The following is a 57,671-nucleotide window of genomic DNA, read 5'->3' on the forward strand; positions in this document are numbered from 1 at the left end:
CTACGTTCCAAAAGTTTAGGAAATAATGCTAAGTAGTTCTTCTTGACTATTTTATACCAAGCCTTCTCAGAATCGCAAACCATTTGACCGACAAGATTTAGACAAATCACTTCACTATCCGAAAAAGTTGGTTTAGGTCCCGAACGTTCAACTAACTGACCGACTTCTTTGTAAATTTCATCTATAATGAAAAAAGTAAGGGTCAGAAAATCTGATAAATTTAACTCTTTTATATTATCTTTGAATACTGAATCAATTGCGATTTGGTGCATAGGTTATCTCTTTTTATGGTTGCACCTTAGAGATAACCTTTTTTACTGAAAATTCCAAACTAGCACAATCGGTTAAGTCAATAATAGTGATTCAAGAGCAAATTTAAGTATATATTCCAAATAAATAGCATTACTTTGACGTAAGTATATTCGATAGCGTTGCAATCAGAGGAAAAATTTAATATGTTTTAAACTTTTATAAATCCATAAAAAAATTATTACCTTAGCAGAATGTAGTAAAAATCGCCTTCATGTCGGAAGTTGTAGAAAAAACAAAAGAAGAAATCTTAAAAGAAATAGCACGCTTAGAGGAGCAACTACACCAGTTAGAGTTGGCAATGCCTACTCCTGTTTTTTCTTTGCCTCAAAAAAAAGCAAAGCTAAACTATACGACTAATGATGGACTGAGTACGACTGAATTGATTTGCTTGCACGACCTCTCAGGGAAAATCATTAGGGTCAATGAGGAAGTCGAGGATATATTTGAAGTATATACTAAAGACGGGGCAACTCATAATATTAAGAATTTTCTTGCCCCAGAAGTAAGGCATCTTTTCCAAGAATATATCCAAAATGTGCTTATAGAACGGGCTACCGAAGGGAAATTGAAACTCATTGATAAGCAAGGGCGAGTTCGCCTTTTCAAATATCATGCTTTCTTAGAGGACAAAGACCAGCAAAACCCCTATATCCGTTGCCATGCTTGGGAGCTAATCTCTAAAGTAAATGCACAGTTCAGTGAAAGCAATGAGTTCTACAAAAGTTTGTATGAGCATAATATCTCTTCCATTTTTTTACTCAATCCTGATGGCATGGTATTAGATGCCAACGAAACCGCTCTACAACGCTTTGGCTTAAGCAAAGAAGATGTCATAGACACAGATTTTTATAACATACTCGCAGATACGGAGATAGATATTGAGATAGAAAAATTAGAAGATATTTTCCAAGAAGTCTGGTTTGGTCGCAATGTAAAAATGCAGGTCAACGGGAAAGACTTAAAAGGCAATGCTTTTACTTTGGAAATGACTTTTAAAAAAGGAAAATTTTACAAAAAAGATATTATCATTTGCTTTGGCGATGACATCACTAAGGAACAGGACAACGAGCAAGAGATTATAGCTAAGTTCAATGAGTTGCGTATCATCAAGGAAACTATGCGGTATATTTCTGGGCAGTATCGCATCAATGATGTGTTGATGATGACTTTGGAGAAGCTCTATGAGTTGGACTATATCAACTCTGCGGGTATTTACCAAATGGGACGCAATCACCTCCAAGCACGTCTAAGATTTCATCTAAACATAGAAGGAGCAATCTTGGAGCATTTATTGGAGATTAACGTAGAGGACTATCTCATACTTTTTTCAGAAAAACAATCGCTGGAGTTGTCGCCTTATACAGTTTGTCCAGAGCAGACGCAATCGCTGATTTTTATTCCTATTGCAGTAGAAAATCGGGTAAACTATGTTCTTTTGTTCAAATTAGCCGATAAGAACAAGGAAAGTACAAGCCTGCTACTCAACCTCTTAGGTATAGAACTGAGTAGTTACCTGACCCAGACCCAACTCAATAACAAGTTAGTACAAAGTGAAAATCGCTTTAGGGTGATTGCTGATAACTCGCCTTCCCTGCTCCGAATGACCGACATCAGAAATGAGTTTACTTTTTTTAGCCAGCCTTGGTTTACTTTTACAGGAAAGAGTAGCGAGCGACAGTTGAGAGAAAACTGGCTGGAGTTAGTACATGAGGAAGATATCGAGTCCTTGAAAAATCAACTTAAAGCTGATTTTGCCGCAAGAGAAAGTTTTGAGCTTAGCTATCGCTTGCGTAGGGCAGATGGTAGCTACCGTTGGATGCAAGAGAATGGTACGCCTTACTACGACCAAGAAGGAGAATTTAAGGGCTACGTTTGCTCCGCAGTGGATATTACCGAACGCAGGCAAAAGGAAAAAGAAAGAAGTCAAGAAGATGCAATTAGGTACTCCAAAGAAAGACTACAAAAAGGGCTGAGCCAAGCCAATATTTTCGCAATTTCTGTGGAAAAAGACGGTATCATTTCTTTCTGCAATGAGTTTTTCTTGAAAAAAACAGGCTGGAGCGAACAAGAAATTATAGGCAGGTATCTATTTGATATTTTTGAGCCAGACTTAGAAGAAAGCAGTACACAACTTTCGCAGGTAGATGGTTTCCTAAATACTTTTGAAGGGAAATTACAGACCGCAAAAGAGCATAGGCTTCAAATCCGCTTCAATACCATAGTGCTGAATGATAAAACAGGGAATATTGCCTCTGTAACCATTGTAGGGGAGGATATTTCCGAGAAAATCCGTTTCCAAGAGGCTCTCAAAGAAAGCAATATGCGCCTCCAAGACTTATTTGACAATGCCAATGACCTCATTCAAGTTACAGGAGCTAATGGCAAGATTTTATTCGCTAATAAGGCATGGAAACAAACTTTGGGCTATACAGATGAGGAATTGGAAAACCTAAAAATCATGGACATTCTCCATCCTGATTATGCCGTAGAAACCTATAAGACTTTTGGAAAGGTCAAGAAAACAGCACAAGTAACCAACGCACGTACAGCTTTGGTAGCAAAAAATGGGAAAAGAATAGATTTGGCAGGGAATTTTAGCTATGATGAAAAGGACAATGAGTTTAGAGCGTATCTATACGACATTACTGAAAAGGTACGCGCAGAAAAAGCCCAAAAACTGTATTATGACATTGCCACACTTACGCTCAATAGTACTAACTTAGAAAATCTTTATGAAGGCTTTTATAATACTTTGAAGCGTGTCATAGAGGTAGATAGTTTTTTGATTGCGCTCAAAGACAGATATGACGACCGCAAGATTTATTTTCCTTATTATGTCAATTCACAATTTGCTCCCAAAGAAGGCATACAAGGAGTAAACTTTGCCAAGTATGCAGTAGAAAAATTTGAAAGACCTATTTTTTTGTACGAAGAGGTAATCAAACAAATTATCTTAAAGAAAAAAATCATGCCTGATACAGTCATACCAAAAGTCTGGCTGGGCGTTCCGCTTAAATTGGGAGAAAAAATTATTGGTATGATAGTCTTGCAGTCTTTCAAAGATTACAAATTATACACTAAGAAAGATTTGGAGTTGCTTTCTTTTATCTCTGGACAGTTGGCTATAGCTATCAAACGCAGCCAGAACCAAGAAGAAATCAGTCATCAAGCCGCAAGGCTCAAAGCTGTATTTGACAGTGGGTCACACCTCATGTGGACGGTCAATCGCCAAATGATTATTACTCGCTTCAATCAAAAGGCTTCCTCTGCCAATAACATCTTGGGGAGAAATAGCATCGTCCCAGACGAACTAATAGGAGTCAATGACCAAAAAGACCAAACTACACAAGGGGAGTTCCTTTATTTTTGGCTGAACAAATACAGAAAAACTTTTGAAGGCAAACAACAACACTTTGAAAGCAAAATCATTGATGAAAAAGGCAATGAAATCTGGTATGAGATATTTCTCAATCCTGTAAAAATACCAGGTGTAGAGGTATTGGAAGAAATCTCGGGGGTAGCACACAATATCACCACGAAGAAAAAATACGAATTGGCTTTGGCAGAGGCAAAAGAAATAGCAGAAAAGTCATTAGAAGTAAAAAAACGCTTCCTCTCCAATATGAGCCACGAGATTCGTACTCCTATGAATGGTATTATTGGCATGATAGAACTGCTGGCAGACTCACACCTGGACGAGGAGCAGCAAAGTTGGATTTCGACCATGCGTAAGTCTTCTGAAACCTTGCTCAATATTTTGAATGATATTTTAGACTTATCTAAGATAGAAGCAGGAAAAATGGAACTCCGAAAAACGCCACTTTCTTTGCAAGCTATCATAGACAAGCTTTTTGCCCTCTTTGCCCAAAGAGCCTTGTCCAAAGATATTACTATGTCGTATCGCTTTGATAGCCAAGTGCCTATATTTGTTCATGCAGATGAAACTCGCTTGCTACAAATTCTTTCTAACTTAACTTCTAATGGCTTAAAGTTTACAGAACACGGCGAAATTAACCTTAGGTTTTCTCATGTATGGCAAAAGGAAAAATGGCACAAAATCAAGGTAGAAGTCCAAGACACAGGTATCGGGATTCCTGAAGAGAAACTCAACGTACTTTTCAAAGCCTTTAGCCAAGCTGACAATTCTTACACCAAATCTTATGGTGGTACAGGTTTAGGTTTAGTCATTTCACAAGAACTTTGTAAGCTAATGAACGGAGAAATTGGAGTATTCTCCGAAGTAGGCAAAGGCAGTACATTTTGGTTTACTTTTGAGGCAGAGGAATGTAAGGAGGAGGATGTACCCAAAGAGGAAATCATCATCAACAAGGAAGGAAGTGTCATTGAGAGAATCAATAGTTCTATCAAACTTTTGGTAGTAGATGACAATGCCGTAAACCTCAAAGTAGCCAAAAGTATCTTGCAAAAAGCAGGCTGTAAAGTAGAAACAGCCCAAAGTGGGCAATCTGCCATCAACTTAGTGCAGCAAAACAGCTATGACTTGATTTTTATGGATATACAAATGCCTGTGATGAATGGAGTAATGACTACGGAACGCATCAAAACCTTAGGACTTCCTTATGTACCGCCTATTATTGCAATGACTGCTTTTTCTATGCAAGAGGAAAGACAAAGTTTTTTAGAGGCGGGCATGGACGATTATGTTTCTAAACCCATTAAGGCTCAAATACTTATCAATAAGGTCAAAGAATGGATAGTAAAACTTGGACTACCATCTAAGATAGAGGAAACGCTTGTAGAGGAGAATACACCCAATATCAAAGAAAAGCAAGACAGCGAAAGCAAAGCCGAGCTATATACTCAAAAGCTCATTGTCAATAAAAGTGTAGCAGACCAACTCAAAAAGTATGGTGATGAGGAGATGGTAGCCGCTACTTATCAGGAATTTGAGGAAGAAACCACTCAAATTATTAATGGCTTGACAGAGGCGATTCAAATGCAAGATTTCAAAGAAGCTATGGGGTATGCCCATACTATCAAAGGAAGTGCAGGTACACTGGGCATAGAACGGCTCTCTATTCATGCCGCCAAAATGGAAAAAGAATTTAGAGAGAACATTCAAGAGAATGCTATTAAAGACTTGCAAATTACTATTGCTCTTTTCGAGGAGTTTAAAGATAATTATAAGCAGATATTAGGGTTAGACTAAACTACACAAAAAAAGTTTTTGAAAAAGTTTATACTAAATGCTTTTCTTTATTTTTATATCCAAATTTGTCTTTTGGCTATTAAGTAACCTACATACTAACCTTTTAAAATCAATGAATAAAAATCTAATTTTATACACTATTGCGGTTTCTCTATTTTTAGGTGTGATTTGGATAGTTATTCAACAAGGGCAGTTATTAGAGGTTGATAAAATAAGCCAAATAATTGAAAATAAAGACAGCATAGCTGACAGTAAGAGTAGCTTTAGTAATATATTTCATGATTTAAGCCAAAATTTTCATCACCCCCTTGCCTTACTTATCTTACAAATTATCTCTATTATTGTGGTTGCTCGCCTGTTTGCCATAGCGATTAGCAAAATCAAACAACCTACCGTCATAGGAGAAATCATAGCAGGTATTGTTTTAGGAAAATCTTTTTTAGGACTGTTCTTACCAGAAGTATCTAATTTCCTATTTCCTGCTCAGTCCCTACCAGCCTTGCAGTTTTTAAGCCAGATAGGTTTGATTCTCTTTATGTTTATTATAGGGATAGAGTTAGATGTCAATGTATTGCGTCAGAAAGTCCAAGAGGCAGTGGTGATTAGTCATGCAAGCATTGTGATTCCTTTTGCTTTGGGCGTCATCTTGTCTTATTTTATTTATAGCACCTACGCTCCTAATGATGTCAAGTTTATATCATTTAGTCTATTCATGGGTATTGCCATGAGTATTACTGCTTTTCCTGTGCTTGCGCGCATTATCCAAGAGCGTGGACTTACCAAATCCAAACTTGGAGCGATAGTGATTACCTGCGCTGCAGCTGATGACATCACTGCTTGGTGTCTTTTGGCAGTAGTAATTGCTATTGTAAAGGCTGGAACTATCTATACCGCCTTGCTTACTGTAGTCCTTTCAGTAGTGTATGTGGTGTTTATGCTTTATGTGGTAAGACCTCTACTACTCAACGTAAGTAGGGTATATGCCTCAAAAGAAGCTCTCAACAAAAATGTGGTTGCTTTTATCTTCATCGTTTTGTTAGCATCAGCTTATATCACAGAAATTATAGGTATTCACGCACTCTTTGGGGCTTTTTTAGCAGGAGCAGTTATCCCTAACGATATTCGCTTCAAGGAAATCTTAACAGAAAAAATAGAAGATGTGAGTTTAGTCCTGCTTCTCCCTTTATTTTTTGTTTTTACAGGTTTAAGAACAGAAATAGGATTATTAAAAGATGCTTCCTTATTGCTTACTTGTATAATTGTTATTATTACTGCCATAGTAGGCAAGTTAGCAGGTGCGGCGGTGATTGCTAAATTGGTGGGAATGTCGTGGAAAGATAGCTTAACAATAGGTATATTTATGAATACCAGAGGCTTAATGGAATTGGTCATTTTGAATATCGGCTATGACTTAGGCGTACTTAGTCCAGAGATTTTTTCTATGATGGTATTGATGGCGTTAGTAACGACTTTTATGACAGGGCCCTGTTTGAATTTACTAAACTATGTTGCAGATAAGTATAGCCATAAAACAAAAAGTAAAGAATTTAAAAATACTTTCCAAATTATTATCTCTTTCGGACCTCCACAGATGGGTAGTAAGTTATTAGAATTGGTTTCTCAGTTTACCTATAAAATCAGTAAGCAGGTCAATATCACTGCTTTGCACCTTACGCCAAGTACCCAACTGAGCCAAATAGATGCCCTGACTTTTGAAAGAGAGGCTTTTGAGCCTGTGAAAGAAACTGCTGAGCAGATGGGCTTGCACATAGAAACCAAGTACAAGGTAAGCGAAGACGTAGGGCGTGAGGTAGCTAACACGGCTAATAAAGGAGGCTACGATATGCTCATCGTGGGAAGTGCCAAATCCCTTTTTTCTAAAGACAAATTAGGTGGAACAGTTCGCAATATTCTCTATTATGCAGAGTGCCCTGTGGCAGTTTTTATTGAGAGGGGTTTTCAAACTGCCAATAAAATTGTACTTTTTTTAGATAATGAACATGATATTCCGCTTTTAAATTTGACTAAAAAATTCTTAGATAATGTTACTTTTTTGGTCAGAATAGTCTATCATGGAGATTTATACAAAGAAGTTGCTAAGTTTCTGACCGACCCAGAGATTCCTCCACAATCAGTATCTATCATTCACAAGGAGAATTTTCATGTTGGCGTATTTGAGGAAACAGACTTGGTGATTATGAGTTTGACCTATTGGCAACACATAGATGAGGAGGAGGTAAATTGGATAGAACAGATGTCTTCGGTGCTGATAGTCAAAGAATATCAAGTAAATTTGTAAGATTGTTTTCCTGCCATTTCCAAGAGAAAATGGTTAATTTTTTTGTTTGGTTCTCCTCGAGAAATAGTATTTTATGTTCTTGAAAGTCTGAATTTTGTGGATAGATTAAGACAAGGTTTTCGCAATCATACTTTTGCCCATACACATAAATTTGATACATGTCCTGCTCGTCTATGCCCATGTTCCTCTTTTTTTCATCAATAATCTTCCATTTAATATCTATGAGCATTACTACTTTTTCATTCTTGTCTTTAATAAGTATATCAGGCTGTAAACCAAACTGTTGAATGGGAAAAACAATCAAATACTTACTTTTTTCTTGGCTGATGACTTGGTAGTTTTCCTGGAAAATGACATTGATTTGTTGGCTGATATATCTCTCAAATACCTGTTGCATAGGAAAAAGTAGGGCAAGTCCAAAATAATCCCCTGCCCAATTTGTCCACGCACTTTCTTGTAAAAAAAGCTGAATCCAAAGGAAAATTTTTTCATAAGATTTTGAATGATAAGACCTTATGTCTTTCTCCATTGCGATTAAGTCGGCAAGTGGAGTCTTGGACAGACTGATTTGCTCAAAAGCTATCAGCAAATTGTTGATTGGGGGTTGGAGTGACGGTCGCCTGCTGAGTTGATGTAAGACTGTTTTAATCAGACGATTAGGAATAGTATCCGCCACAAATGCCTGAAATTGTGTATAAAACAAGTGTGGCTGAGTGAGTTTTTGCTTGATGTCTTGGCTGACAATGACCTTGCCGCTCAGGTAAGGCTGGGCTTCTTCTTTGAGTATATAGTCATGTTGCAAGCCTTGTTGTAATAGCTTTTCTACTTCTTTTAAAAACTGATGAATAAAAATTTCTAATAAAAATGATTGATTATCTATTTGTAAATGAGATTCTTGTAAAGTAATAAAGGGCAAATTAGGTAAAGTTTTTAACATATTAATCAGCATTTTTTTACTCTCCACACTGCTGGCATAGGGATAGATTTTAGGGAGAATCTCTATTTGCGTATCGTCTGCTAACTCGATAACTCCTACGAAGTTTTTTACTTTCATCAATTCCTTTCCTTGCTGATACTGGAGGCTAATTACCTGATTTACTTTTCTTTCTTGATATTCTAAGGCTAAAGTTTTGAGCAGATGAAAAGTCGATAAGGGTAAAAAAATTTCCTCAAAGCTATTTTCCTCAGTCGAGTTGTCATCTTGGGGATAGATAGTTCCATATTCGCAAATCGTATAGTGCATAAGTCATCATTTATAGCTTATTGGCGAGGAGTAAATAGGAATAGCCTTATATTTTCTTTGCTCAAACACAGCAAGCATTTCTCTTAATTTTTTCTTTTTCAATAACTTAATTACATCTTTATAAGCAAAATAAACCAACGGCTCGTCTATTCCTTTTTCGTTTTCTGAAAAGGGAAATATTATGGCGATTGATTTGCTCTCGTAGGTTTTTTGTTTACCCTCGGAGTCAAATGTGATTTCTTCTACTAAATGAAGTTTATATAACATTTGGATAGGTATGGTAGGGGGTTCCAAAATAGAATCTGAGCCTGATGATGCCGCATAGGGAAAAAAAAAGTTGTCTTCAAATTCAGCAATAGATAATTTTTTTGTTAAGGAATCATTATCAAAAATAGAGATTTGCTTTTTTTCCACTGCTTCTTTTAGAATCTCGACCAATTCATTTCCTTCTGAGTAAAATGCTTCATTCTGCTTATCTTTTAGGTTTATATCACTGATTATGCGTTTCTTAAAGCGTTTACTTGTCTTGTTGGTAAGTCGGGTAGTGGGCAAAGCAGGTTGTAAGTTACTGATAAAAAGTTTTTGCTTGATAGCTTCTGCATAAGGAAGCAAGAGGTTTGTGGCAGTAGGCATAAGTAGGTTTTTGATGCTTTCATACGGAAAACGAGCAATAAAATGACAACCACGAGCGTCCTCATAATATACGTCTAAATCAGTGATTTGATAAGCATTTTGTTTTTCTTTTTTTTCTAACGGGCGAACGAGCCACTGATAGCTAAATGATTCTTTTTCTATACTTCTTGCCAAGCGATTAGTTTTTAGTGAGATATTGATAGGCTGCCCATCAGTAGAAAAAGCGGTGATTTTGTCATCAAATGCAGAATTGAGTAAGGTTTTGGCTATGTGATAGGCTGAGCCGTCATCTATATCTAAGTGCAAGACTTCTCGCAGATGATTTTGCTGATACCAAAGTGCTGATTTACTATTTTTTAGTATTTTTTCTACATCTTTGACCTTGAAATTGGCGATAAAAATGCTATCTTCTTCCCTTGGTACATAAAGCGCAAGGTATTCTATCTGCTGTCCTTGCGATTCATAAACAGCAAATAAGGAAAGCTCATAGGCAAGCCACTGCTGAGTCGTTGTTTCCAATATTCCTGTATCATTTTCAAAGGTAATAAGTCCACCTTGGGGCAGAGGTCTGGTCATATTTCTCTTAAAACCTTGTTCATCAAGGATTTGTAAGGGTTGGTTTGCTTGTGGGAGCTGGTAGGGAAGGAGTTTTTTTGCTTTGACAGCCTTCAAAAGCAAGTCAGGGAGGGATTTGTTTTTTTCAAAATAAACAGGATTCTGCTTCTTACTTACCCAATGGATACGCCAAGCAGAGGGCTGAGCAAAGTTGATAGTACTCGCACATACTAAAACACACAAAAAGAAAGATTGGATAGGAATTATTGTTCGCATAAGTTACAGGGAATAGATACAATACAAAGTTATGAATAAATCAGGGAGTATTATGCAAAATTATTTGCTACTTTGCAAAGGTGATACTTTAATAGAAAATGGGTTCTGTTAGCCTTTTGACCCACAAAAACAAGAAGGGCAGATTTTATTTGATAAGACCATGATACTTTTTGAAAGATAATGAAAGCAATAGTTTTAGAAACTCCACAGCAGTTTAAAAAGATAGAGAAACCCTATCCTCACGCTCCTGCACCTCAGGAAGTTTTGTTAAAGGTCAGGCGATTGGGTATTTGTGGGACAGACCTCCATGCCTATCGAGGCAATCAACCTTTTTTTACCTATCCAAGAATCTTAGGGCATGAAATTGCGGCGGAAGTAGTAGCATTAGGCGAAGGAGTAAAGCACTTAGAAGTGGGGGACATATGTGCCGTGATGCCGTATAGGAATAAAGAAGAAGACCAAGCGGTGCGGCGTGGAAAAACCAATTGTGGCAGTACACTGAGCGTTTTAGGAGTGCATGAAGACGGGGCTATGCAAGAGTTTATCTTATATCCTGCCAGCCAAGTTTTCCCTGCCAATGAACTCTCCCTTGACCAAATAGCAATGATTGAGCCGTTGGCGATAGGTAGCCATGCCGTAGAAAGGGCTGATATCCAAGCTGATGATATAGTTTTGGTGGTAGGAGCGGGACCTATCGGCATAGGAACCGTGGCGATGGCATTGCTCAAAGCCGCTAAGGTGATGGTCTTGGACGTAAATGCAAATCGCCTGGCGTACATTGCCCATAAGTTTCCTTCGGTAGAGTGTGTCCAACTTAGTGATTCAGTGGAGGAATCGCTCAGAGATTTGCTTAGTGGCGAGCTACCTACAGTAGTTTTGGACGCAACGGGCAACAAAGAATCCATGCAAAAATGTTTTGAATATGTAGCGGCAGGTGGGACTATTGTCTATATTGGGCTTTTTATTGGAGAAATTACTTTTCAAGACCCTCTTTTTCATAGGAAAGAAATTACCTTAAAAGCATCAAGAAATGCACTTGCCAGTGATTTTACTAAATTGATTCGCTTGCTAAAGGCAGGATTGGTCGATATTGAGGGGTATATCACGCACCGATTAGCCTTTGATACGCTCCATGAAACATTTACCAAACTCTATCTACCAGAGGAAAACGTCATCAAGGCGGTAGTCGAGTTTGAGTGAAATATGCCACCGCTTACATAGTTTTATTCAGAAAGTGTCAGAGAATCGCGACTTTTGAGTAAAGAAAATTTCAACACCACTTTTGATTGAGTATAAATTGCTTTACTGACTATTAATAGAACACAGATAATACTGATTCTACTGGTAAGATTTTTAAGTAATTCAAATTCATCAGTGAAAATCTATTTAATCTGTAAAATCTCAGACAATAGTCAGACAATTTTGCTTACTTACTTATTATTAGGTTGTAACAGTTAAGAGGTCTTTCATAGGAGTCCGATTTGGAGAAATCGGACATATCTGACTCAGAGATTCATCTTGCTAACACAAACTGCCTAAACTCCTCTAATTCTTTGATTTCCTGCTCGACAAATCGTTGGAATAGTCGCTCACCTACTTGGCTCTGAAGAGCAGAAATCCCTACATCTATGAGGCGAAAGCCCTGCGGTGTAAGCAAGATATTGTCATAGGGCAAACCTACTATATCAGAGGGGCGGCGCAAATCTCTATGCACAAAGCCAGCCCGATGTAGTGCTTTTAGCTCATCTTCTAATACCTCAAGCCAAAGTTCCCGTTTTTCGTATTCATAAGCCCGCAAATCCATAGGGTATAGCCGCTCCATGACTAACATTTCTGCTTCTTCATTTAGCACATCTAAACGAATAAAACGCACCACCAAGCCGTTAATTTGGTTAGCAAACTTCATTTTCTCTGCCTCTGAGCCTATGTCTGACCTTGTATCTCCTGTAAAGATTTTCCCTACTTCGCTTTCTGTCAAGGCTATTACTGTATTATTTGTTCCAGAGGAAAGAGTATGTGGGTAGCGTTTTTTCATAAATTTTAACAATCTATTGATAGCAAAAAACCTGCAAGGTACTCTGAAAACCTTGCAGGTCTAATAAAGAAGCAAAACTTTATTTAATCACGTTGTAATCGCCTACGCTCAAATCTGCCTGACTGCCATGATATTTGGCGTGATTGCCAATCATGGAATTGGTAATGTTAGCATTGTCAATGTGTGCGCTTTCCTGAACTATGGAGTTGCTGATGACTGTATTTTTGATTTTGGTATTGGCACTGATGCTGACATGAGGTCCTACCACAGAGTTGTGAATCTCTACATTTTCCCCAATATACACAGGCTCAATCAGTACAGAATTGACCACTTTGGCAGAATCAGCTACTAATTTTTCTTTTCTATCTTTGAGGTATTCTAAGTAACGTTGGTTGGTGAAAACGGTAGAGTCTTTGTTCCCGCAGTCGAGCCATTCGGAAATCTGCTCAGGAACAAACTTTACTCCCTTGCGTTTCATATTTTCCAAAGCATTGGTGAGTTGGAACTCGCCCTTGTCTTTGATGTTGTTATCCAAGAGATATTGCATTTCATCTCTGAGAAACGCTCCGTCTTTTACGTAGTAAATCCCAATGATTGCTAAGTCAGATACAAATTCGGTAGGTTTTTCTACAAAATTGGTAATGTAGCCGTCTTTGTCGAACTCTACTACGCCAAAGGAAGAAGGGTTATCTACTTTTTGCACCCAAATAGTCCCGTCTTTGCTTTTGTCTAAGGTAAAATCTGCTTTGAAAAGCGTATCGGCAAAGGCAATGACCAACTCGCCCTCCAAAGAAGGTTTGGCACAGAGCAAGGCATGGGCAGTGCCAAGCGGCTTGTCTTGGTAATAGATTTTTCCTTTTGCTCCTAAACTTTCTGCAATTTGGATAAGTCTTTTTTCTACTTCTGCCCCAAAATCACCAATGATAAAAGCGATTTCTTCCACAGGCTCGTTGCATACTGCAACGATGTCTTCCATGAGGCGATGAACGATTGCTTTCCCTGCGATAGGCACTAAGGGCTTGGGGATTGTGAGGGTATGAGGTCGCATACGTGTTCCTCTACCCGCCATAGGTACGATAATTTTCATATTTGAAGTTTATAGTTTCTGATTTTTGGTTTACAGTTTTGTATATTTTAGGACTTCAGTTTTGCAGACATTACACACAAGGTTCAAAACACGTACAAAAATAATTATCAATGTTAAAACATTTAAAATCAACTTTTCACATGATAACACGTGAAAAGCAAAAATCCTGAAAATAAAAGGATTTTCTACAATCCATAGCTTTTGAACAATATTAAGGATTTATTTGAAATCTTGGTAAAACTATGCAAGAATTTTATAAAAACAAATCTCAATTCCATTCTAAGCTGAGAGCATTGGCATAAGCCAAGCCCTTGTTTACATAAAGAGGGTCGTGGGTTTGGGGAAACCAAAAGGAAGGGTGAGGCTTGCCTGTGTTGTGGATATGGAAGGCGTTTTTAAAATCTCTTTTCTCAAGATATTTGCCATAGTTGATTTTGCACCAATGGATTCCATGCCGCAGGGAGTTTGCTCCTTTGAGTTCGTCAATACTGATTTTCAAAGAAATGCAGTTGTAGCCCATGATTTGCAAGGCACCCCAAGAGGTAGCTAAGAGTTTTAAAGTAGCTTCGTTGTAGGTCTGTAAGTCGGCTTTGGTAAGTCCAGAATAGCTGGCTAATTTTCCATTTTTTACCGCTTTTAGTTTTTCAAAAACATGAGGCTCGTAACGACTTGGAGGATTTTTCCTTGCCGAACATTCTAAAATGATAAGTGCCAAAAAATATTCAGAGGGCAGGTTTAGCTCTTGGCAAATCTGCTGTACCTGCGCCTCATAGTTTGCTTTTACTTTTTCTATCACTTCCCGATTAGCAGTTACTACACAAGAGCGACCGCCTATCCAAGCAAGCCATACCAAAGCGATAATGATGATGTATTTTCTAAAATCCAATATGATGCACTAATTTTATTTTTGAGTTGCATTTTATAAGTCATGCTAAAACGCTGTTGCATTGTGTTTTTACCTGCAACACAAAATTAGCATCACCTACTTTTGAACGTCTTTTAAAAACATATCTATTTTTTGCTTAATTTCTGTATCTATGGGCGAATTGGTCAGGTTTGCTTTGAACTTTTCCATTTTTTCTATTGCTTCTTTGGTCTTATTCAGGTTTACTAAACTCTGCCCCAAAAGTAAACAAGCATTGACATCTCTGGGATTGATAGCAATTAGTTTTTCAAACCTTTCTACAGCTTTATCGTACTGCCCTGACTGCATGGAAAGCAAGCCTAAGTTAAACAAAGCCAACTGATTATCAGGTTCTTTGTTCAGAACTTCACGAATTATTTGAATCCCTTGCATAGGGGTAGCCGTAATGGTGTAAGTAACGCCTAACTTTACTTTTACGTCTGAGTTGTCTGGCTCTTGGGCTAAGATTTTTTCGTAGTAATTGCGAGCCTTTTCTGCTGCTTGCTTAATTTTCTGCTCGCTCATCGCAAAGCTAAAAACTTCGTAGTAAGCATCGGCAGTAGCCAAAAAAGTACGCGTATTGGGAAATTGATTGGCTAAATTTTCTGCATAAAAAGCAAGACTATCCATCAGATTAGCAGGGCGATAAACGAGGCTAAGGCTATCGAAGTAAAGGCTTTTTTCCTGCTCTGTTTGTGCTTTGAAAAATTGCGGTCTTAGCCTGTCTAACAAGATACTCTGCTCCTGAGTAAGTTTATTGGAGTGCATTTCGCTTGTGGCATTTTGGGCAGTTTCTTCTTGGCTGTCTGTAGGTTTTTCGCTTTCGGTTTGTTCTACATTTTTATTTTTATTACTTACCACTGATTTGGGCAACATAAAAAGCCCTACAACAAGAAAAACCCCGATAGCAATAATGATATATTGAGATTTGAGCATGATTTTTATTTTTTCTGCAAAAGTAGAAAAATTTTACCAATTTTTAGTTAGGCAACTGCTTGATTCTTGTTTTAATCTCCTCGCACTTGGCGGTTGCTTCTCGGTAATATTTCAAGTTATTAGAGAGGTCAGAAATGAGTTGTTGAATCAAGTTAGCGAACTGATAGTTAAAAATCGGTTCTTTGTTGATAGCCCGAAACTCTATCATGTCGTAGTTTTGCACGATAAAAGGCTCTATATCTCGCCTCACTACTTCCAAAATTAAGTTTTCATTGATTCTAATTTGCTCGTATTGAAAGTCATAGAGAAAAATAAGACTGTTTTTTAATTTGATATTTTTAATCACGTTGATGTGTCCGCCTTGTTTGATAGATTCGTAGGTAGTTTTAGAAGGATAGAAAAAGATAACATTTTGAAAAGCTTGCTTTACTAAGCTGTCTATCATTTCCATTTGCTCGTAGTCATTGGTTTTGAGCAAACCTACCAGCATGACCATACTTTCAATTTTTAGGAGCGTAATGCTGTCGTTGCGTTGCAAGTTCTGAATGTCGTTGTCCAAGTCAGATTGCAAGCTTTGCATATACTCGTTGATGAGTTTTTTTTCTTTGTTGTCATCAGCCCAATTACTCAGGGCAAAACCCGCTGCTACCCCTATGAAAACTACTATTGTTTCTATGGCATAGACCAAAATATAAATTCTCCAACGCCGACTCATCTTAATCTTAGGTCGGGGAATCTGAATAGATTGCTTGAGAGAGCGTAAGCGACGAATGATTCTCATTATGAAAAGTAGTTTAACTTCTTGAGCTAATATCTAATCAAATTTCTTCTTTTATAAGATAATATTCTTGGGATAGCACAAGTAATATTTTTTCACCATTTTGGTCAAGGCTTTGATATTGGGCAAATCTGAGGCATGGGCAACATCTAATATTTGTCCATTTTTTTTCAAAATAAGTATTTTTTGCTCATCAGAAAAATAAGCGGAGTTAGTGATTACTCCATAAGATAGGAAGTAATCTATTTCATTTTCTTTCACTGCTCTATCCGATAACTTTAGCTGACTTTTTATCTGTTCGTAGGCTTGCTTTTTCAAGTCCAAAGGAATACGCTCGTTCTCTAATTTTACTCTGAACAATTTTCTATTAATGAGCATTTTACTGAGTTCTGAAAGTACCTTATCCTCATGTTCTGTCCATATCTTGATAGCTCCCCAAACGTCATAATCATCTAAGCGTACAAATGCTTTTAAAAAGGTTTTGTCATTTTTAAATAAAGATAAGTTCACCTCATTTTTTAAAAACAAAGAGAGGGCAGGCGAGGCAAATACCTCTGTGCCTATTTGGGCTAAAAAGCGCGCCCTGCGAATAGCTTGGGTAAGCATCTGCTCTGTACTAACAGTAGTTTTGTGCAAATATACCTGCCAATACATCAGGCGGCGTGTATTCAAAAAGTTTTCTATGCTGTAAATGCCTTTTTCCTCTACCACAATTTGGTCGTTCTTGATTTCCAACATTTTAATAATTCTATCTGCCCCTATCTTGCCTTCGGAAACCCCGGTAAAGAAGCTATCTCTTTGCAAGTAATCCATTCTATCCATGTCCAGTTGGCTAGCAACTAACTGATGAAAAAATTTTCTTTCGTATTGGTTATTGAATATGCGAATTGCTAAGTCCAATGCCCCCCCAAACTCTTGATTTAGAAATTCCATGATGAGTGCAGAAATCTCTTCGTGAGGCACATTGCTCAAAACTGTATTTTCCAAGGCATGAGAAAAAGGTCCATGCCCGATGTCATGCAACAAAATCGCTATCAGTGCGGCTTCGTATTCTGCTTCGGAGATTTCATGCGATTTAGAGCGAAGCGTATGAAGCGAAACAGACATCAAGTGCATCGCTCCAAGTGCATGATGAAAGCGAGTGTGGATAGCCCCCGGATAGACAAACTCTGTTAGCCCCAACTGCCTTATTCGTCTAAGCCTTTGGAAATAAGAATGATTGATAATATCAAAAATCAGTTCACTTTGGATAGTGATAAAGCCGTGTACGGGGTCGTTAATGATTTTTTTCTTATTGAGCATCAGAGCAAAGCATTGAACATTTTACTCTCAAATATGAGAAAATTTTAATCAACTATAGCTGCGCAATGTACTTTATTAGCGTATTTTCAGGACAATTTTTCCTGCATTTTGATTGGATTCCATATAGCGGTGTGCTTCTTGGACTTTTTCCCATTCAAAAATACTATCTATGATTGGTTTGAATTTCCCTGTGAGAAAATTGGCAGCAGCAAATTGCCAAAATTCTTGGGTTAGGCGTATTTGGTAATCTAAACTGCGAGAACGCAAGGTAGAACCTATGACCTGTAAGCGTTTCATCAGTATTTTAGCCAAATTCACCTGACTGACTTCTGAGCCGCCGAGCAGGGCTAATAAGACCAAGCGACCGTCCATACTTAAACTATTGATATTTTTTTGAAAATAAGATGCCGCTAAAAAATCTATGATAACGTTTACTCCTTGCCCGTGGGTGAGTTGAGCAATTTCCTGTTCAAAATCTTGATTTTTATAGTCTATGACGGCTTCTGCGCCTAACTCCAAACAAAGAGCATGTTTGGTAGTGGAAGCCGTTACGAATACCTCTGCCCCCATTTCCTTGGCAATTTGGATGGCGGCAGTGCCTACCCCGCTTGCTCCCGCATGAATCAAGAGAGTTTCTTGGGGCTGGAGTTTAGCTAACCAAATCAATGCCTGATAGGCTGTTAAAAAAACTTCGGGGATAGCGGCGGCTGTTTCAAAGGTCATATTTTCGGGGATTTCAATAGCCATGTCTTCGTGAATTTTGGCGTATTGGGCATATCCTCCACCGGGGACTAAGCCAAAAACTTTATCGCCTATTTTCCAACGACTTACTTCCACTCCTAAGGCGACTACCTCTCCTGAAATTTCTAAGCCTAAGACAGGACTTGCGCCTGTAGGAGGAGGATATTTTCCTTCCCTTTGCAAGAGGTCTGCACGATTCAAGGCAGTAGCATATACTTTTACTAAGACTTCATATTCTTGTAGTTGCGGAGTTTCCCAATTCCCTATTTTCAAGTTTTCTGCTGAACCAAATTTTTCTATTAAAACTGCTTTCATAAGATAAATAAAAAGAAGTTGATTATTACTCATCTTGGAAAGAGGAGGCACTGCTCGCTGGGGGAGGAGTACTTGTATTGCGTGAGTCAGTGCGAAAAGGCTGGGCAGGAAAGCCGTCCTTGTTAAATAGACTTACGTCAGGATTATCCGACCATGCGTAGCGGACATGAGCAGGATACTTGATGTTGTCATGGTAAACTATTACGGTGTTGTATCCTGTAATCTGTGCGTTCGCCCACTGGAACTTGCCAAACTCATCTGCAATAGCAAAACCTTCTAAGTACCCGTATTGATTTTTTGCTACTAAGCCATTCCCAGCCATTTTAAAAGTTAGTTTGAGTTTGTTCCCATCAACGGATACTGACTCCAACACGGGACCTGAATGGATGATGTTGCTGCGACCATAACACATTTTGAGGGCTTGGGCGGCTAACCTTCTGCCTACTTCATTTTTGCTTTTTGCCAAAGTATTATCCCCTTCACTCAAATCAATCATAACCGCCATTGCGGTATTTTTCGTTTTGCTCAAAGAGGCTTGCACCTCGCGCATCTCTGCCCAAGTACTTTCTGTGGGCTGTGGGTTCTTTTTGCCATGACGCTCCAATTGGGTGTAAAGGAAAGGAAGGTCATCAAGTATGCCTGCTTTCCTCCATTTCAATCTCCAATCTTGTACCAAAGACTGGAAAAGTTCTTGATAATTTCTTGCTTTGCCGATTCCTACATTGGCTTCGCCTTGCGACCAAATAATGCCTCGAATAGCAAATTTGTGTAGAGGAGCAATCATCGCATTGTAGAGCAAAGTAGGTTCGTTGCGCTCCCCGCGAAATACAGGGTAAGAAGGAATCTTTTTTGTATTGAGAAGTTGAAAGCCCACTTTAAATTTCCAATTCCCTGCTAATGAATATCTTATAGGGTCATCTTTGTCTGCACTTCTGATATAGACTTGGTCGGCTATTCCGCTAAATCCTCCTTCTCCTCCAAAGTGAATAGAGAAAACTACAATTTCATTTTCGCCGTCTTTTAGATACTCTTGGGGGATTTTATACAGCCGATTCGCCGTTTCGCTATAAGTTTGTCCTATTTTTTTTCCATTGATATAGGTGAAATCGTAATCATGGATAGGTCCTAAACTAAGCATTAAATCCTTCCCCTTGAAAAAGGGAGGGATAGTAAATTTCTTACGAAACCACACAGAACCACTGTAATCCGCCAATTCATGCCCTCTGGCAGACCAAACTCTTGGCTGGTACATCTCAGACCAATCTTTGGTATTCAAGTTGGGGGACTCCCAGCCTTCGCCTATTCCTTCTTTTAGCCCTTCGTCTAATACTTCTATGTATTCCAACCATTTTTTTTGATTCAACTCCTCAAATTCTTGTTTTTTTTCTGCCAAATAGTTGGGATTGTTTTGAATTACCTCTACTTTGTCTTTGAGGTCGGGAAAAGTTTTCAGTACATCAGCACTAAGCCAAGACTCGATGCGAGAACCATTAAAAGTAGCTTGTATCAAGCCAATAGGAACTTTAGTTTGATTAAAAATTTCTTTGGCAAAAAAATAACTAATAGCGGAAAAATGGGCAACAGTTTCTATATCGCAAGGCTGCCAGCTTGTTTCACTTTCAATATCTTCTAAGGGAAGGTGGCTATATTTCTTTTTTACTGAAAAGAGACGAATCAAGGGATACTCTGCCTTTAGCAATTCTTTGTAGCCATCTATTGTCCTATTCAGAGGGAAATCCATCGTATTTTGCCCACTACACAGCCAAATATCTCCATACATTACATTGCGAAAAGTAACCTTATTGTCCGCCGCAATTTCTAAGGTATAGGGACCGCTTGCTTGCATAGGTGGGAGTGTTACAAGCCAAGTACTATCTTCCAAAGCACGCGTACGATAGACCCTACCTGCAATCCTCACAGCAATTTTCTCTCCTTTGTTTGTTGCCCTCCCCCATATAACTACTTGTCTATCACGTTGTAAGACCATATTATCTCCAAAAATATGGGGCATAATGACATCAGCATAACTTGGACAAGCACCAATAATAAAAGAGGTAACAAAAAAGAAAGTCAATGTCTTAGAAAATATACTTAGTAAAATAGGTTTCATATTGCTATATGTACAGCGTTATAGATAAGATTTAAAATCCCTAAATTTAGTATTTTAGAATAGAATTGCAAAATATCTTACAAAAATACATGAAATACTATTTTAATTTGAAACATACCTCTTAAATTTGCGGTTTTTGCTTAAAAATCTCAATATTGACCATTCAATTATTAGATTCAATGAAAACGTATAGCCTCAAAATCAAAGAGATAACCCGAGAAACATCTGATACCATTACTATTCATTTTAAACAGCCCTTATTTTCTAAAATCAAATATAAATCTGGACAATTTCTGACTATCATCGTTCCCATAAACGGGAAGAATGAAAGACGAGCCTACTCGCTTAGTAGCGCACCCAATATAGACGAAAATCTTTCTATCACTATCAAAATGATAGAGAATGGCTTAGTTTCCAACTATGTAGATAAGCACTTCAAAGCAGGAGATAAAATGGAAGTGGTAGAGCCTATGGGACATTTCTGCTTAGAACCAGATAAAAACTTAGAACGCCACATTGTCCTATTTGCTGCGGGAAGTGGCATCACTCCGCTTATTTCTATGGCAAAGAGCGTTTTAGTATTCGAGCCTAAGAGTACTGTTTCTTTGATTTATGGAAATAGAAGTATGCAAAGTATTATCTTTAAGCAGACCATAGAGGAAATGCAGAAAAAATATGGCACAAGGTTCAATGTAGTTCATGTCCTTAGCCGAGCAGAGGAGGACTGGATAGGTTATAAGGGTAGGATAGATAAAACGCTTACTATCAATGTATTAAACTTACTTCCTAAGTTTGATAACGATAAAACAGAATACTTTTTGTGCGGTCCCGAGGGCATGATGACTGCCGTTACAGAAGCCCTTGTCTATCTACAAACACCTAAGGAGAAAATTCATCACGAAAGCTTTTTCAGTGCTTCTGTCAAAGAAGAAGCCAACAATGCTACCGATAATGTATCAAGAACAGTTACTATCATCTTGGACAATGAGGAATATCAAATTAGCGTAAAGCCTAATAAAACCATACTGGAAGCAGGATTAGATGCTGGCTTGGATATGCCCTACTCTTGCCAAAGCGGGCTTTGTACTGCTTGCAGGGGTAAGAAAAAATCTGGTGAAGTAAAAATGGACGAAGATGAAGGGCTTTCTGAAATGGAAATCAAAGAAGGCTATGTGCTTACATGCGTAGGGCATCCTATGAGCGAGGATGTAGTCATTGAGATTGGTTGATTAACAACAAGAAGCATCGTTTTTAGTAGAAAACTAACCGCTATGATTCAGAAGGATTGGATAAATTTTTTTAAATTGAATGATTTTTTCCACTAAAAATTAGTATATTGGTCTTATGAAGAACACCATAACAACTCATAGATGCTATTTGCAAAAAAATTCTATATATTCTTTGTCATTTTTTCTATAGTTCTAACAAGTTACTGCGCAGCACAAAATCTTGCTTTGATAGATAGCTTAGAAAAACAGCTAAATCTGCCTATTCATGATACTATCAAAGGGCAAGTATTAGTAAACTTGGCAAGGGAACTCTATGCTTTTGACCCTCCCCGAGCCACTCAGTATGCCAAGCAAGGAATAGAATGGAGCAGGAAAATCAAGTATGCCTGGGGCGAAGCGATGTCAATAAACTATTTAGGATTGATGGCTTATTTTAGAGGGGATAACGTAGAGGCGACTGACCTACACTTGTCTGCGTTAAAGATAGCAGAAAAAGAGCAACTCCAAGACGTAATCGGGTTCACTTTTATCCGCTTAGGTACAATCAATAAAGACGAAGGCAACTACGATAAAGCCAAAGAATATTATACCCAAGCCATTGCGCATCTAAGAGCCATAAATCATGCTCTTTACCTTAGCTATGCTCTTAACCAAATGGGCTTGTTTTTAAATATTCAAGGCAAGTACGAGGAAGCCCTTGCACATTTTCAAGAGGCTTTGGCTATCTCCAAAGGCATCAAAGATGAAAGGCATATTGCTGTTTGCCTATATTATATTGCTGAGGTATATCTAAAAAAAGGAGATGACGATACTGCACTATCCTATTACAAAGAGAGTTTCCAATTCAACAAGAAAATCAACAATCTTCTTTTGTATGCAAGCACGATGAATAACATAGCAAAAATTTATCTGAACAAGAACCAAATAGAAGAAGCGATTATTCATAGCAGAGTTGCCCTAAAAAAAGCCCAGCAGGTAAACCTAAAACATGAAATAGAAGGTGCTTATCATAACCTTTATCTTGCTTACCTAAAAAAAAACCTGACAGACAGCACTCTAAAATACCAAACTTTGTGGATTGCAGTAAAAGATAGCATATTTAACGAGCAGAAAAACAGACAAATTATTCAACTCCAAAACACCTACGCCCAAGAAAAGCAACGAATAGAGATAGAAAAACAAAAAGTAGAGTTAGCCACAAGAAATATTATTATTTATGCCTTGGGGAGCATTTTTATACTGCTTAGCCTCATGGCTTTTATTTTGTATAGAAATAATCTTATAAAACATCGCAACAATCTGAGACTACAAAAACAAAAAGAAGAAATCCTGCAACAAAAACGACATATTGAGGAACAGAACGCTAACTTACAGCTTTTAAATGAAGAAATTACCCAACAAAAAGAAGAAATCGAGTCCTTAAACAATCACTTAGAAGATTTAATCGAACACCGTACACTTGAACTAAAAAAAGCTGTAGATGAACTTTCCAAACAAAATCAAGACTTACAGCAATTCTCTTACATCGTTTCCCACAACCTTCGCTCTCCCGTAGCACGCATATTAGGTTTAGTCAATATTTTAGATTACAAGCAAATTAAAGACGAATACAATCAGCAAGTTCTTTCCCACCTATCTGATGTATCTAATAGCTTAGACACCATTATCAAAGACCTTACCCAAGTCATAGCGATTCGGAATAGCTTGGACAAAACAAAGGAAACAGTAAACTTAGAAGAAATTACGCATTTGGTACTTCATCACCTTTCCAATGAAATTGAAAGTACAGACGCTTGTCTAAAAATTAATTTTTTGCAAGCTAAAGAAATACTTTTTATCAAAGCCTATGCTCAGAGTATTATTTACAATTTGATTTCCAATGCTATCAAGTACCGTTCCCATAAAAGGAAGCCTCTTATAGAGATTTGCACTTATGTTTCAGACCCATACATTATCCTTGCAGTCAAAGATAACGGCATAGGCATAGATTTAAAAAATGTGGGGACTTACAAAATCTTTGGGCTTTATCAGCGCATCGCTACGCACATTGAGGGCAAAGGCATAGGACTTTATCTCACTAAAACTCAAGTAGAAACCTTAGGCGGTAAAATAGAAGTAGAAAGTGAGCCAGACAAAGGAAGCACCTTCCGCGTATTTTTTCCGTCAGCTATACAAAATAACTAATAGCATCTAATCTTTGAGATAAGTACTACCCTTAGGGAGCAGATCTGCTAAGTCTTTGATAGCTACTTTCCCTACTACAAAAGGAGGGAGATTGCATTCATTACCAAGAGTATAAGAGAAAGCCAAGCTATCCTTAAAAACACCCATATAAGCCTCTTTTAAAAAACTAATATTAGCAAACTTCTGCTTGTAAGCATTGATAGACTCCTCCGCAGGTTTAGCATAGGCATTTTCTGCATAGTTATCTATCTCTTTTAAAAACTTAGCCTGTAATTTTTCGCCAATAATTTTCTGTGCCTGACCTGTTTTAGCTCCAAATATATCCTTTAAGCCAATCACGTCTTTCTTAGCAATAGAGTATGTTACCAGTTTATTTTCTTTGTTTTCACATTCCATACCACTTGCCATATACTGATAGTTAAACTCTACGGTAATCAAATCCTGATTGATGAAATACACAGAGTCTATGCGTTGTGTACTTTCATAGCTTGTTTCTTCGTCTTCTAAGGGACTTTTTCCTGCAATTTTGATAGAATCTAAGCGGGCAATGTTAGCAAACTCAGTCGTGATTTCATTGAGCTTAGCAAACTTACTACGGTCTGCAAAAAAAGTGTAGTAGATATGCTCCTCTATTTGTCCTTGTTTGATGAAAACGTGATGACGAGTAAAATTAATATTGTTTACAGCAAAATTTTGTTGTTTTCTAAAAATACCATTTTCGCTGGCATTTTCCTCATCTGTGATAGCCCTGTTCCGACCCTCACCATCAATTTCATACGTAGAATCTTGCAGTTTAGTTTGTTCATTTTTAGTATTTTGACCCATGTCACACCCAGTAAGCAAAGACATAATGACAAGCAAACAACAAATAGCAAACAATCGGTTTTTCATATCTCAAAAATATATTAAAATCTTATGTACTATTCCTGCAAAATTATAATATAGTTTTGAGATTCACAGATTTTATCTTTACCTCATCTGCAGAAAACATCGATAAAGACCGATTAAAATTACATTCATTTCACTTATTTGTGTTTTTTTGTTAAAAAGTCATCAATATTGAAATTTGTTTATTACATTTGCATAATAAGTACATTTTATTTTTAAACCCAACGATGACTATGGCACAAATATTTGCTTTCATTGGCGGTTTGGGAGGGACAGAAATCCTAATGATTCTGTTTATTATCTTGTTGCTTTTTGGAGCAAAAAAGATTCCTGAATTGGCGAGAGGCTTAGGTAGAGGCATTAGAGAGTTCAAAGATGCTACCAAAGAAATCAAAAATGAACTGGAAGAAAGCGTAAAAGATGACTCTAAGAAGTCTTAATCCTTGTTTTGCGTTCTCATAGATAAAAAGATGATGCCCTTTTGGTAAAAAGGTATCATCTTTTTGTGTTTAAAAAACTTGTTAATTTTACTTACTCCATGTTTACTTCACTCAAACAAATTCGACAGTCAATCCAAGAACAAAAAATTTCGTGCAAAGAAGTTGTTTCCAGCTACTTAGCTACCATCCAAGCCAAAAAACACCTCAACGCTTTTTTGGAAGTCTATCAGGACGAAGCCTTAGCCAAAGCAGAGGAAATCGATAAAAAAATTCAAACAGGAAAAGCTGGCAAGCTGGCAGGAATGGTCATAGGGCTAAAAGACGTAATATGCTACGAAAACCACAGCCTACAAGCCTCAAGCCGTATTTTAGAGGGCTTTAAATCCCAATTTTCTGCGACAGTAGTAGAAAAACTCTTAGCCGAAGATGCCATCATCATCGGGAGGCAGAACTGCGATGAGTTTGCGATGGGGTCTTCCAATGAAAATTCCGCTTTTGGTGCAGTACTCAATGAAATAGACAATACAAGGGTTTGTGGAGGCTCCTCGGGAGGCTCGGCAGTAGCCGTACAGGCAAATATGTGCTTGGCTTCTCTCGGCTCAGATACAGGAGGCTCAGTACGCCAACCTGCCTCTTTTTGTGGTATTATTGGGCTGAAGCCCACTTATTCAAGAGTTTCAAGACATGGACTCATCGCTTATGCCTCCTCTTTTGACATCATCGGTACGCTTTCTAAGTCCATAGAAGATACAGCCTTGCTCTTAGAAGTCATTGCAGGAGAGGATAATTTTGACAGCACAGTTTCTAAGCGTACTGTACCTACCTACTCCCAAATGCTTGATTTAGATTATAAACCTAAAATCGCCTACCTAAAAGAAACCATTGAAAATGAAGGGCTTGAGCCTGATGTAAAAAATAATATTCTCCAGACCATAGAAAAACTCAGGAGTTTAGGGCATGAGGTCGAGGCAGTGCAGTTTCCTTTATTAGAGTATATTTTGCCTACTTATTATATTTTAACTACGGCAGAGGCAAGTACCAACCTTTCCCGCTATGACGGGGTGCGCTATGGCTATCGTAGCCCTAACGGAACGGACTTAGTTTCTATGTATAAGCGCAGTCGCTCAGAAGGATTTGGAGAAGAAGTAAAAAGACGTATCCTGTTGGGTACGTTTGTGTTAAGTGCAAGCTATTACGATGCCTACTTTACTAAAGCCCAAAAAGTAAGAAGACTCATAGCCAATAAAACCAAAGAAATTCTCTCCCAATATGATTTTATTATTTCCCCTACTGCCCCTACAACTGCCTTCAAAATCGGAGAAAATACCAATGACCCTTTGGCGATGTACTTAGCCGATATATTTTCCGTTCAGGCAAACGTAGCGGGAGGGCTTCCTGCAATTTCTATTCCTAATGGATTTGACCAAAAAGGCTTGCCTATTGGCTTGCAAATCATGGCAAATAGCTTTGAAGAAGCTAAGCTATTGGCATTTAGCAAGTATTGGTTAGCACAAAAAGGAGGATAAAGACTGCTAAACACGAAATATTGGTTTTTTTATACGATTTTTTACTTTACCTATTGACATTTTCATTGCAATTTTGTTATTTTTGACGCATTAAAGTTTTTAATAAAGGTTCATTGGTTTTAAAATTTATACCCAAAGTTAAGTTTTCTAATTATCATGCTTGAGAGCATTTTTTATGGAAGAAAAATTCAGTAATTATAATTTTTATTCAAGTTTTAGAGAAAATAAAATTTCTCTGGCTTTTCAAGGAATGATTTCCCAAGATTTGCTTTCTTTGATTGGGTTGAGCCTACGCAGGAAAAATGACAATGAAATGGTAGCCAGAAGGTTATTTGGCTTGGTAATAGAGTTGGCACAAAATATTTATCATTACTCCACAGAGAAAGCCTACTCAGAAAAAGATAAAAAAGAAGTGGGGGTAGGAATTATTGCGATTGGGGAAACCAATGAGCATTATATTGTCTGTTCGGGCAATAGAATGGACAGTAGAAAAATCAAACTCATTAGTGAGCGTTGCGACTACATCAATCAGTTAGATGAGGAGGGGTTGAAAATGTATTACAAAGACCAACGCCGCAATCCAAGTGTAGAAGATAGCAAAGGAGCAGGTTTAGGACTGATAGACATGGTGAGAAAGTCAGGCAATCCGCTTACTTACATTATCAACGACAGCGATAAACCCAATGCTTTCTTGACCCTTGCTGTAAAAATAAACAAAACATTAGCCACAACTTAATAATAATGATGGAAGATTTTTACAACCCTCCAGACCATTTTATACCCGAGATACGTTTTAAAGCAGCTACTGGTGAACTGAATATTTCTGGTGAGTCTTTCCACGAATATTCTGTAGAGTTTTACCAGCCTGTTTTTGACTGGCTTCATAGGTTCTTAGAAATTCCTAACAAAACAATCACTATGAATTTTAAGATGACCTATTTTAACACCAATACTTCGCGCCGCTTTTTAGAAATATTTGATTTATTAGAAGATTATGAAAAAAATAAGGGTGGGCGTGTAACGGTAAACTGGTACTATAAGGCTCATGATGTAGATATGAAAGAGAGTGGAGAAGAATACATGGCAGATACTAACCTGACAATCAACTTGATTCCCTACGTAAGTTAGTATATATCATTTCCCAATCACAGGCAAGGTCTATTAGGCTTTGCTTTTTGTTTTTTGCAAATTATCCTACATTTTTCGTATTTCTTTTTTTCTTGCTTTGATATTTTGCATTAAAAATTTCTTTACTTTGGCGACAAAATCAATTCACATTATCTAACCTATATCTTCATCTCATATTTGTTTTTTATTTTATCTATTTTATTTCATTTACCAATTAATTATCAGTATTTTATGAAAAAACGACTTAAACTAAGTGCGATACTATTTTCTTTGTTTGCTTGCTTTGTTCTTGCAAAATCAGAAAATATTTTTGCTCAAAGACGAGGACAAGATGCCGACAAGCCAGCTACGACTACCTCTACCACCACTACCCCGCCTCCACCTGCCAAAGGAGGTATCAAGCCCTACAAAGAGGTCATCACCAGTAAGGCTATTACCAGCAAAGGTTTGATGACGGTTCACAAAGTAGAGGATAAGTGGTATTTTGAACTTCCTGATAGTGTATTTGAGCGAGAAATCATGGCTATTACGCGCTATACCCGAGTACCTGCTGGTGGGGGCAGATACGGAGGCGAAGAGGAAAATAGGCAGGTAATCAAATGGGAGAAAGCGCCTGACAATAAGATATTTTTGCGTTCTATCACTTATGTATTTGTCAGCCCTGATAGTACTAAGCCAATTTTCAAGGCAGTCAAAAACTCTACCGCAGACCCCATCATTGGTTCTTTTGAAATCAAAGCTATTCGCAAAGATACTTCGGTGGTGATAGACGTTTCGGATTATTTCAAAGGAGATAACCAAGTATTTTCACTTAGCCCGTTTAGGAAGCAACTTTTCAAAATCTCTTCGTTCCAAGCTGACCGCTCCTATATCCAAAGCATCAAAAGCTATCCTATCAATACAGAAATTCGTACAGTAAAAACTTTTGCCACCCAAGCTCCACCGCTTACTCCTCCGCCAGTCCCACAACCGGGAGTATATATCCCTGCAGGTTTAGATGCAGGAGTAATTACGATAGAAATGAATACTTCTATGATTGCCTTACCCAAAGTGCCTATGCGTAAGCGTTATTTTGACCCCAGAGTAGGCTATTTTGCCAATGGCTACGGTACTTTTGAGGAAGAATCCCAAAAAGCAGACGAGGAGGTTTTTGCTGTAAGGTGGAGATTAGAGCCTAAAAATGCAGAAGATGCTCAAAGACAAAAAAGAGGCGAACTCATAGAACCCGCCAAACCTATCGTGTTTTACATAGACCCTGCCACCCCAGAGAGATGGAGAAAATATTTGAAGCAAGGCGTAGACGATTGGCAAGTAGCTTTTGAGAAAGCAGGTTGGAAAAATGCTATTCGTGGCGAATATTGGGACGAGAAAGACACCACCAAAAGTCTGGAAGATGCTCGCTTTTCTGTCATTCGCTACTTTGCCTCTGATATACAAAATGCTTACGGTCCTAACGTACATGACCCCCGTACAGGTGAAATTTTAGAAAGCCATATCGGCTGGTATCACAACGTCATGCGTCTGCTAAGAAATTGGTACATGATTCAAACTGCGGCTGTCGACCCACGAGCGCGCAACAAAAAGTTTGATGATGCACTTATGGGAGAGCTTGTTCGCTTTGTTTCTTCTCACGAAGTAGGGCATACGCTTGGGCTAAGGCACAATATGGGGGCAAGCTCGGCTACGCCTGTGGAAAAACTCAGAGATAAGGAGTTTATCAAGCAAAATGGACATACTTCTTCTATCATGGATTATGCGCGTTTTAACTACGTAGCCCAGCCAGAGGATGGCATTACAGACCTATTCCCAAGAATTGGCGACTACGATATTTGGGCGATTGAGTGGGGCTACAAGTACTTTGCTGATGCCAAAAGTGCAGAAGAAGAAAAAAAATTACTTAACAGCATTACCAAAGAAAAAGTAAAAAATCCTCGCTTGGCTTTTGGCTCGGAAGTAAGTCCACACGACCCCCGCTATCAGACGGAAGACTTAGGGGACGATGCTATGAAAGCCTCCGAATATGGTATTAAAAATCTAAAACGCATTTTACCAAACTTACCTGCTTGGTCAAAAGAAGACGGGGAAAGCTATACGGAATTAGTAGAACTCTATGACAACGTAGTAGGGCAATTCCGCCGCTATGTAGGTCATGTAGCAAAAAATGTAGGTGGGATTTATGACACACCTAAAACCTATGATATGCAAGGTGATGTCTATGAGGTAGTTCCCAAAGCCAAGCAAAAAGAGGCAATCGCTTTCCTCAACAAACATCTTTTTGAAACGCCTACTTGGTTGCTTGACCCAAATGTACTCAACAAAATTCGCCCTGAGCAAGGCATAGAAGCGATTAAAAGTATGCAAGATTTTGCACTAAGTAACTTGCTTTCAGGAGATAAGATGATACGCCTCATGGAAACAGGGGGAAAAAATGCAGCGAACTATAACTTAGATGAACTCATGACGGATTTGCGCACAGGAATATGGTCAGAGCTGAGAACTAAAAAGCCTATAGACATTCACCGCCGTAACTTGCAAAAGGTTTTTGTAGAAAAGGTAATTGCAGCACTGAATCCTACTCAGCCCGCTACCTTAGCCTATGTGCCTGTGGGAGGAGCGTATGGTTTTAATACGCGTAGAGTAGATTTGAAAACTACCGACTTGCCTTCTATTGCTCGTGGACATTTAGAGGCATTGCTTGGAGAAATTAGGGCTTCGCTTCCTCTGATAACTGACAAAATGAGCCGCTATCACTTGCAAGATGTAGTTAAACGCATAGACAATGCACTGAATCCTAAATAGTAGCAAATTGATAGTATAAAAAATCATCAAAAGCTATTCTATTTAAGCATGGAATAGCTTTTGATTTTTCGTTGTAATTCCCTCCTCAGTTCCATTTGACACCATCGCTCAATATTTTTTATTCAAACAGTGATTTATATCATTTTTACTTATCATTCAATCGCTTAAAATTGTATAAAAAATTTTAATTTTAACAAGTTCATAATAAGCAAGGTAAATCTAAATTTCAAAAATCATGCTCGTATCAAAATATCCTAACAATCTAAGCCACCAAGAAATCATTGCTTGGGTGCAGCAAACTGCCGAGTATTGTCAACCTAAAGAAGTATATTGGTGTGATGGCTCTGAGCAAGAATATCAGCAAATGTGTCAAAAATTGGTTGATAAAGGTACTTTTATCAAACTCAATGAACAGAAAAGACCCAATAGCTACGCCTGCTTTTCTGACCCAAGCGATGTAGCACGCGTAGAAGATAAAACTTTTATATGTAGCTTACGAAAACAAGATGCAGGTCCGACCAACAACTGGGTTGCTCCTAAACAAATGAAAGCAACCCTGCAAGCACTCTTTAAGGATTGCATGAAAGGACGCACTATGTATGTCATTCCTTTTAGTATGGGTCCCATAGGCTCGCCTTTGGCAAAAATCGGCATTCAAATTACTGACTCTGAGTACGTAGTTGTAAATATGAAAATTATGACTCGCATGAGTCCAAAGATATGGGATATTTTAGGGACAAGTGGAGATTTTGTGAAGTGCTTACATTCGGTAGGTGCGCCTCTCCAAGAGGGACAGCAAGATGCTAAGTGGCCTTGTAATCCTACGGTCAAATACATTGTTCACTTTCCAGAGGAGCGTGCTATCGTTTCTTATGGCTCAGGCTATGGAGGAAATGCTCTTTTAGGCAAAAAATGCTTGGCTTTGCGTATCGCATCTGCTATAGGAAGGGAAGAAGGGTGGTTAGCAGAACACATGCTCATCTTAGGTGTCAAAAGCCCTCAGGGAGAGAAAACTTATGTTGCTGCTGCTTTCCCAAGTGCTTGCGGAAAGACAAACTTTGCTATGCTCATACCTCCAAAAGAGATGGAAGGCTGGGAAATAACTACCGTAGGGGACGATATCGCTTGGATACACCCAGACGAGGAAGGTAACTTATATGCGATTAATCCTGAGGCAGGTTATTTTGGCGTTGCACCCGGCACCAATGAGAAAACTAATCCTAATGCGATGGCAACTATCGCTAAAAATACCATTTTTACTAATGTAGGCATTACGCCCGACGGCGATGTGTGGTGGGAAGGCATGAGCAAAGAAGCCCCTGAAGGTTTGATAGATTGGACAGGTAAACCCTATGACCCTAAAAGCGGAAAGCCTGCTGCACACCCCAACGCCCGCTTTACTACACCTGCTTCCCAATGCCCAAGCATAGACCCCGACTGGGAAAACCCTAACGGAGTACTGATTAGTGCATTTATTTTTGGAGGTAGGCGAAGCACTACTATACCTCTTGTTTATCAGGCATTTAATTGGAATTTTGGTGTTTACTTAGCCTCTACTATGGGTTCTGAAATGACTGCGGCTGCCTTTGGTGAGATTGGCAAAGTGCGTCGCGACCCTTTTGCAATGTTGCCTTTTTGTGGGTATCACATGGCAGATTATTTCAATCATTGGCTGCAACTGGGACGCAATCTCAAACGCCCTCCACGTATTTTTGGAGTCAATTGGTTTAGAAAACACAAAGACGGCAAATTTTTATGGAACGGCTTTGGGGACAACATGCGCATACTCAAATGGGTGATAGACCGCGTCAAAGGGAGAGCATCTGCCCAAGAAAGTGCCATAGGTTGGATGCCTCTATACGAGGACATAGATTGGAGAGGCTATGAGTTTAGCCGTGAGGATTTTGAGAAAATCAATAGCATAGATAACGAAGCATGGAAAGCTGAACTATTGGCTCATGAAGAGCTTTTTGAAAAAATGTATGACAAATTGCCAAAGGAATATGTAGCTATGCGCGAATTGTTACTTTCGGCTTTATGGCGTTCTCCTGAGAAAACAGAATTAGCAGGCGAGGTATAAAATACGAATAGCAGGTTTCAATTTGAAATTACGGGCTTAGAGGCACTCAAGTCAAAAGAGATTTCCGTGCCTTTGCCCTGCTCGCTCCAGATTTGGATGGGGCTTTGATGTAGGTCAAGGATAGCTTTGGCGGTAATCATGCCCAAACCCAAGCCACTCTCGTTGGCTGTGCCTTTTTGTGTACTTTTGCGACTTGGATTGAATAGGTTTTGGATTTTAGCCTTTCCCATACCTATTCCTGTGTCTTTTATATGCACGCTTATCTTGCTGTCAATTACCTTTGCACCCAGCACGACTGCATCGCCTTTTCTACAAAACTTTACTGCATTGGACACAAAGTTGCTAATCGCTTGCTGAATCATGCGTTTATCGCCCTGAGCGAGAGGCATATTAGCTTCATGGATTTCCTTAGATATACTGACTCCTTTTTGTATGGCTTGTTTTTCGTAAAATGCAAGGACTTCATCTATAACTTTTTGTATGTCAAAGTCATCTATTTTCAAAGAAAAATTTTTGACTTGTAGGCTTGACCATTCTAATAAGTTACTCATCTGAAAAAGCAACTTCTCCATTTGCAGATTGAGATAGCTTACAGATTCAGAAACCAATGGATTCTCAATATTTTCCACATCTAATTGGACTAAATCAATCATGCTTTTTAGGCTTTTGAGAGGGCTTCCCAAATCAAAAGAGATGATGCTATAGAGTTTATCTAATTGTTCTTTCAGGTCTTGTACTTGTTTTTGACTATCTGCTAAGTGCTGAAAAACGTGCTTTTGCCCATTAATCGCACCTTCCATATCTAAAAGATATTTAGACAGTAAGTTTTCATCTTCTATTTGTCTAATCAGTTCTATAAGTTGAGATTGAAGCATATCACTTTGATTTTGTTTATAGACTTTTTCCCGAAGTTCAAACGGATAAATCATCTCGAGGGGCTTACCCTTGAAATCAAACTTCCGTAAGACTCCTAAGCACTTGTGCCAACAAAGATAACACATTTTCGCCTTTGCAAGCATATTATAGAAGGTTTCAGGAAAACGGAATAAGATTTTGTAAAATGTATGAATTTAGTTTTTTGTACCTCATGACCGCTATTAGGTTTGCTTTTGGCAATAAATGTTAAAAAGGTAACAGATAAGGCTTTTTTGCATAAAATTCCTTAGATTTACTTTCATTTATGTCCAAAAGGCAAATGCCATCTGTGATAATCCTTGGACTGAAGTAAAATCTTTACAGTTAAGATGGTATTAACTAAGTGCCTTTACTTACATCAGCAAGTATATAAATAAAAAATACACATTCATTTCAACTCATAGCAAACAAGCAAGCATGTTTTTAGTTATAGTGTTATCTTAACCAAGTTGCCAAAATAGAATCTTAATCACCATTTCCTTATGATGGAACTTTTTAACCTAACTACTTTCAAGTGTAGTGAAATTGTTACTAAAAGTTATAGCACCTCTTTCTCTTTAGGAATCAGGATGTTTGACCGTAAGTTACATGCACCTATTTACGGGATATACGGTTTTGTTCGCTATGCTGATGAAATTGTAGATACCTTTCATGGCTACAACAAGAAAAGACTGTTGGACGATTTCAAAAAAGATACTTTCCAAGCCATAGAGGACAAGATTAGCCTCAATCCTATTCTGCACTCTTTCCAAATAGTAGTAAATAAATATAATATTGAACATGAGTTAATTACTGCTTTTTTGCATAGTATGGAAATGGATTTGTACTTCAATGAGTACAATCAAACGCATTACGAGGAGTACATTTACGGCTCTGCAGAAGTAGTCGGGTTGATGTGTTTACGAGTATTCTGTGAAGGCAACGAAGAAGCCTATCAGCGTTTGAAGCCTGCGGCGCGTAGTTTAGGTTCTGCGTTTCAAAAAGTAAACTTTTTGAGAGATATGAAAAGTGATTATTTTGAAAGAGGACGTACTTACTTCCCCAATGTAGATTTCAAGAGATTTGACTACCAAGCAAAAAAAGAAATAGAAGCAGACATTCAGCGAGATTTTGACCATGCCTATACAGGTATCTTGCAGTTGCCTAAATCGGCTCGCTTAGGGGTTTATTTGGCTTACATCTATTACTTAAAACTATTTAGAAAAATACAAGAAACCGCTCCTACCAAAGTAATGAATGAGCGCATCAGAGTTCCTGATACAAAAAAGTTTACGCTTTTGGTCAAGAGCTATGTTAAACATCAACTTAACTACATCTAAAGTATGCCTTTACCGCAACTTGTGAAAAATGGAGAAATCGATATTAGCATTTTGCGAAAGGAGTACTTAAAAGCAGTAGAAGATAGCAAAGGCATTGATTTCTTACTTCATACGCTCAAGAAAGTAAATTCTCAAAATGGGTTGGTAGTAGCTTATCAAGCCTGTTTAGAAACTCTAAAAGCAAAATCTCTGTGGAATCCTTTAGAAAAATTAGCCCTTGCCAAGCAGTCCCAAGACACTTTTGCAAGAGCAGTTGCACTCAATCCACATCATTTAGAAATCCGATTTTTACGTTACTCTATCCAACTCTCTCTCCCTTCGTACCTATATTTGAGCAATCATTTGGAAGAGGACAAACAAGTAATTTTAAGTCTTTTGCAAAAAAAAGATTTCCAAGACATAGACAAGGAAAGTTTGCAAATCATCACAGATTTTCTCCTTCGTCAAGGGCAACTGCAAGCCTCTGAAAAAGAAATAGTGCAAAAACTTTCCTTGTGAGATAAGAGATGGGTTAATTAATACTTCAACTTTTTCAAATAATCAAAACTCATTTTAATACTCTCCAGCGGAGGGCGTTTGCAAACATCTTGCTCTACAAAAAAGTGCTTCATGCCCGCTTTGCCCGCATTTTGAAAAATCTTTTTAAAATCAATCACTCCTTGTCCTACTTCTGTAAATTCTTTTTTCTCCGTCTTGTCCATGTCTTTGACGTGCCAAAGAGCAAATCTATTAGGATATTTCTCAAAATAAGCAACTGGGTCTTGCCCTGCCTTCACTGTCCAGAAAATATCCATTTCCATGGTCATTAGGTCGTTGGGAATATTCTGTAACAGATAGTCAAATAGCATCTGCCCTTCGACAAGGTCAAACTCAAAGGCGTGGTTGTGGTAAGCAAATTGGATTCCTGCCTTTTTGCAGGCTTCGCCCGTTTTTGAGAAAAGCTCAACCAAAGTTTTGAAGTCATCTAAACTTTTACGTTCTTGAGGAGCAGTAAAAGGGCAAACGATAAATTTTTGACCAATGGTGGCAGAGGCTTCTATCATCTCATTTAAGCCATTTTTCAAAACAGCAGTACTTACGTGTCCGCTGATAGCTTTTAGCCCGTTATCACCTAAGAGTTTTCTGAACTCCGCAGGTGTTTTCCCATAAAACTTGCCTTCTCTATATCCTGCCAGCTCTACTTCCTTATAGCCGATAGCAGCCACCTTTTGCAAGGTAGCAGTTGGGTCTTTGTCCATATCAGACCTGACTGTATAGAGTTGAACTCCTTGAGTTTTGATGCGAGCCGCTTGCATAGCTTGTGGCAAGAGAGCCATTGCAGTAGCACCAACTAATGATTTTTTTAAAAAAGTTCTACGATTTTCCATTTTCATCGTTATTATGAGTAAACTAAAAATAGTACAGTAAAAGTGAGGTATTGATATGTATTATGGTATGAAAATTATTACTTTTTTGTAAAAAAATATGTTTGTCTAAATGATTTTTTTGCAAAATCCTGAGATTTTATTTTATTTAAGACTGATTCTTTGTTAGTTATGATTTTTTACGTATTTTCACAAAAATTATTTTAATCAACCAATTTTTATGATTTTCAAATTAAGCCGATTTACCCTTTTTACTTTTTTTCACTTATCTTTTACTATATTTTTACTTGCTCAAGAAAAAAAGAAGCAAGTATTTGTTATTCAATTAGGTAGCTTTAAGACTCCTGATGAAACCAGATTTACCTCTCTTGCGGATTTGGGCGAAATCTATACAGAGTATGTCCCCAGCATAGGATTTACTCGTATCAAACTTGGATATTATGAAACACGCAAGAAGGCAGAGGAAATATTGAAAATAGTACATTTGCGAGGTTATACAAAAGCACAAATAGTTACAGACTTTATTGTTGAAAAGACTAATTATCCTATTACTAAGGTAGAAAGTAACTCTTCTGTTATCTCACCAAGCAAGCAAGATACTACCCCAACGGAAGGACGCAAACTTGGAAGACCACCTATGGCGCGCCCTCCCGCTTATTCTATTCAAGTAGAAGTCAATGAAAAGAAGATAGGAAAGACAAATATTGATGACTTGAATCAAATTGGGAGAGTATTTGAAGTAGAGCAGGATTCCATTAAAAAATTATCAGTTGGTATTTTTGCTAATAAAGACTCCGCAGAAGTAAACTTAGCCAAAGTACGCCGAATGGGTTATAGAGATGCTTTTATAGTGGAAACCAACTTACAAAATGTGCTGACTACCCTCCCAAGCAGTTCTATGAGCGAAGGTTTAGCACAAACTTATCGCCCTATTCGCAACTTAGAAACGGCAAGTTTCTACAAACGTATGGAAGGCAAACTGAACAATACTTATGACGTAATTGTTCATGCTTATTTCTCGAACAATTCTATTACAGGATTTTACGATGACCCAAGAAGTAAATTGCGCAAAAAATTTGTGTACTATGGCTATCGCGCAGGTACAAATAACCTCCCTGAAACACAGTTTTCTTCTGAAAATGGCTTGATGGTGAAAGCCTCTGCAAGCCCTAAAAATGAAGGTGTTAAACTTTCTTTTGCTGTAAAAGATATAGAAACAGGAGAAAACCTTAACTTCTCATTAAGAGAAACCTATCCCGCAGGAAGTGCGCAATTTGATGTTATTAATATTTATAAGAAAAAAAGCTACAATAAAGCAGGGGAGAAAGAGGTAGGGGTGGACTTGTACATAGAGTATCCTGCAATTATTGGGCTTGGCTCGCGGGCGATAGAAAATAAAATCAACATGGCAGCAAGCCAGTTATCTGACCAAAGTGGCGAAACTATGATGGGCAAAGTAGATGCCTACCTAAAAGAAGGTTTAGAAAAAGTAAGCAAAGAAAATCAACAATATCAATGGCTATCGCAGACCTATGAAACAAAAATTTTAGAAAATACAAAAAATCTACTTAGCCTCAGAATGAGCAGCGAACTGATTTTGGCAGAGCCAGAAAGCAGGGTACTGCATAAATCCTTTAATATGTCAAACGGTTCAGAAATTACGCTCAAAGATGTACTTAATGTGGGATTTGAAACTACGCTAAACCTCATACTGAAAGATAAGATAAGCAAGCAGTATGCTAAACTTCGTCCAACCCCTGCTGAAGTAAAAACAACGGTAGAAGAAATGATAAAAAACTACTACTTTACTACACAAAGCATTGTGTTTTTCAGAGATTATCGAAAAAATCAAACCATAGCTGAAGCCGTAGAAATTACTGTTCCTTATAGCGATATTAAGTGGCTTATCAATAAAAATGGTTTTTTAAGTAGCTTTGTAAAATAGTCAATCATAAGGAAAATCTATTAGGTTTGACGATTTAAACTTTACAGAGCATTTTTTATTAGGTACTTTTAATTGTTTTGCGTAAAATTGCAAATCAATCTTAATCATCTCATAATCTTATATACCTCATTTCCTTTTACCATGACAAAAGCAGAAAAATTAGCACTTTTAGAAAAGAAAAATGCAGAAGCATTGCTTGGAGGGGGACAGCAACGCATAGATGCACAGCATAAAAAAGGCAAACTTACCGCAAGAGAACGCATAGACCTACTCTTAGATGCAGGGTCGTTTGAGGAAATTGGTAAATTTGTCATGCACCGTTGCAAAGATTTTGGCTTGGACAAGGAGTATTATTTAGGCGATGGGGTAGTTACAGGCTACGGTACTATTCATGGGCGTTTAGTCTATGTTTTTTCGCAAGATTTTACAGTATTTGGAGGTTCTCTTTCAGAAACTCATGCAGAGAAAATCTGTAAAATCATGGATTTAGCCATGAAAAACGGAGCGCCAGTCATCGGATTGAATGATTCGGGAGGGGCAAGGATTCAAGAAGGTGTAATGTCCTTAGGCGGATATGCAGATATTTTTTACAGAAATACAAGGGCTTCGGGAGTGATTCCGCAAATCTCCGCTATTATGGGACCTTGTGCGGGGGGGGCAGTGTACTCTCCTGCCATCACTGATTTTATTTTCATGGTAGAAAATACCTCCTATATGTTTGTTACAGGTCCCAACGTAGTCAAAACAGTTACGCATGAGGAAGTAACCTCTGAGGAGTTAGGTGGAGCGAGTACGCATAGCACCAAGAGTGGAGTTACGCATTTTTCGTGTGCCAACGAGGTAGCCTGTATCAACGACATCAAAAGACTATTGAGTTTTATCCCACAAAACTGCGAAGATGAACCACCTATGCTTCCTTACCAAAGTGAAGATAACGAGATTAGACCTCAACTTAATGACATTGTACCAGAAAATCCCAATCAGCCTTACGACATGAAAGAGGTGATTTATGGCATCATAGACGAGGGCGAGGAGGGCTTTTTTGAAGTACATAAAAACTTTGCGGAAAACATCATCGTAGGTTTTGCCCGAGTAGCAGGACGAAGCATCGGAGTTGTTGGCAATCAACCTGCGGTCTTGGCAGGGGTATTAGACATCAACTCAAGCGTAAAAGCGGCGAGGTTTGTTCGTTTTTGTGATTCTTTCAATATCCCGCTGTTAGTGTTAGTTGACGTGCCGGGCTTCTTACCGGGAACTGACCAAGAATGGCATGGCATCATTACCAATGGAGCAAAACTATTGTATGCCTTTTGCGAAGCTACCGTTCCAAGAGTAACAGTCATTACGCGCAAGGCTTATGGAGGGGCTTACGATGTGATGAATTCTAAGCACATAGGGGCGGACATGAACTTTGCTTGGTACTCAGCAGAGATAGCTGTCATGGGAGCGAAAGGGGCAGCAGAAATCATTTTCAAAAAAGAAATCAGTGAAGCTGAAGACCCTGAGGCAAAACTCCAAGAAAAAGTAGAGGAATATACTCATAAATTTGCTACCCCTTACAGAGCGGCACATCGAGGGTTCATAGACGAGGTCATCAAGCCCGAAGTTACGCGCAAAAAATTAATTTCTGCTTTTCAAATGCTTGAAAACAAAGTAGATACCTTGCCGAGAAAAAAACATGGGAATATCCCTTTGTAAAAGAAAAAGTTAGAAAAAATAACATCAAACTTTTTAAATGTATGCTGAAACCTATTAGCATAACGCATAGAGCAGTACAAGAAATTAAGCACATCATGACCAATAAAAATATCCCCGAAGGCTATGGACTAAGGGTATTGGTGCAAGGTGGGGGAGGCTGTGGAGGTGCTAAGTTTCGCTTAGGCTTCGACAAACTCAAAGAGGGAGATATGCAGTATGAGATTGAGGACATTCCTATTTACTATGAAAAAAAACAATTAATGTATCTCATGGGTTTGGAAATAGATTTTGAGGAAAGAGCCGATGCCAGAGGCTTTGTGTTTAATCCTACCCCACTCACAGTAGAATAAGTAAAAACTTTAAATATCTTCTTCATGGACGTTAAAATCGCACCTTCTTGGAAAGAAAGATTGGCAGGAGAGTTTGAAAAAGAATATTTTAAAAATTTAGTAGAGTTTGTCAAGCAGGAGTATCGCACCCAGACCATTTACCCACCGGGTAAGCTGATTTTCAATGCTTTTGACAAATGTAGTTTTGAAGATGTCAAAGTCGTCATTATTGGACAAGACCCCTATCACGGAGCAGGACAAGCCAACGGGCTTTGCTTTTCGGTAAATGACGGGGTAAAAAGTCCTCCTTCTCTACTCAATATTTTCAAGGAAATAAACCAAGACTTAGGCAAGCCTATGCCCAACTCAGGCAATTTAGAGCGATGGGCGGTGCAAGGAGTGCTGTTGCTCAACGCTACTCTGACCGTAAGAGCGGGACAGGCTGGCTCGCACCAAAACAAAGGCTGGGAAACTTTTACCGATTCAGTTATCAGAGTAATTGCTGAGCAAAAAGAAGGCATTGTGTTTATGCTCTGGGGAAAATACGCTCAAGACAAAGGCAAAATAATAGATACCCAAAAACACTGCATACTGAAAGCCCCACATCCTTCGCCTATGGTACAAAAACCACCTTTTTTTGTAGGAAGCAAATGCTTCAGCCAAGCCAATGAGTATCTGAGAAAGAGAGGCTTGAAGGAAATAGACTGGTAGAACAAAACTTTAAACTTTCCGAAAGTTTTAAACTTTCGGAAAGCTGTTAAAGCATAGTTTTTACTTCGCTTGTGCGTATCTCTTGGCTACCTCCGCCCAGTTTACTACATTCCAAAAAGCAGTGATGTAGTCTGGTCTTTTATTTTGATATTTGAGGTAGTAAGCGTGTTCCCAAACGTCCAAGCCTAAGATAGGTGTACCTTTATCGGAGTTCAAGTCCATCAATGGATTGTCTTGGTTAGGGGTAGAGCAGATTTTTAACTCTCCATTATCTACAATGAGCCATGCCCAACCAGAGCCAAATCTGCCTACTGCTGCTTTGGCAAACTCCTCTTTGAAGGAAGCATAAGAACCAAACTTAGCATTGATGGCTGCCGCAAGGTCGCCTGTAGGTTCTCCACCACCATTGGGGGACATAATCTGCCAAAACAAGGAGTGATTGTAATGACCTCCTCCGTTGTTGCGAACTGCCACAGGATATTTGCTGATATTTTTCATCAAGTCCTCAATGGACATATTTTCCATTTCTGTACCTTTTACCGCATTGTTCAGATTGGTAACGTAGGTATTATGATGTCTGCCGTGGTGAATTTCCATCGTCATTGCGTCGATGTGAGGTTCTAATGCCGCCTTGTCATAAGGCAATGCAGGTAACTCAAATGCCATAATTTATTGATTTTTAAGTTTAAAAAAATAAATTGAAATTTTAATTAAAAAAACAGATACACGACTGCCGCAATATGCTTCATGTTTAGAATGAGTAATTTCATCATTTTATGAAAAATAAAAAGCTGCATACTGCCTTAGTCTATACAAAAATAAACTTTTGAAGGTTCGTTTTGTTTACGAATTTTAGTAATTAGCTCGTATGGTCGACTACAATTAGCCACTTGCCTTTGATTTTCCTAAAAATAAGAGAAAAGAAGCCTCCTATATCCCCTTTGTCCTCTGAGCGTTTCAAATGCCACTTTCCTATGACAAAATACACTTTTTTATCCATCTGTTCGTGATGCACAATATCAAATTTGAGTGTACCCATAGTAGCCCTGTCAGGATAGGTTTTCAGGTATCTTTCATAAGTGCTTTTCCAGCCTTGCGTTACTCCATTTTTACCTATAAACTTCAAACTATCTGATTTCCAATAACCTTGCATGAATACCTCTATATTTCCTTCGTTCCATGCCTTTTCCTGAGCAGAAAGTAGGCGTTGGATTTCCTCCCATGCTTGATTTTTTTGGGCAAACGTAGAGAAAGAAACAAGCAAGCTAAGCCATAATAGATAAAAAAATTTAACAGATACGAAATTGTTAATGCCATTCAGGATTGAGGTATGATTTGTCATAAGTCTTATATTTGTAGAGGTATATTACTTAGTACAAAGTAAGGTATTTCTTCCCGAATAGTCAAGTTGGTTTGAGCAATGTAACCAGCCTCCCTAAAAATAAAAGAGGTTATTAAGAGAATAATCGCGCCTAAGTCAATTAAAGCAAAAGTCATAGCCATTCCACCCAACTGCAAAATAGAATAGCTATGACTTTTTTTGATAATGTATTCTTTAACTTACTGCAAAAAATGATTATTTTTTCTTTATAATTACGCCTTTTGCCTCAAAAGTAAGTTCCTCTTTGGGCTTATTGATTTTCTCTATTTCTTCCTTAGATTTTCCTGCATCTTCCGCATAGTGCTTCAAAGTAGCTACGTCTGTTACTTCTTTTTGAGCTACTCCTTCTATGACTACTTTTTGCCCGTTAGCATCTTTGGGGACAAAGAAAGCATAATCCTTGAAAGTTACGCGCATTTTTTGGTTATTCCCTATATCAACGGTCATCCAGCAACCTTTTTTCTTGCAGACTTCTACGATTGTACCTGTTACCTTCGCTTCCATAGTCTTTTTATCTTTCATTTTTTCAGATAGCTTGGTAGCTTCAATAGCCCCTGATTCTGTGATTTTTTCACCAAAATAGCTCACCTCTTGGGCATTGGCTTGATGAAAGATAAGTATGAACGCACAAGCGATTAGATAAATTAACTTTTTCATAAATATTAAAATAATTAAGTGATTAAAAATTAGATGCTTCTAAGTAATATGACAAAAAATCATTGTATTGGGTTTCAAAAATCATTCCGCAATGGGTCTCCTTTGGGAATAGTATATTCAGTAGAATCTCGAGTCATTTGCATATATTGAGAACAATCCAACTCTACTTTCAAAGTTTCTGGTCTTGGGAATCTACCTTTGCTGTAAGCTCTCTCTTCGCAGAGTTGCTTATCCTGATAGACCTGCTCCATGAATTTGGCAAAAATAGGCAAGGACATATACGCACCTGACCCCATCGTTAAATTTCTGAAGTGGATACTTCGGTCATCGCCTCCTGTCCAGACACCTACCGACAAATCCTTGCTCATGCCCATAAACCAGCCGTCTGAATAATTAGAAGTTGTACCTGTTTTGGCGGCGATTTCATTCTCGCGTCTAAACTGATAACGTGCTATTCCCCATGCAGTTCCATTATTCTCTTCGTTAGAACCTCTCAAAAGGTGGGTCATAATGTAAGCTGTCTGCTCACTTAGTACTTCTTTTTTCTGAGGAATTTTTCTAAAAATTACTTTACCATTTTTGTCTTTGATTTCTACCAAAAAATTAGGCTCTGTCCACGTTCCCTTATTGGCAAAGGTTGCATAAGCCCCTACCATGTCAAATACTGAAACTTCGCTTGAACCTAAGCAAAGAGCAGGCACAGGGTCTAAGGGGGTAGTAATTCCTAAGCGTTGGGCATAGCTTACTAATACTTTGGGGTCTTTGAGCTTTTCCATGAGGTAAGCGGCTATGGAGTTGATAGAACCTGCCAAAGCACGACGTAGGGTATAAGGTTTCTGAGAGTATGAGCCTGTGGCATTTTTGGCTGTCCAAGTCCCTCCTGCTGGCAGTGGGAAAACTCGTGGAATATCAAGCACCTGCTCGCATGGGGAGTAGCCTTGTTCCTCAATAGAGGCAGCATATACAAAAGGCTTAAAAGTAGAACCCGGCTGCCTTGTGCCTTGCTTGACATGGTCGTATTTAAAATACTTAAAATTGATGCCCCCTACCCATGCCTTAATATGTCCTGTTTTTACTTCCATAGCCATCATTCCTGTTTGTAGAAAATGTTTGTAGTAGCGTATGGAATCTACAGGACTAAGCATCGTGTCTTTTTCATGCTTAGGGTTATCCCAAGTAAACACTTTCATTTTTACTGGGGTATTCATGATTTTTTTGATATGGAGAGAGTCATCGCCAAACATTCTTTTTAGTTCCCTGTAACGCTCCGTTCTCACTTGTACTTTCTCTATAAAGTTGGGGATTTCTCGTCCATTTTCATCTATCCATGGATTGCGACCCTTCCAATGGGTAATAAAATCCTTTTGCAATTTAACCATGTGCGTATCTACCGCCGCTTCTGCATACCTTTGCATTCTGGAGTCTATGGTGGTGTAAATTTTTAGTCCATCAGAGTACAAATCGTACCCGTTTTTCTTGCACCAAGACTGTAGGTAGCGGGCGATGTAAGCCCTAAAATAAGGAGCCAAACCCGCATTATGGTCGCCTGCATCGCCCAAGTTGAGTTTTAAATCTTGAGTTTTTAAGTTTTCGGCTTCTTCTGAGGAAATAAAATCATATTTTTCTAATTGCTCTATCACTGTATTGCGTCTGAGCAAGGCTCTTTCTGGTCTTTTAACAGGATTAAAAAGAGTTGGATTTTTCAACATTCCTACCAAAAGAGAGGATTGCAAGAGGTTTAAACTATCAGGAGAAGTATTAAAATACGTTTTTGCCGCAACTTTGATACCGTAAGCGTTCTGACTGAACTCAACGGTATTGAGGTACATTGTTACGATTTCTTTTTTGGTGTAGGCACGCTCTAACTGCACTGCCAAAATCCATTCTTTAGTTTTACTAATCAACAGGCGAAGTAGTGGTACATCAGAGAGTTTGCCCTCTAACTCTTCTGATGTACGCGTGCTAAAAAGGTTTTTAGCCAACTGTTGGGTGATTGTACTTGAACCTCTGCGTTTGCCCATGAGCAAAGTGGGAATCACAGCAAAAGTACCTTTGACATCTATGCCTGAGTGGCTCTCGAAGCGTATATCTTCTGTAGCATATAGGGCTTTTAGCAATTGGGGGGAAATTTTTTCATACTCTACAGGGCTTCGATTTTCTCTAAAATACTTTCCTAATAGCACTCCATCAGCAGAGTACAATTCAGAAGCTATCTCACTTTGGGGGTTTTCCAGTTTGGTCAGGTCAGGCATACCGCCAAATAAGCCCATGAAGTCCACACTCACTAAGATAAACCATAGCAAAGCACTCCCTAAACCTACTAAAAATAATATCCAAGCCGCTTTGATATATTTTAAATACATATCTTGATTTAAGCCTAACTAAACAAAATGGATTTGATGTAGAAAACTATACTCACTGAACTATACAATTATAACCCCACAAATATAATAAATGTAAAATAAGTACATGACAAAAAAGCCAAAGTAAATTTTACAAACATGCTTACTAAAAGCGCTTAGAGATAGCAAAACCTCTTTTGGTGTTCTATTCTTCTCCCAAAAACGGATAGCGATAGTCTGTAGGAGGCACGAAAGTTTCTTTGATGGTGCGAGTAGAAACCCAACGCAAGAGGTTATACATCGCTCCTGCTTTGTCGTTTGTACCAGAAGCACGCCCCCCACCAAAAGGTTGCTGCCCTACTACCGCTCCCGTAGGTTTATCGTTGATATAAAAGTTTCCAGCGGAATGGAGCAGTTTTTTAGAAGCAAGTTCAATCGCATAGCGGTCTTGGGCAAAAATAGAGCCTGTGAGCGCATAGGGCGAGGTCATATCCGCCATTTCCAATACCTCTTCGAAAAGTTCAGGCTGATAGACATAAATCGTCAGAACAGGTCCGAAGATTTCCTCGCACATAGTAACGAATTGGTTATCATCTACTCGGAAAACCGTTGGCTCGATGAAGTAACCCACCGACTTATCGTAGTTACCCCCAGCGATGAGTTCTACGCCTCTTGCTTTTTTGGCTTCGTCTATGTATTTGGTGATTTTATCAAAAGCCCTTTCATCTATAACCGCATTAACGAAATTGCTGAAATCTTCGGGCGAACCCATTTTTATGCTTTTCAAGTCCTCTACCAAGTAGTTTTTCACTTCTTCCCATAAGTTAGCAGGGATATAAGCACGAGAAGCCGCAGAGCATTTTTGTCCTTGGTATTCAAAAGCCCCTCTTACTAAGGCAGTAGCTAAGGCTTTGGCATCGGCTGACTTGTGGGCAATGACAAAATCTTTCCCTCCTGTTTCTCCTACGATTCTTGGATAAGACTTGTATTTGTGTATATTATTCCCAATCGTTTTCCATAAATGTTGGAAAACGCCAGTACTCCCTGTAAAGTGTAAACCTGCAAAATCAGGGTGATTGAAAATTACGTCCCCTGCATCGGGTCCTTCGGTATAAATCAAGTTAATTACTCCATCAGGTAAGCCCGCTTCTATCAAAACTTCCATAAAAACCTGAGCAGAATAGATTTGAGTAAAAGCTGGTTTCCAAACAACAGTATTGCCCATGAGTGCGGGCGCGGTAGGCAAGTTGCCTCCGATAGCAGTAAAATTAAAAGGGGTAATGGCAAAAACGAAACCTTCCAAAGGTCTTTGCTCTATGCGATTCCAGATTCCTGATGAGGAAATAACCTGCTGGCTATAAATTTCGGTCATAAAATACACATTGAAACGCAAAAAGTCGATGATTTCGCAAGCCGAGTCTATCTCTGCTTGGTACACATTTTTAGACTGCCCAAGCATCGTTGCTGCATTCATTTTAGCCCTGTATTTGGTGGCTATCAAATCAGCCGCTTTCAAGAAAATGCTTGCTCTGTGTTCCCAACTTAGGTTTGCCCAAGCGTATTTTGCCCCTAAAGAGGCTCTTACGGCTTGCTCTACATGCAGGCTATCGCCCATGTTGAAATAGCCCAAAGTATGCTGATGCTCGTGAGGGGGAGAAATACGGACTTTTTGCTCGGTATAAACTCGCTCACTCCCAATATACATGGGAATATCCACTACTTCAGACTTCATTTTCGCAAGCATTGCCTTGAGTTCTTTTTTCTCAGGCGAATTGGGTGCGTAACTTTTTACAGGTTCGTTTATTGGTGTCGGTACTTTAAAATTTCCAAAATTCATGGTTAATTAATTGATTTTTATGCGTATCAAGGGGATATTAAAGGACAATATCCATGTTACTAATATTTTTAAAATCTAATCTTTAACAAATTCTGTTTTGCTACCTCATATAACTAAGAACACCATAGGCGTGCGATATTAATAGAAAATTGATATTTTGCCGTCAATATATAAAACCTCGTAGAGGTGGCATTTTTGGCATACAGAGAAACTAACTCTTATAAAGACAGGCATAAATAGATAATATTTTTCTACTAAAATGAAAGCCCTAATAAGCATATAAGTATTGTAAAATACGGTAGTACTTACAATCAAATTGCAAATATGTAGAAAATCATCTTTTTTGCAGTCATTGCTTGCTAATTATTTTGGTAAAAAAACTTGGAAGTTTATTATTTTTGATTTTACTTTGTATTTCAAAGTACTTTGTGTAAAATGGACAAAGAAAAATACATAGAAGATTTAAAGGAGATTAAAGACATCATGCACCGCTCTAAGCGGTTCATTTCCCTTAGCGGGCTTTCAGGTGTTTCTACAGGAGTAGTAGCCCTAATAGGGGTTTTTCTTGCTTATCAAATAGTTTTTAAAGGCAATGACTACTTGGTGCATCATGCCGTAGGAATAAGTAATGAACATCTTAGCTACTTACTTTTAATTGCGACGGGAACGTTAGTTTTATCAGTATGGAATGCCATTTTTTTTACACATAGAAAAACAAAAAAGCAAAATCAAAGCGTTTGGAATATACAAACAAAGCAACTACTGTTGAACTTACTGATTCCACTTATCACAGGCGGCATACTTTGCTTGCTATTTTTAGCCAAAGGTTTTGTAGGGGTCTTACCGCCGCTGACTTTACTGTTTTATGGGCTTGCCCTTGTGAATGGGAGCAAATATACCTTACCCGAGATACGCAACTTAGGCTTAATAGAGATTTTGGTAGGGCTAATTGCATTTCATCTGGTGGAATACGGCTTGTTTTTTTGGGCATTGGGCTTTGGTTTGGTGCAGATTATTTACGGTTTAATTATTCAAAGAAAATATTAGGTGGTGAAAGAAATTCTCAAAGACTTAGACAAAGCATTCGAGAATAGGATACGCCTGGGCATTATGTCGGCATTAGTAGTAAACGACTACTTGGACTTCAATGCTTTGAAGGAACTGCTGGAAGTTACTGATGGCAACTTGGCGAGCCACCTAAAAGCATTAGAAAAAAGCGAATACATTACCTATAAAAAGGAGTTTTTAGACCGAAAGCCAAACACCAATTACTCAGCAACTGACAAAGGGAAAGAGGCTTTCAAGAAACATATCAACGCAATAGAGCAACTGCTGAAATAAAATATTTTAGGAAAAATGATTTGCAAAAAAAACTTCTTCCTCAACCCTTTTCTCCAAAAGAGAAAGGGACTTTTGAAAGGGTGTGGTTTACTTATTTTTTAATATAAACATAAAGCGCAAAAAGTATGAAAAACAAAAGGTTGGTTATCATCTTAGCTGTAGCTGGTTCTCTGCTACTTGTCCCGCTTGTTGCCATGCAATTTACCAATGAAGTGGATTGGAAAGTTTCAGACTTTGCTATCATGGGAGTTTTATTACTTAGTACGGGTTTGCTATGCGAACTCATCATGCGGAAAATACAAAGTATGCAAAGAAGGATTATTCTTTGTGGTTTTATTTTATTGATTTTCTTACTTATTTGGGCAGAACTTGCCGTTGGGATATTTGGGACACCTTTTGCGGGTTCTTAGACAAAGGAAAAAATAAGCATAAACTTATTCCAAATGGAATAAAATTATTCATTTTGGAATAGTTTTTCACAAAAATTCCCCCGAACTTTGGTCTAAGTAAAACGACGGTGGTACTTTCAAATGTATGATAATTTTAGGTGTTAAAAAAATCCGTTCCCATCGGTACAATCTGTGTCATCAGTATTCCAAAATAGAACATCGATAATACGGATTTGGCTGATAAACACAGAATTAAAATTGCTACACCTCAGTTTTGTACTAAAATCGTCCAAACTTTCGGGTACGCCATAGTGGTATCTTTACATACCAAATAAGCAAAATCAATTGATATGATTACTTATTGACAAGGTGTATCAGTGGCGGACTAAGAATTAAATGTATTTATCTACAAATGAATGAACTGTATCAAAGCATGAACTTCAAATACGCTATTTTTTTTGTTTCAAAAAACTCCTCCTCAAAAAAATCTTTCAGTGCATAAAACTTAAAATATCCTTTTACATTAGCAAATTCCTCTAACAAATCGCCGCCTTTGAGCATAAGAAATCCATTAGATAACTCATTATGACCTTCTTTTTTTAACAAGTGTTTGGTCTGTTGGTAAAAAGTACTGACCTCTGCCACCGCCCTGCTCACAACAAAATCGTATTTGTTTTTTAAATCTTCTGAGCGAATCTGCTCACAAGTAGCATTAGTCAGCCCCAGATGCCTGATTACTTCGCTTACTACTTTTATCTTCTTTCCTATGGAATCTATGAGATGAAATTTTACTTCGGGGAAAAAAATAGCCAAAGGGATAGCTGGGAAACCTCCACCAGTGCCTACATCTACTACCCTTGTCCCTGTTTGAAAATGGATAACCTTAGCAATGCTCAAAGAATGAAGCACATGGCGTTCATAAAAATTATCCATATCTTTGCGAGAAATGACATTGATTTTTTCATTCCAATCATAGTAAATAGGCTGGAGTTGGGCAAAATGCTTTAGTTGCTGTTGCGTCAAATCAGAAAAGTATTTTAAAATTATCTCCATTTTTTCAATTGTAAAAAGGAAAGACAAAGATAAAGCGAAAAATGAAAAGGCAAACGATGTGTCATGAATAAGTCAAAGGAAAGGATAAAAAAACTTGCCCCACTCAAAAAGCAAAGCAAGTTCCAAATTCATTCATTATGCTTCAAATTCGAAAAATTGTAGTAAAAATCTCTTTATAATGGTTAAATAGGTAATAGTTAAATAGTTATTAAACCAATTTAATTCTCAAACTATTCATTAATCCACATTATCATGCAAAAATCTATTTCCTCCAAGCAGTCCGTTATCTTCCCCAATTTTGAGGCGCGAAAGATGATTTTCAGAAGAGTGAGGCACTTCTTTGAGTTCTACTTTCTTGCGTAAGTAGGCAGGGATTTCCTTTTTCTCATTAAACTCCTCATTGCTTAGTTCGCTGAAGGAGCGTAAGTTATTGAGCTGTTTTTGACGTATCTGAATGCTTACGTCCACCTCATCTTTTTTTTTTGCATCTTCGTACCCCTTCAGGCTTTTGTAGTCATCAGTTTCCAATTGGAAAACTACTTTTTCAGGCTTTTTCGCAGGAGTTACCATTTCCTTTTTCAGAGGTTTGACCTCCTCGTCTCCCTTGTCAAAAAAGTCCATGCTGTCCTCCAATTCCAACTTGATTTTGGGTGTAAGGATTTTATTTGACGGCAAATCATATACTACTCGTTTCTGTTCTATGTTCCTCTTGCTTTCAAAACCCGTAGCAATAATAGTTACAGTGATAGATTCTCCCAAAGTTTCGTCTATTGCCTGCCCTAAAATTATCTCGGCTTCTTCTCCCGCTTTTTCTTGAACATACTCATTAATTTCTTCTAACTCACTCATCTTGAAGTTGTCCAAATCTGAAACAGTGATACTGACCAAGATATGCCTTGCGCCAAAAATATCTGTATCGTTAAGGAGTGGCGAATTAATTGCCATCTCGACAGCACGCTTGGCTCTATTTTCGCCGTCCACCGTAGCAGAACCCATTACGGCAGCTCCAGAGTCTTTGAGTACGGTTTTTACATCTTCAAAATCAACGTTTACCAAACCAGAAACAGTGATGATTTCTGCGATAGATTTTGCAGCCTTAGTCAAAACTTCATCAGCTTGATTAAATGCTTCTTTGACAGAAGTATTGCCATAGATTTCTTTTAGACGATTGTTCAGAATCACAATGACTGCATCACAGTTGGCTCTGAGTTCTGCCAAGCCTTCCTCGGCTCGCTTGTATTTGGGTTTTCCCTCAAACATAAAAGGGAAAGTTACAATACCTACGGTCAAAATGCCCATTTCTTTGGCGATTTGAGCAATGACAGGAGCCGCACCCGTACCTGTTCCTCCGCCCATACCTGCGGTGATAAAAACCATTTTGGTATTGCTTGCCAAGATGTTACGGATTTCGTCTTTGCTTTCCATAGCAGCAGTTTTGCCTCTTTCGGGGTTCGCCCCTGCGCCCAAGCCTTTGGTAGAGTTTAGCCCAATTTGGATTTTATTAGGCACAGGACTCATTTGCAAAGCCTGAATATCGGTGTTGGCAACATAAAATTCTACGCCTCGAATACCTTGGCGAAACATGTGGTTTACGGCATTGCTTCCGCCGCCGCCTACGCCAATCACCTTGATAATAGAGGTTTCATTGGCAGGATAATCAAATTCGTAAGTGCGCTCTTTCATAGGTCTTTCAAAATTATGAATTATATATTAGGAATTAGGAATTATTTTTAAAAATTTGATTATCAAACACTTGTATTAATCCCTTATTCCCTTATGGTGTTTTATTTCATTTAAAATTTGATTTTATGAACGAGATTAAAAATTAAAGAAATTCATCATTCATCATTTATAATTAGTAGTTGTTTTCCCCAAAATCATCAATGAGTAGCTCTTTGGTTTTGCGGACAATTGTGCTAAAGAAGTCCCCTTTGGCTTGTTGCTTGGTGCTTTGCTTGCCTGTATGAGAAGGTGCATACGCCTGATGTGCATTCTTGAGGTAGTTTTCCTCTCTCTCATCTATGGTTTTGAAGCCCGCTAAGACCAATCCCATAGTGGTTGCAAACATGGGGAGTTTTACTTTCTCGTCCTTGCTTTTGCCTAAGTATTCGTTAGGGTAGCCGATTCGAGTGTCCAAGCCTGTTTTTAACTCAAACAGAGACTGTATATTCAATAGTTGCGCCCCTCCTCCTGTAATCACAATGCCTCCTGCCAAGCGGTTGGCATAGCCAGAGCGTATGATTTCTGAGTGAACCAACTCGATAATCTCTTCCATTCTTGCTTCTATGATTCGTGCCAAATTTTTAATAGAAATTTCCTTGGGTGTTCTTCCCCTAATTCCGGGGATAGAAACAACCTCATTTTCTGTGGCTTCTTCTGATAGGGAATTTCCAAATTTGATTTTTAATAACTCTGCCTGATTATCAAGCACTTGACAGCCATGTTTGATGTCAGAAGTAATAATATCACCTCCAAAGGGAATGACCGCCGTGTGGCGAATGATGCCATCATAGAAAATCGCAATGTCCGTAGTTCCACCGCCAATGTCGACCAAAGCAATGCCTGCTTCTTTTTCCTCATCACTCAGTACAGCCAGACTGGAGGCTAAGGGTTCTAAAATCAAGTTCTCGATGTGCAAACCTGCTCTCTCTACTGCCCGTTTGATATTTTTAATAGCATTGGTTTGGGCTGTAATGATGTGAAAATCAGCCTCTAACTTTACGCCAGCCATGCCTACGGGGTCTTTGATGTTCTCCTCATAGTCCACGATGTAGTGCTGTGGCATGACGTGAATAATCTCTGTACCGGGTTCTGTAACAATTCGATACATGTCATTGGTCAGGCGATTCAAGTCTTCCAACGTAATTTCATCATTATCAGAACTGCGGGTGATACTGCCGCGGTGTCTGAAACTCTTGATATGTTTCCCAGCAATCCCCACATTGACCACGTTGATGTCAATGCCAGAGGTTTTTTCTGCTTCCTCTATGGCTTGGGTAATGCTGTCTGTCGTCTTATGGATATTGGAAACAATGCCCTCTTTCACTCCGTCAGAGTTAGCCTTGCCCACACCCAGAATTTCTAACTTTCCGTACTCATTTATGCGACCAACCATCGCACAAATCTTTGTCGTACCAATGTCGAGTCCTACTACAATCTTTTCGTTCATTTTGTGTTACTTATTTGCATTTTATATTTTTTAGTTTTGCTTTTGCCCCTATCCTAAATCCTTTCCCCTTCTGGGAAAGGACTTTTCTGATATTTTCCCCTCTCCTTTGGGTAGGGGTGGGGTGTGCATTACTCACAAACTATCTGATTATCAAAACCTAACTTAACTTTCTTGTACTTGTTCCAACCTTTCGCAGGGACTACTTGGCTGTAAAAAAGTCTTAATTTTTCCAATTTAGCTGAGTAGTCATCTACCAAGCCAAACTCAATTGCATGATTCCCTATTTGTGGATATATAGTTAAGTTATTGTATTCATCAATGTCAATTTCAGTGATTTGTGCCTTCCAGAAAGGGTCATTTTCAATGTGTTTCAAAAATTCAAACAAAGGCTTACCAAAATTTTTAGTGAGTTTGTTCTCCTTATCATAAATATGTTCCATTCCCTTTCCTGTGAGCAAAACCACTCTTGGCGTATAGTCCTCAGAAAGAGGCAGATATTCTCCATCTTTCCCTATGTAGTTGCCTTTTCCGTCATTTTTCAATATCCTTGCGATAGGCTGGGAAGGAATGATTTTTACTACCAAATTCCCTTTTAAGTCCCTTGAAACCTCACAGTTAGACACAAAACCTGCTTCCTCCTCAATTTTTTTCTCAATTTCTGCTAAATCCGCATTGAGCAGTTTGCCATCTGCGGTTTGCTGAATCCCTTGACCGTCAATGATGCTACGCACCCGATTTTCATTAATCAGGTTTGGGGCGGTTGCTTCCTCAATCTTGACGACTACGTTGCTGTAAGGCTTGTCGCCATAGCTAAACAAACTCGCAAAAGCCACTGCCGTTAAGACTGCCATAGACCCTAAAAATATTTTTACCCAAAGTTTTAGTTTCATCTTTTTACTAATTATGAATTATAAATGATGAATTATGAATATTTTTCAAATTATAAATCACTGATAATCAATGTTTTTTTATTCCATAGGAATTTAATATTGGTAGCACTTAATTTATTTTTTCTATTAATGAACTCTGTTAGGAGTTCAATTCTTTTATTTTATATTCAACTCCTAACGGAGTTGGGAGGTTTTACTTGCTTTTTTCTACCACCAATATTGAATCCCTAACGGGATTTTCAAACAATTTCTAATTATGTATTCATTCCAGATTTGGTATTCCATTCCATATTAAACAACTCCTAACTTAAAAAGGTCTGCCTCCCTTTTCTCCTCATCACTCTTGCAAAGGCGTTTGAGCAACTCGTTATCTGCGTTCCATTTTGCTCCATCAAAAAACTCAGTTCCCTTGTGGTCACGTACCTTGTAAAGAGCCTTTTCTTTGTAGCAAGTTCCTAAATAACAGTAGTTTAATCCATTGTCTTTTGCCCAGTGAATCACTCTCCACATCATCCATTTTCCCAAAGAATATTTCATGTATGCTATATCATAAAATGAAAACCAATAATGCAAAATTCCATTTTCTAAGGCTGTAAAAACATAGCCAAGTATCTGATTATCAGTTTTAAAAGCAAAAATATGCGTCAATAATTCTCTGCTCAATACATAGTCTAACCTATCGCTTGCCATACTACCCCCGCTAAATCTTTCCTCTGCATATTCAGTACAAAATCTCTGAAATTCAGGATTTTGTAAATCAAACTTACTTTTTTCTGTGATTTCTAATTGAATATTTAACTCTGCTATTTTTCTATCCACTCGCCTATTTTCTGAACTGTCCTCAAAGTTTGCTAAGTTTACTCTTAGGCTACGAGCCATGTAAAATATATCGCTCTTTATCTGATAGTTACCTGTATAAGGCAAAAACCCTTTTTCATAGATTGCTGGCAGTTCACTATTACTTTCTTTGATGCAATAAACCGCATAAGAAAATGTATAAGTGGTATAATCTATCTGATATTCTGAGTAAAAGATTTTCATTGGTCAAATAGTTGAATAGTTTGATAGTTAAAGTTATTCTGACAATTTTTGTTTTGTTATCTTTATCAAATAATTTATCTGTCTGGGTAAATCATTCAGTTGTGAAAAGACATATTTGTATTTATTTTCATCCATTAGTTTTCTAACTTTTGCTTTTTCATTCCAATCTAAACATTCTTTTGCAGAGGCTCTTGCAATGATAAAAAACCTGATTTTATCTTTTTTATGATGCCTGCCTACTCCTTCTGCTATGTTTGCTGAAATGCTATCAACTGCCCTAACAAACTGCTTTCCAATAGTATCTTTTGAAAAGTTTTGCCATTCAACTACCAAATTCCACACATAATTACTCAAATGAAAAGCTGTCTTATAAGCCTCAACATCATTCAGTTTAAGGTATCTTTTTTCTTCATTATTATCTTGTTTTTCCATCAGACTGATTTATTAAAAACTATCAAACTATTCAACTATTTTAACTATCTCGTTTACAATCTCCCTTGAAGCATTTGGCTTTGCTAACTTCATAATGTTTTCTGCTAACTCTTTCTGCCTTTTTTCATCTTTTAGTAGCTCTATGGTTTTTGTAATCAGGGTATTGCTTGCCTCTCCATCTCTTACTAACACTGCTGCATTTTCATTGACCAAAGCCATAGCATTTTTAGTTTGGTGGTCTTCAGCTACGTTGGGCGAAGGGACTAATATTGTTGGCTTCCCTGCCAAGCAAAGCTCCGAAACTGACAGCGCACCTGCTCTGGAAATCACAACATCTGCACAAGCATAGGCGTAATTCATTTTGTAGATAAAATCTTTAATATATAAATCTTTACTGTTTAGTGTATTAGCAAAGGCTTTCATTTCTTCAAAGTAGATTTTTCCTGTCTGCCAAATTACTTGATAGCCTTGTGTAAGTAGCTCATTCACACCATTTTTGAGGCAGTTGTTAATCGTTCTTGCTCCGAGGCTACCGCCTAAGACCAGTACTGTTTTCTTATTTTCCGATAAGTCAAAGAACTTAAATGCTTCACTTCTAATGCTTTCCAAATCTGTAATGTCCTTGCGAACAGGATTTCCACAAAAGACGATTTTCTCTTTGGGGAAATAACGTTCCATATTTGGGTACGCCACACAAATCTTGTTTACTGACTTCGCTACTAACTTGTTGGTCAGTCCTGCATAACTATTTTGCTCTTGAATTAGCGTTTTAATTCCCTGCCAAACAGCTACTTGCATAACTGCTCCACTTGCATATCCGCCTACGCCAATTACCGCATCTGGTTTAAAATCTTTTACTATTTTCCATGCCTTCCACAAACTTTGCAACAGTTTGAAAGGGAAAGCCAAATTTTCTACTGTCAATTTCCTTTGCAAACCCCGAATTGGCAATCCTACGATTTTAAAACCTGCTTTAGGTACTTTTTCCATTTCCATTTTTCCTTCCGCCCCTACAAAAAGTATCTCACAATCAGGAATTTGTGCCTTTAGTTCTTGGGCTATTGCTATTGCGGGGTAAATATGTCCGCCTGTACCACCGCCACTAATTATAAACTTCATAACCCAACTAATTCTCGATAAGCCTTCAAATACTTATTCAGTCGTTCTGTATCTGTATCAGATACTTGGCGAAGTCTGCGAATATCCATATTGTCCTCTAAGTCATTGATTTTGACTTTTATTGCCAATGGATTGGTTTTCACTCTCTCGATAAATTCCTCATAGCTTTCGCCTTCTCGCTTTGTTAAGCAGTCTAATGCCTCAATGATTTTATGAGAAAAGCCTTCTGCCTTTAATTTGTCCAATGTCCAAGATGTATCTTCCACAGTATCGTGCAGTAAAGCAGTGATTTTCTCATCTTCACTTTTCCCTTTCGCCATCACTTGAAAAATATGCAAGATGTAAGGCTTGCCTGCTTTGTCCGTCTGCCCCTTGTGCGCCTCTATTGCTATCTCGATTGCACGTTGTAAATTCATAAACACAATAGTTAAAATAGTTAATTATTAGATGGTTACTACAAGGGTAAATTTGAAACTTTGTTAATTATTGCTGGTTGTTAGTTGTTTATCAAGTATTTATCTCTCTAAATCCTTATCGAAGCACAAACTTTTCGTATTCTTCTTCAAACTTCACTTTCTGATGATGTTCTTGTTGTTTATAAATGTATTTTCTAACTCTTTGAATCATGGATTCACTAATAGAAACCGCAAAATACTCATCTATCCATTTCAATTTTCTTTTAAATATTGAAAAACCACCTCAAACAAAACCCTACGCCCTCGCCACTTTCCTATCCCTATTAAAAATCTTCTCCTTCGCACTTTGCAAA

General features: G+C 38.2%; 48 protein-coding genes (1 of these 48 running past the window's edge). 20 read left to right on the plus strand and 28 right to left on the minus strand.

Annotated elements, in window-relative coordinates; genetic code table 11:
• Positions 1-272: hypothetical protein (locus BM141_RS14275; RefSeq protein WP_091546438.1), on the minus strand; the 272-nt coding region annotated here is incomplete at its 3' end.
• A gap of 251 nt (positions 273-523) precedes the next feature.
• On the opposite strand from BM141_RS14275, the gene BM141_RS14280 reads away from it, so the two are divergent.
• Together BM141_RS14280 and BM141_RS14285 are read left to right on the plus strand one after the other, a co-directional pair.
• Positions 524-5,482 (plus strand): PAS domain S-box protein, encoded by a 4,959-nt coding sequence (locus tag BM141_RS14280; protein ID WP_091546952.1) that lies wholly within the window; start codon positions 524-526, stop codon positions 5,480-5,482.
• Positions 5,483-5,594: 112 nt separating this feature from the next.
• Positions 5,595-7,781: a cation:proton antiporter domain-containing protein gene (locus tag BM141_RS14285; RefSeq protein WP_177217395.1), complete on the plus strand. Its 2,187-nt coding sequence runs from the start codon at positions 5,595-5,597 to the stop codon at positions 7,779-7,781.
• On the opposite strand, the gene BM141_RS14290 is transcribed toward BM141_RS14285, so the two are convergent.
• Together BM141_RS14290 and BM141_RS14295 are read right to left on the minus strand one after the other, a co-directional pair.
• A complete protein-coding gene (locus BM141_RS14290) occupies positions 7,756-9,024 on the minus strand; it encodes an McrC family protein (protein WP_091546957.1) in 1,269 nt (422 codons plus the stop codon). The genes BM141_RS14285 and BM141_RS14290 overlap by 26 nt on opposite strands.
• A 6-nt stretch (positions 9,025-9,030) precedes the next feature.
• Complete coding sequence (locus BM141_RS14295; protein ID WP_091546960.1) at positions 9,031-10,488, minus strand: hypothetical protein; 1,458 nt, start codon at positions 10,486-10,488, stop codon at positions 9,031-9,033.
• A gap of 180 nt (positions 10,489-10,668) precedes the next feature.
• On the opposite strand from BM141_RS14295, the gene BM141_RS14300 reads away from it, so the two are divergent.
• The gene (locus BM141_RS14300) at positions 10,669-11,688 is read left to right on the plus strand and encodes a zinc-binding alcohol dehydrogenase family protein (protein ID WP_091546963.1); all 1,020 of its coding nucleotides are present in this window, start codon (positions 10,669-10,671) and stop codon (positions 11,686-11,688) included.
• Positions 11,689-12,001: 313 nt separating this feature from the next.
• Here the strand turns inward: BM141_RS14300 and BM141_RS14305 are convergent, their stop codons facing one another.
• From BM141_RS14305 to BM141_RS14340, 8 genes are all read right to left on the minus strand, one after another.
• The gene (locus BM141_RS14305) at positions 12,002-12,523 is read right to left on the minus strand and encodes a protein kinase family protein (RefSeq protein ID WP_091546966.1); all 522 of its coding nucleotides are present in this window, start codon (positions 12,521-12,523) and stop codon (positions 12,002-12,004) included.
• Positions 12,524-12,602: 79 nt separating this feature from the next.
• A complete protein-coding gene (locus tag BM141_RS14310) occupies positions 12,603-13,610 on the minus strand; it encodes a sugar phosphate nucleotidyltransferase (RefSeq protein WP_091546967.1) in 1,008 nt (335 codons plus the stop codon).
• Between the two features lie 268 nt (positions 13,611-13,878).
• Complete coding sequence (locus tag BM141_RS14315) at positions 13,879-14,496, minus strand: hypothetical protein (RefSeq protein WP_091546969.1); 618 nt, start codon at positions 14,494-14,496, stop codon at positions 13,879-13,881.
• Positions 14,497-14,592: 96 nt separating this feature from the next.
• On the minus strand, positions 14,593-15,450 hold the full coding sequence (locus BM141_RS14320) for a tetratricopeptide repeat protein (RefSeq protein ID WP_091546970.1): 858 nt from the start codon (positions 15,448-15,450) through the stop codon (positions 14,593-14,595).
• 43 nt (positions 15,451-15,493) lie between these two features.
• Positions 15,494-16,231 carry a DUF6090 family protein gene (locus tag BM141_RS14325; RefSeq protein ID WP_091546971.1) on the minus strand — a complete coding sequence of 246 codons (738 nt, stop codon included), beginning with the start codon at positions 16,229-16,231 and terminating at the stop codon, positions 15,494-15,496.
• Positions 16,232-16,282: 51 nt separating this feature from the next.
• Positions 16,283-17,530, minus strand: coding sequence for an HD domain-containing protein (locus tag BM141_RS14330; protein WP_091546972.1), 1,248 nt, complete (start codon positions 17,528-17,530; stop codon positions 16,283-16,285).
• A gap of 75 nt (positions 17,531-17,605) precedes the next feature.
• Positions 17,606-18,586 (minus strand): NAD(P)H-quinone oxidoreductase, encoded by a 981-nt coding sequence (locus BM141_RS14335; RefSeq protein WP_091547933.1) that lies wholly within the window; start codon positions 18,584-18,586, stop codon positions 17,606-17,608.
• 25 nt (positions 18,587-18,611) lie between these two features.
• Positions 18,612-20,696, minus strand: a complete 2,085-nt coding sequence (locus BM141_RS14340) for a sialate O-acetylesterase (protein WP_091546973.1) — start codon at positions 20,694-20,696, stop codon at positions 18,612-18,614.
• A gap of 179 nt (positions 20,697-20,875) precedes the next feature.
• Here BM141_RS14340 and BM141_RS14345 point away from each other — a divergent pair, with 179 nt between their 5' ends.
• Both BM141_RS14345 and BM141_RS14350 read left to right on the plus strand, forming a co-directional pair.
• The gene (locus tag BM141_RS14345; RefSeq protein ID WP_091547935.1) at positions 20,876-21,925 is read left to right on the plus strand and encodes a ferredoxin--NADP reductase; all 1,050 of its coding nucleotides are present in this window, start codon (positions 20,876-20,878) and stop codon (positions 21,923-21,925) included.
• A 225-nt stretch (positions 21,926-22,150) separates the two neighbouring features.
• Positions 22,151-24,109, plus strand: a complete 1,959-nt coding sequence (locus BM141_RS14350; RefSeq protein ID WP_221407683.1) for a tetratricopeptide repeat protein — start codon at positions 22,151-22,153, stop codon at positions 24,107-24,109.
• Positions 24,110-24,115: 6 nt separating this feature from the next.
• On the opposite strand, the gene BM141_RS14355 is transcribed toward BM141_RS14350, so the two are convergent.
• Entirely contained in the window at positions 24,116-25,000 is an 885-nt protein-coding gene (locus tag BM141_RS14355; protein WP_143090940.1) for a hypothetical protein, read from the minus strand.
• 224 nt (positions 25,001-25,224) lie between these two features.
• Here BM141_RS14355 and tatA point away from each other — a divergent pair, with 224 nt between their 5' ends.
• The 6 genes from tatA to BM141_RS14385 all read left to right on the plus strand — a co-directional run bounded on the left by tatA (position 25,225) and on the right by BM141_RS14385 (position 32,970).
• Complete coding sequence (tatA, locus tag BM141_RS14360) at positions 25,225-25,437, plus strand: twin-arginine translocase TatA/TatE family subunit (protein WP_091546978.1); 213 nt, start codon at positions 25,225-25,227, stop codon at positions 25,435-25,437.
• 98 nt (positions 25,438-25,535) lie between these two features.
• The gene (gene gatA / locus BM141_RS14365) at positions 25,536-26,963 is read left to right on the plus strand and encodes an Asp-tRNA(Asn)/Glu-tRNA(Gln) amidotransferase subunit GatA (protein WP_091546981.1); all 1,428 of its coding nucleotides are present in this window, start codon (positions 25,536-25,538) and stop codon (positions 26,961-26,963) included.
• 175 nt (positions 26,964-27,138) lie between these two features.
• Positions 27,139-27,699, plus strand: a complete 561-nt coding sequence (locus BM141_RS14370; RefSeq protein WP_091546984.1) for a SiaB family protein kinase — start codon at positions 27,139-27,141, stop codon at positions 27,697-27,699.
• Between the two features lie 5 nt (positions 27,700-27,704).
• Positions 27,705-28,091: a DUF1987 domain-containing protein gene (locus BM141_RS14375; RefSeq protein ID WP_317039459.1), complete on the plus strand. Its 387-nt coding sequence runs from the start codon at positions 27,705-27,707 to the stop codon at positions 28,089-28,091.
• A 231-nt stretch (positions 28,092-28,322) separates the two neighbouring features.
• Positions 28,323-30,890 (plus strand): zinc-dependent metalloprotease, encoded by a 2,568-nt coding sequence (locus BM141_RS14380; RefSeq protein WP_091546989.1) that lies wholly within the window; start codon positions 28,323-28,325, stop codon positions 30,888-30,890.
• A gap of 235 nt (positions 30,891-31,125) precedes the next feature.
• Positions 31,126-32,970: a phosphoenolpyruvate carboxykinase (GTP) gene (locus tag BM141_RS14385; protein ID WP_091546992.1), complete on the plus strand. Its 1,845-nt coding sequence runs from the start codon at positions 31,126-31,128 to the stop codon at positions 32,968-32,970.
• 17 nt (positions 32,971-32,987) lie between these two features.
• Here the strand turns inward: BM141_RS14385 and BM141_RS14390 are convergent, their stop codons facing one another.
• Positions 32,988-33,845 carry a sensor histidine kinase gene (locus BM141_RS14390; protein WP_221407684.1) on the minus strand — a complete coding sequence of 286 codons (858 nt, stop codon included), beginning with the start codon at positions 33,843-33,845 and terminating at the stop codon, positions 32,988-32,990.
• A gap of 522 nt (positions 33,846-34,367) precedes the next feature.
• Between BM141_RS14390 and BM141_RS14395 the strand changes: the two genes are divergently transcribed.
• Positions 34,368-35,204 (plus strand): phytoene/squalene synthase family protein, encoded by an 837-nt coding sequence (locus BM141_RS14395; protein ID WP_091546999.1) that lies wholly within the window; start codon positions 34,368-34,370, stop codon positions 35,202-35,204.
• A gap of 3 nt (positions 35,205-35,207) precedes the next feature.
• Positions 35,208-35,702 (plus strand): hypothetical protein, encoded by a 495-nt coding sequence (locus BM141_RS14400; protein ID WP_091547003.1) that lies wholly within the window; start codon positions 35,208-35,210, stop codon positions 35,700-35,702.
• Positions 35,703-35,719: 17 nt separating this feature from the next.
• On the opposite strand, the gene BM141_RS14405 is transcribed toward BM141_RS14400, so the two are convergent.
• Positions 35,720-36,571 carry a sugar phosphate isomerase/epimerase family protein gene (locus BM141_RS14405; protein ID WP_245764068.1) on the minus strand — a complete coding sequence of 284 codons (852 nt, stop codon included), beginning with the start codon at positions 36,569-36,571 and terminating at the stop codon, positions 35,720-35,722.
• A 217-nt stretch (positions 36,572-36,788) separates the two neighbouring features.
• Between BM141_RS14405 and BM141_RS14410 the strand changes: the two genes are divergently transcribed.
• The 4 genes from BM141_RS14410 (at position 36,789) to ung (ending at position 41,251) form a co-directional block, all read left to right on the plus strand.
• Positions 36,789-38,513: an SPOR domain-containing protein gene (locus tag BM141_RS14410; RefSeq protein ID WP_091547015.1), complete on the plus strand. Its 1,725-nt coding sequence runs from the start codon at positions 36,789-36,791 to the stop codon at positions 38,511-38,513.
• Between the two features lie 141 nt (positions 38,514-38,654).
• Positions 38,655-40,211, plus strand: a complete 1,557-nt coding sequence (locus BM141_RS14415; RefSeq protein WP_091547019.1) for an acyl-CoA carboxylase subunit beta — start codon at positions 38,655-38,657, stop codon at positions 40,209-40,211.
• Positions 40,212-40,252: 41 nt separating this feature from the next.
• Positions 40,253-40,561 (plus strand): HesB/IscA family protein, encoded by a 309-nt coding sequence (locus BM141_RS14420; RefSeq protein ID WP_091547026.1) that lies wholly within the window; start codon positions 40,253-40,255, stop codon positions 40,559-40,561.
• 24 nt (positions 40,562-40,585) lie between these two features.
• Positions 40,586-41,251, plus strand: coding sequence for a uracil-DNA glycosylase (gene ung / locus BM141_RS14425; protein ID WP_091547030.1), 666 nt, complete (start codon positions 40,586-40,588; stop codon positions 41,249-41,251).
• A 60-nt stretch (positions 41,252-41,311) separates the two neighbouring features.
• Here ung and BM141_RS14430 read toward each other — a convergent pair whose 3' ends face one another.
• From BM141_RS14430 to pruA, 5 genes are all read right to left on the minus strand, one after another.
• Complete coding sequence (locus BM141_RS14430) at positions 41,312-41,917, minus strand: superoxide dismutase (protein ID WP_091547034.1); 606 nt, start codon at positions 41,915-41,917, stop codon at positions 41,312-41,314.
• A gap of 193 nt (positions 41,918-42,110) precedes the next feature.
• Positions 42,111-42,593 (minus strand): YybH family protein, encoded by a 483-nt coding sequence (locus BM141_RS14435; RefSeq protein WP_091547038.1) that lies wholly within the window; start codon positions 42,591-42,593, stop codon positions 42,111-42,113.
• Between the two features lie 234 nt (positions 42,594-42,827).
• Positions 42,828-43,289 (minus strand): DUF4920 domain-containing protein, encoded by a 462-nt coding sequence (locus BM141_RS14440; RefSeq protein WP_091547042.1) that lies wholly within the window; start codon positions 43,287-43,289, stop codon positions 42,828-42,830.
• 74 nt (positions 43,290-43,363) lie between these two features.
• Entirely contained in the window at positions 43,364-45,652 is a 2,289-nt protein-coding gene (locus tag BM141_RS14445) for a transglycosylase domain-containing protein (RefSeq protein ID WP_091547045.1), read from the minus strand.
• 184 nt (positions 45,653-45,836) lie between these two features.
• A complete protein-coding gene (gene pruA / locus BM141_RS14450) occupies positions 45,837-47,468 on the minus strand; it encodes an L-glutamate gamma-semialdehyde dehydrogenase (protein ID WP_091547048.1) in 1,632 nt (543 codons plus the stop codon).
• 435 nt (positions 47,469-47,903) lie between these two features.
• Here pruA and BM141_RS14455 point away from each other — a divergent pair, with 435 nt between their 5' ends.
• The 3 genes from BM141_RS14455 (at position 47,904) to BM141_RS14465 (ending at position 49,219) form a co-directional block, all read left to right on the plus strand.
• The gene (locus tag BM141_RS14455; RefSeq protein WP_091547050.1) at positions 47,904-48,515 is read left to right on the plus strand and encodes a hypothetical protein; all 612 of its coding nucleotides are present in this window, start codon (positions 47,904-47,906) and stop codon (positions 48,513-48,515) included.
• A gap of 3 nt (positions 48,516-48,518) precedes the next feature.
• On the plus strand, positions 48,519-48,809 hold the full coding sequence (locus BM141_RS14460; RefSeq protein WP_091547937.1) for a winged helix-turn-helix domain-containing protein: 291 nt from the start codon (positions 48,519-48,521) through the stop codon (positions 48,807-48,809).
• A 125-nt stretch (positions 48,810-48,934) separates the two neighbouring features.
• On the plus strand, positions 48,935-49,219 hold the full coding sequence (locus BM141_RS14465; RefSeq protein ID WP_091547053.1) for a hypothetical protein: 285 nt from the start codon (positions 48,935-48,937) through the stop codon (positions 49,217-49,219).
• A 405-nt stretch (positions 49,220-49,624) separates the two neighbouring features.
• On the opposite strand, the gene rsmG is transcribed toward BM141_RS14465, so the two are convergent.
• The 9 genes from rsmG to BM141_RS14510 all read right to left on the minus strand — a co-directional run.
• Entirely contained in the window at positions 49,625-50,251 is a 627-nt protein-coding gene (gene rsmG / locus BM141_RS14470) for a 16S rRNA (guanine(527)-N(7))-methyltransferase RsmG (RefSeq protein ID WP_091547939.1), read from the minus strand.
• A 237-nt stretch (positions 50,252-50,488) separates the two neighbouring features.
• Positions 50,489-51,934 (minus strand): cell division protein FtsZ, encoded by a 1,446-nt coding sequence (gene ftsZ, locus BM141_RS14475; protein WP_091547056.1) that lies wholly within the window; start codon positions 51,932-51,934, stop codon positions 50,489-50,491.
• A 172-nt stretch (positions 51,935-52,106) separates the two neighbouring features.
• Positions 52,107-53,420: a cell division protein FtsA gene (ftsA, locus tag BM141_RS14480; RefSeq protein WP_091547060.1), complete on the minus strand. Its 1,314-nt coding sequence runs from the start codon at positions 53,418-53,420 to the stop codon at positions 52,107-52,109.
• Between the two features lie 128 nt (positions 53,421-53,548).
• On the minus strand, positions 53,549-54,310 hold the full coding sequence (locus BM141_RS14485; protein ID WP_091547064.1) for a cell division protein FtsQ/DivIB: 762 nt from the start codon (positions 54,308-54,310) through the stop codon (positions 53,549-53,551).
• Positions 54,311-54,601: 291 nt separating this feature from the next.
• The gene (locus BM141_RS14490) at positions 54,602-55,351 is read right to left on the minus strand and encodes a GNAT family N-acetyltransferase (protein WP_091547067.1); all 750 of its coding nucleotides are present in this window, start codon (positions 55,349-55,351) and stop codon (positions 54,602-54,604) included.
• 33 nt (positions 55,352-55,384) lie between these two features.
• Complete coding sequence (locus BM141_RS14495; protein WP_091547069.1) at positions 55,385-55,783, minus strand: four helix bundle protein; 399 nt, start codon at positions 55,781-55,783, stop codon at positions 55,385-55,387.
• A gap of 27 nt (positions 55,784-55,810) precedes the next feature.
• Complete coding sequence (gene murG, locus BM141_RS14500; protein ID WP_091547073.1) at positions 55,811-56,902, minus strand: undecaprenyldiphospho-muramoylpentapeptide beta-N-acetylglucosaminyltransferase; 1,092 nt, start codon at positions 56,900-56,902, stop codon at positions 55,811-55,813.
• Positions 56,899-57,318 carry an HD domain-containing protein gene (locus BM141_RS14505; RefSeq protein ID WP_091547076.1) on the minus strand — a complete coding sequence of 140 codons (420 nt, stop codon included), beginning with the start codon at positions 57,316-57,318 and terminating at the stop codon, positions 56,899-56,901. Before BM141_RS14505 ends, murG begins: the two co-directional genes overlap by 4 nt.
• A gap of 295 nt (positions 57,319-57,613) precedes the next feature.
• Positions 57,614-57,671: the 3' end of an FtsW/RodA/SpoVE family cell cycle protein gene (locus BM141_RS14510; RefSeq protein ID WP_091547080.1), read on the minus strand. Its footprint extends 1,112 nt past the window's final position; the window shows 58 of its 1,170 coding nt (coding positions 1,113-1,170); its start codon lies beyond the right edge, outside the window; its stop codon occupies positions 57,614-57,616.

Origin of the sequence: Thermoflexibacter ruber, from assembly GCF_900113045.1 — a bacterium.
GTDB lineage: Bacteria > Bacteroidota > Bacteroidia > Cytophagales > Thermoflexibacteraceae > Thermoflexibacter > Thermoflexibacter ruber.

Coding starts and splice junctions, on each gene's coding strand:
- BM141_RS14330 (WP_091546972.1), bottom strand. CDS start 17,530: ATGCTCAATAAGAAAAAAATCATTAACGACCCCGTACACGGCTTTATC.
- BM141_RS14280 (WP_091546952.1), top strand. CDS start 524: ATGTCGGAAGTTGTAGAAAAAACAAAAGAAGAAATCTTAAAAGAAATA.
- BM141_RS14290 (WP_091546957.1), bottom strand. CDS start 9,024: ATGCACTATACGATTTGCGAATATGGAACTATCTATCCCCAAGATGAC.
- pruA (WP_091547048.1), bottom strand. CDS start 47,468: ATGAATTTTGGAAATTTTAAAGTACCGACACCAATAAACGAACCTGTA.
- tatA (WP_091546978.1), top strand. CDS start 25,225: ATGACTATGGCACAAATATTTGCTTTCATTGGCGGTTTGGGAGGGACA.
- BM141_RS14390 (WP_221407684.1), bottom strand. CDS start 33,845: ATGCTTCAATCTCAACTTATAGAACTGATTAGACAAATAGAAGATGAA.
- BM141_RS14310 (WP_091546967.1), bottom strand. CDS start 13,610: ATGAAAATTATCGTACCTATGGCGGGTAGAGGAACACGTATGCGACCT.
- BM141_RS14320 (WP_091546970.1), bottom strand. CDS start 15,450: ATGCTCAAATCTCAATATATCATTATTGCTATCGGGGTTTTTCTTGTT.
- BM141_RS14495 (WP_091547069.1), bottom strand. CDS start 55,783: ATGGAAAAACAAGATAATAATGAAGAAAAAAGATACCTTAAACTGAAT.
- ftsZ (WP_091547056.1), bottom strand. CDS start 51,934: ATGAAAGAGCGCACTTACGAATTTGATTATCCTGCCAATGAAACCTCT.
- BM141_RS14485 (WP_091547064.1), bottom strand. CDS start 54,310: ATGAAACTAAAACTTTGGGTAAAAATATTTTTAGGGTCTATGGCAGTC.
- BM141_RS14415 (WP_091547019.1), top strand. CDS start 38,655: ATGACAAAAGCAGAAAAATTAGCACTTTTAGAAAAGAAAAATGCAGAA.
- BM141_RS14435 (WP_091547038.1), bottom strand. CDS start 42,593: ATGACAAATCATACCTCAATCCTGAATGGCATTAACAATTTCGTATCT.
- BM141_RS14505 (WP_091547076.1), bottom strand. CDS start 57,318: ATGAATTTACAACGTGCAATCGAGATAGCAATAGAGGCGCACAAGGGG.
- BM141_RS14465 (WP_091547053.1), top strand. CDS start 48,935: ATGAAAAACAAAAGGTTGGTTATCATCTTAGCTGTAGCTGGTTCTCTG.
- BM141_RS14445 (WP_091547045.1), bottom strand. CDS start 45,652: ATGTATTTAAAATATATCAAAGCGGCTTGGATATTATTTTTAGTAGGT.
- BM141_RS14420 (WP_091547026.1), top strand. CDS start 40,253: ATGCTGAAACCTATTAGCATAACGCATAGAGCAGTACAAGAAATTAAG.
- ftsA (WP_091547060.1), bottom strand. CDS start 53,420: ATGAACGAAAAGATTGTAGTAGGACTCGACATTGGTACGACAAAGATT.
- BM141_RS14380 (WP_091546989.1), top strand. CDS start 28,323: ATGAAAAAACGACTTAAACTAAGTGCGATACTATTTTCTTTGTTTGCT.
- BM141_RS14345 (WP_091547935.1), top strand. CDS start 20,876: ATGAAAACGTATAGCCTCAAAATCAAAGAGATAACCCGAGAAACATCT.
- rsmG (WP_091547939.1), bottom strand. CDS start 50,251: ATGGAGATAATTTTAAAATACTTTTCTGATTTGACGCAACAGCAACTA.
- BM141_RS14285 (WP_177217395.1), top strand. CDS start 5,595: ATGAATAAAAATCTAATTTTATACACTATTGCGGTTTCTCTATTTTTA.
- BM141_RS14405 (WP_245764068.1), bottom strand. CDS start 36,571: ATGGAAAATCGTAGAACTTTTTTAAAAAAATCATTAGTTGGTGCTACT.
- ung (WP_091547030.1), top strand. CDS start 40,586: ATGGACGTTAAAATCGCACCTTCTTGGAAAGAAAGATTGGCAGGAGAG.
- BM141_RS14295 (WP_091546960.1), bottom strand. CDS start 10,488: ATGCGAACAATAATTCCTATCCAATCTTTCTTTTTGTGTGTTTTAGTA.
- BM141_RS14440 (WP_091547042.1), bottom strand. CDS start 43,289: ATGAAAAAGTTAATTTATCTAATCGCTTGTGCGTTCATACTTATCTTT.
- BM141_RS14370 (WP_091546984.1), top strand. CDS start 27,139: ATGGAAGAAAAATTCAGTAATTATAATTTTTATTCAAGTTTTAGAGAA.
- BM141_RS14375 (WP_317039459.1), top strand. CDS start 27,705: ATGATGGAAGATTTTTACAACCCTCCAGACCATTTTATACCCGAGATA.
- gatA (WP_091546981.1), top strand. CDS start 25,536: ATGTTTACTTCACTCAAACAAATTCGACAGTCAATCCAAGAACAAAAA.
- murG (WP_091547073.1), bottom strand. CDS start 56,902: ATGAAGTTTATAATTAGTGGCGGTGGTACAGGCGGACATATTTACCCC.
- BM141_RS14335 (WP_091547933.1), bottom strand. CDS start 18,586: ATGAAAGCAGTTTTAATAGAAAAATTTGGTTCAGCAGAAAACTTGAAA.
- BM141_RS14455 (WP_091547050.1), top strand. CDS start 47,904: ATGGACAAAGAAAAATACATAGAAGATTTAAAGGAGATTAAAGACATC.
- BM141_RS14410 (WP_091547015.1), top strand. CDS start 36,789: ATGATTTTCAAATTAAGCCGATTTACCCTTTTTACTTTTTTTCACTTA.
- BM141_RS14340 (WP_091546973.1), bottom strand. CDS start 20,696: ATGAAACCTATTTTACTAAGTATATTTTCTAAGACATTGACTTTCTTT.
- BM141_RS14400 (WP_091547003.1), top strand. CDS start 35,208: ATGCCTTTACCGCAACTTGTGAAAAATGGAGAAATCGATATTAGCATT.
- BM141_RS14300 (WP_091546963.1), top strand. CDS start 10,669: ATGAAAGCAATAGTTTTAGAAACTCCACAGCAGTTTAAAAAGATAGAG.
- BM141_RS14385 (WP_091546992.1), top strand. CDS start 31,126: ATGCTCGTATCAAAATATCCTAACAATCTAAGCCACCAAGAAATCATT.
- BM141_RS14325 (WP_091546971.1), bottom strand. CDS start 16,231: ATGAGAATCATTCGTCGCTTACGCTCTCTCAAGCAATCTATTCAGATT.
- BM141_RS14490 (WP_091547067.1), bottom strand. CDS start 55,351: ATGAAAATCTTTTACTCAGAATATCAGATAGATTATACCACTTATACA.
- BM141_RS14305 (WP_091546966.1), bottom strand. CDS start 12,523: ATGAAAAAACGCTACCCACATACTCTTTCCTCTGGAACAAATAATACA.
- BM141_RS14395 (WP_091546999.1), top strand. CDS start 34,368: ATGATGGAACTTTTTAACCTAACTACTTTCAAGTGTAGTGAAATTGTT.
- BM141_RS14430 (WP_091547034.1), bottom strand. CDS start 41,917: ATGGCATTTGAGTTACCTGCATTGCCTTATGACAAGGCGGCATTAGAA.
- BM141_RS14355 (WP_143090940.1), bottom strand. CDS start 25,000: ATGAAAAACCGATTGTTTGCTATTTGTTGTTTGCTTGTCATTATGTCT.